The organism is Pontibacter toksunensis, assembly GCF_042686245.1.
Taxonomy (GTDB): Bacteria; Bacteroidota; Bacteroidia; order Cytophagales; family Hymenobacteraceae; genus Pontibacter; species Pontibacter toksunensis.
Genome location: NZ_JBHUOX010000024.1, coordinates 1 through 57671, shown reverse-complemented (window position 1 = coordinate 57671; position 57671 = coordinate 1). Strand labels below are relative to the sequence as shown.

The window sequence follows — 57671 nt, the reverse complement described above, 5'->3', positions numbered from 1 at the left end:
TGAAAACCGTACGCAGGGGCCGATGATTGTGCGCGGCGACTTTAACGGCGATACCTACCAGGACCTGGCCTTGCAGCTACAGCAGGGAAATGATGTAGTGATTGTGGCGGCCCTACAGGTAAATGAAGGAGATTATCAGCTATATGAACTCCAACGGGATATTTTATTTAATGAGCGCGGCAAACTGAAGAGCCTGTACTACATGTATCACATAGAACAAGGTGAAGAGTTGCACAACGATGTAGCCAACGAAAATGTAGAGGCGCCACATGATGCGGTAGCGGTAGGCATTGAAGGAGACGATGTCGTGTATCTCTTCCAGAATAACGGGTTCGAGAAGTATGTTGTTAAATAGGTGCTAAAATATAATTGAAAAGGAGAGGCTGCGTAACGCTTGTTTACGCAGCCTCTCCTTTTTTTACAGTAGAAAGCCTTTATCACAAAACGGTATGTACGTTAGGGGTGCACCTTCTCCTGACAGTAATAGAATACACGCTTGCCCTAGTAATTGAGAAAAGACTGGGACTCACGCTTGATGTTGTCACGGCTCAAACCATCCTTCACTCCCATCGAAATTTTACGCACTAACACCCCCACAATCGTCTTCTTAAACCCAAGTCTCGAGGCCATGTTAATGCAGAAGTCCATTTCGTTTTCATCCACAATTCCATCTGCCAGCATCATCTCCACTAAATCATAAATCTGGTCGAAACGCTCCGAGTCATTCTCCGGAAGTTGGGGCTCTACGTTGGCGGCATTCGAGACCAGGTCGCGCACTTCGCTTGGCTTCATGCCATGCTTTTGGCCAATAGAGACGATGAAGTTCATCTCAGTCGGATCAAGATGCCCATCAATCTTAGCCAGTGCGCTAAGGTTTGTAATATGGCTCTTTACTCTCTTTGTTTCTTCGCTCTCAAAAAAACCGAACATATGCTGCCTTTAAATTAATAATTATTTAATTGCTTTGATATTGTGCTAAAACTTTACTTTCTGCTAAATTTGCAGTCTTACGCGCACCGTGTAAGGATGTCATGCAAGAAGCGCCTCAGGAATCAGAACTTTGGTGTTTGGTTAATGCATACGATTTTCTATATAATTAGTCGTGCTTTTGTTCCTTTTTTTGAGATGCAGGAAAAAGCCCCGACGCTACGAAAATTGCCACCCCTCACTAAGCGTAATTTAAACATTGCGATCTTGACAATCAAGGATAAAATCTTAAACTAAACACATCACTTTTCGATGAAAAAAATTGGCGTATTTACTTCCGGCGGTGATGCTCCAGGCATGAATGCCTGCATAAGAGCAATAGTAAGAACTGCTGTATATCATGGAATAGAAGTATACGGAATTCGTCGCGGCTATAACGGCATGATCAAAGGTGAGATTTCTAGATTAGAGTCTTACTCGGTAAGTAATATTATCCAGAAAGGAGGCACCATTCTCCGTTCTGCACGCAGCAAAGACTTCATGACCAAGGAAGGTCGCCAAAAGGCATATGATCAGCTGCAGGAATGTGGTATAGAAGGACTGGTTGCCATTGGAGGAGACGGTACTTTTACCGGGGCTAACATCTTTTATGAGGAATTCGGCATACCAACCATAGGCGCTCCCGGCACCATAGACAACGACTTGTACGGCACGGACTTTACCATTGGCTACGACACCGCAGTGAACACGGCTCTGGATGCCATCGATAAGATTAGGGACACGGCCGACAGCCACGACCGCGTGTTCTTTATAGAAGTGATGGGCCGTGACTCAGGCTACATTGCCATACCCTGCGCCATAGGTGGCGGTGCCGAAATAGTGATGATTCCGGAGACAGACACCAGCATAGACTATGTGGTGGATACGCTACGTACCGGCTGGAGCCGCTCTAAAACATCCTTCATTGTGATTGTAGCGGAGGGAGACGCTGAAGGAAGTGCCACTGACGTGGCAGCAAAGGTGCAGCAGGCGCTGCCCCACATGGATGCCCGCGTAACTATTCTGGGCCATGTGCAGCGCGGGGGCTCTCCTACTGCCGCCGACCGCATGCTAGCCAGCGAACTCGGCATTGCATGCGTGGAAGGCCTGATAGCCGGTCGTAAAAACGAGATGGCCGGAATCATTAACCGGAAGCTGACTTATACCCCATTCATCGACACCATTACCAAAGACAAGCCTATCAACCCGGAGTTTATCAACATGGTGAACATCCTTTCTGTATAGCTTTTCCCAAAGCGCATCCTATATTATATACTTCTGCGGCAAGCATGCCCAGAAGTATAAATGGGTTCCTTTTCTTTTTTGCACCTCTGCGAATAACACAAATCCTTGTTTCATGAGGATTTATTTATAAATATTTCATTTAATCTATCCATATCACTATAATTCCGTAAAAGCAGAGCACAAACTAACATCGCACTACTATCGCTTCTGCTAAACATATTGGACGAATTATCCTAAAAGTAATACTATGGCCTCTTGCCATTGTAATAGGACTCCTCATTCTTATAGTGATTGCACTGCAATTTCCGCAGGTGCAGAACTGGGCGGCTAACAAGGGAGCTGCCTACCTATCCGATACCCTCAATACCGAAGTAAGAATTGGCGGCTTCACCACTGACTGGCGCAACACACTGGTGTTGACGGAAGTGTATGTGGAGGACCAGCAGCAAGACACACTGTGGTACAGTGAAAGGCTGGGTGTGGACATGCGCATTTTCTCGCTGCTGTCCGGGGAGCTGAACGTGGGCGAGGTGAACCTGCGGAACGCGACCGTTAAACTACACATCCGCGAGGACAGCACGACCAACTTTGACTTTATAACAGAGGCCTTTGCCACAGATACCACGGCAGCCCCTCAGCCCGCTGATACCGCCTCGGCTGCCATGCAAATCAGCCTGGGCACCGTCATTCTTGACAACGTGTACCTCGTTTTCAGGGACGAAGCAGGCGGGAATTACATAAAGAGCCGGGTTGGGGCATTGGAAACAACAATGGACGAGATAGACCTGGATGCACAACGCTACCTAGTTGATGAAATAGAACTGGCCAATACCTGGGTAGACTATGAGCAGACGAAGCTTCCTCCGCCTGACACTGCAGCCTATGAACCGCTGGAACTGGAGTTTGGCCTGAACCGGGTGGCGCTGGACAACATACGTGTCAGCTTCCTGAGCTACCCATCTAACCAGCGCATTGAACTGGACCTGGAAGAGTCGGAACTGGTGGCAGACAACATAAACCTGAAGGATGCCCGTGTTGACCTGCAAAGCTTTATGCTGCGCAATGCAGACGTAAAGTATGTACAGGAGAAGTACACCCCTGCCGACTCGCTGGCTGTGAACCCGGCCCGAACAGCTGAAGAACTTGATGAGTCGGTGGAAGAGGCCAGCGGACAGCCCATGAACTGGGTGGTAACGCTGGGTGAGCTGGATGTGTCGGATCTGGATGTGCAGTTCGACAACGATGCCCCGAAGCAAACTCAGGGTATGGATTACGATCACCTGCTGTTCACCGACATCGTGCTAAATGCCCAGGACATACTCTACAGCCTCAACCAGGTACGGGTAGACCTGAACCAGCTCACCCTGCAGGAGCAGAGCGGCTTTGCCCTGAAGAACTTCGAAGCACAGATTGAGATGGACTCTACAAGCGCCAGCCTAAAAAACCTGGACCTGAGAACAGGCAACAGCTACCTGCAGAACGACCTTGCTATGACCTACCCTTCTTTGGAGGCTATCACCGAGCAGCCCTCGCAGGTAAGTCTTCAGCTTGACATCAACAATAGCTTCGTTGGGATGCAGGATGTATTGTACTTCGCTCCTGACCTGGCGGCAGATCCATCCTTTAAGAGCATCGCCAACTCTAGTATCAAAATAGAAGCCGAAGCGTCAGGTCAACTAGACAACCTACGCATCAATAACCTGCAGCTGGCTGGCCTGAAAGACACGTATGTGGATGCAAGCGGGGTAGTGCGAAATGCCATGGACCCGGACAACCTGTACCTCGACCTGAACATCGACCGCTTTACCACTACCCGAACCGATATACTTGCGCTCGCTCCTGCCGGCACTATTCCACCTGACTTCCGGATACCGAGCCAGATAAGCTTAGAAGGAAATTATCAGGGAACACTCACTGCCTTCGATGCCAAAGCCGACCTGCGCAGCTCGTTTGGTAACGTAGCGGCCGTAGTAGACATGGACGCCAACGAAAACTTTACCGCCACGGTCCGCTCCGGTGGCTTTGACCTGGGGCAGTTGATGACAGATAGTTTGGGACTGGGTAAGGTAGCACTGACAGCAAAAGCGACCGGAAACGGCCTGACACCGGAAACGATGAAAGCTGTGGTAGAAGCCGATATTCAGCTGTTTGACTACAACGGCTACTCCTACAACGACATTGACGTAAATGCCCGCATCGATCGTGGCTTATACCAGGTAGAAGCAAACGCAGAAGATGAGAACCTCAACTTTGACCTGAACGGCACCTTTAACATGCGCGATTCGCTGCAGGCCGCTTATGCCTTCAACCTTGATTTGAGGGAGGCTGACCTGCAAGCTCTGAACCTGTACCCGGAGCCACTGGCTGTACAGGGCCAGTTGCAGGGCGAGTTTACAGGCGCTGACCCCAGCACGCTGAGTGGCACCCTGCAGGGAGAGCAATTGGTAGTAAATTATAATGAAACGACTTACCCGATAGACTCCCTGCTTCTCACCTTAGAGCAGACAGGCGAAGTAGCAGAACTGAATCTAACGTCAGATGTAGCGGATGCTGAAATGCATTTCGAGAACTCACTGGCAACATTGCCAACTGCCCTGCAGAAGTACTTTTCCAACTACTTTGATTTGCAGCCAGACCCGCCTTATCCGGCTGACGTGAATTTAGAGGACTTCCGGTTTGTGCTGGACCTGAAACAGACAGACCTCATTAAAGCCTTTGTACCGGGGCTGACACAGCTTCAGATAGACACGGCCATTACAGGAGCATATAATGCACAGACACAGCAACTAGTAGTGGACGGTCATGTGAATGCCATCACCTATACAGATTATACCCTCCGCGACCTGGACCTACGGCTACGAGGTGACCAGAACGAGCTAAACTACAACCTCGACCTGCAGCGCCTGGTGTCACCATCCCTTCAAATGCAGAATATCACGCTGGAGGGTGCCGCACTTGATGATGCTTTAACCGTACGCCTGGGCATTGCGGGTGACAGCCTGCAGAACGGAGACCGCTTTGTGCTTGGAGGCACACTGAACAGTGAAGGACAAGGTTATCGTTTCTCTTTCAATCCGGACCAACTGGTAGTTAACGGAGATGACTGGGATGTGCCGCAGGATAACTACCTGCAGTTTGGCACAGACTTTATTTACGCCAATAACGTAGTGCTGCAGCACAATAACCAGGCAATTGCGCTGAATAGCTCAGGACCTGTTGGCCCGACTGCGCCCCTTAACATCGGTTTCGACAATGTTGATATCGGCTATATTATGAGCACGTTTCAGGACCCTCAGGACAGCCTGATTGCCGGTACTATAAACGGGGAGGCCACCTTGAACAACATCATGTCAGGCACGCTGAGCTTCACTTCAGACCTGGCTGTGACTGACCTTGTTTATGAAGGCACACCTGTAGGCGATTTAGCCCTAGAGGCCAGCAGTGCCGGCGAAAACCGCTATAACATTGATGCCAAGCTAACAGACAACGGAAACCAGGTGCTCGTGAACGGGTTTGTTGAAACACAGCCAAACGCAACACTTCTGAACCTGGATGCTAACATTGCGAACCTGAACATAAGTTCTCTGGAGGGCTTTACGGCAGGCATGGTAAACCAGATGGACGGCAAGGCAAGCGGCGACCTGCGTATCACAGGCACCGTCGAGAACCCGGACATCACCGGCCAGCTTAACTTCGACCAGGCCCAGTTCAACATCGCCATGTTTGGCTCCCTGTTCACATTAGAAGACGAGCGCCTGCTGTTTAATGAGCAGGGCATCCGCTTCCCTGACTTCACTATCACAGATTCGCTGGGCAACGACCTGGTGGTAGAGGGAATCATAGAGACGGAGACGTATACTGACTTTCAATTTGCCCTGAGTGTAGAAACAGACAAGTTCCTGGCCCTGAACTCTACTGCTGAAAACAACGAACTTTTTTACGGAACTGTGTTTGTGGCAGCAGACGCTACCATTGGGGGCAACATGGCACAGCCCGAGGTAGATGTGACTGCCCGTGTGCTGGATGGCTCCAACTTCACCACCGTAATCCCGGCAGAATCGACCGGGGCAGCTGAGCGGGAAGGTATAGTGGAGTTTGTGAACCTCAACGCGGATTTAACTAAAATCATCAGCAGGCCAGAGGAACAGGACTCCGTAGAGATAACGGGCTTTGTTGGTGCTGATGTGGAAGCGGAAATAACGGTAACGGAAACCACCCCTATCACAATTGTACTGGACCCTATCACCGGCGATAACCTGGTGGTGCGCGGAACAGCAGACCCGCTCTTTATTGGCATGCGGCCAAGCGGGGAAATCAACATGTCTGGTCGCTATACTATTGAAAGCGGCCGTTACAGCATGGACTTCTACGACCTGGCTTCCCGCGAGCTGGATATAGCCGAGGGCAGCTACATCAGCTGGTCTGGCGATCCACTACAGGCCACTATGGACATCACGGCGATCTATAATGTAGAAACAGCCCCTCAGGAACTGGTTGCCTCACAGGTTGCCGGAGTAGAAAACCCGGCTTTGAAAAACCAGGTTGAGTTTCAGGTGCTGGTTAATGTAGAAGGCGATTTACTCACTCCGGATATAAGTTTTGATATACAGCTGGCAGAAGAAGAGCAAGGAAACGTACCGGAGCAGGTGGTAAGCAGCCTGGGAAACCTGCGCCAGGATGAGGCAGAACTGAACAAGCAGGTATTTGCGCTGCTGGTGCTCAATCGCTTCCTGGCCCCCGACCCACTTGCCAGCTCCGGGGGAGGATTGGAGGCCTCTGCACGAAACAGCCTGAGTGGTGTACTTTCCGACCAGTTGAATGCCCTTACCAGCCGCTACGCTGGAGGCTTGGGCTTGGAGCTTGGTGTGGATTCCTACCAGGATCACTCCTCCGGCACAGCCCAGGGCCGCACAGACCTTAACGTAGCCTTGAAGCAGCAGTTCCTGAACGACAGGCTTACTGTCCGGGTTGGCACCGACATTGGCCTGGAGGGTGGTAATCGCTCGAACCAGACCATGAGTGGGTTTGGAGGTGATATTTCAGTCGAATACTCTCTTACCGAGGATGGCCGCCTGCGGGTGCGCGGTTTCCAGCGCAACCAGTATGAAGGCGTATTAGAAGGCGGCGATGTGCGCGCCACAGGCTTGTCGCTGATTTATGTGCGGGAATACAATGACTTTGCTGATTTGTTCCGCAGCGTTGAGGCAGTGCAGCGCAAAGAAGAAGCCCGAAAGCTGGAGGAGGCCAAAAAGATCCGCGAGCAGCAACAGGCTATAAAAGAAGAAGAGAAAGAACTACAAGAAGAGGGTATAGAACAATAATTTATGTTAATCAGAAAACCTTTACCTAAGTATAAAGGCACATATATTTTGCCACTCCTGCTAATGCTCCTGCTCTCTTCAGGTTGCAGCGTTACGAAGGTTGTGCCGGAGGGAAGAGCCCTTTTTTGGGAATACGATGTAAAAGTTAAAGGAGAGAAGGACAGCAGTAACCGCTCCGCTGACCTGGAGACAGAGTTAAGCCAGACGGTACGGCCAAAACCCAATGCCTCTATACTAGGCCTGCGCCCTAAACTGGCCATATACAATGCTTTTTATACTGAAAAGGAAAAAGGCCTGAAGCACTGGATCATGACAAAGCTAGGCGAACCTCCTGTGCTTTATTCAGAGCTGGACACAGCAACCGTCAGTCAGATTATGAGTAGCCGCCTGCACAACAGGGGTTACTTTAACAATACCGTAAGCAGCACAACTACTATCGAAAACAAAAAAGCATCGGTAAGCTGGACGGCAAAAATAGGAGAACCCTACCGTTTCCGAAAAATCGCCTATACCCTGAACGATTCTTTACCTGTACACCGCGACATAGAGCAAACAAGAGAGGAGTCACTCCTGCAAACCGGAGAGCCGTACGACCTGGCAACCATGACAGCAGAGCGTGTGCGTATAGATGGTGTGCTCAAGAATGAAGGCTATTACTTCTTTAGTCCGGAGCTGTTGATTTATTCTGCAGACACGACTGTAGGCGAACCCGGTGAAAGACTGGTGGACGTGGTTTTGCGTGTTAAAAATGCCGCCAGTGCAAAAGCCCTGCAGCCTTACACCCTGGATGATATCTTTATTTTCGCAAACTACTCTGTGGGCGATAGTTTAGCCACAAATGACACCATCGACTATAAGGGCTACCATTACATTCCGAATGAGAACTATGTGCGGGCGAAGCACCTGTTGCGGGGCGTCTTCCTGGAGCAGGACAGCCTCTACACCCGGGAAGAGCACCTGCTGACAACAAAGCGCCTAAACGCCTTCCCAGCCTATAAGTTTGTGAACATAGAGTATGAAGTAGATACTGTTGAGAACAATGCATTAGACGCGTTCATTTACCTGACTCCTGCACTGAAGAAGTCATTGCGGGCAGAGGCGCAGATGGTAAGTAAATCGAACGGTTTCTCCGGTCCGGGAATAAACGTGTCTTTCCAGAACAAGAACGCCTTTAAAGGTTCAGAGCTGCTGAGTGTAGACTTTACCGGCACCTTTGAGTCTTATGTAGGAGGCAGAGGATCAGGCCCCGCACCGGAAGGTATAGAGCCGACAGGTAACCAGAACCTGACATCCTACGAAATCAGTGCCAAGGCGTCACTCACAATACCCCGCATCCTGTCTCCGTTCAATCTCAGGAACCTCCGCACTGAATTCGCCCCACAGACGCGTATAGGTGTAGGAGCCAGCTTATTGAACCGGGTGGGCTTTTTCCAGATGAACTCCTTCAGCGCTACCTATGGCTATAATTATCGCCCAACCCAAACGCTGACGATCGATGTTACCCCGATTAACCTGCAGTATGTACAGCTAGCCAACACAACTCCTGAATTTGATAAATACCTGGATCGTAACCCTTTCCTGGAGCGCAGTTTTGAAAACCAGTTTATTGTCGGCTCCATTTACCAGCTTACCTATAGCACTCAGGTGTTCGAAGACAGGACAAATCAATTTTTCGACAGACTAATTTTAGACTTATCCGGCAACTCATTAAATGCGTTTCAGTCTGTTACAGGTTTCCCTCCACCAACAGACGAAGAACCCCGTACCATAGTTGGTAACCGGTTTTCGCAGTACGTGCTGGTTGATAACGACTTCAGGCACTACCTCAATTTCGGGGAAGAGAGCCAGCTGGTTACAAGACTGGTAGTGGGTGCGGGCTTTGCTTTAGGCAACTCCACCACCCTCCCTTATGTTAAGCAGTTCTCCGTGGGTGGTCCCAACAGCATCCGTGCTTTCAGAGCCCGAAGCATTGGCCCTGGCGCCTATAGAGATACAGCGCAGGTAACCAGTTTCTCTTTCTTCGACCAAGTGGGTGACATCAGGTTGGTGGGTAACCTGGAGTACCGCTTCCCAATTACTGGTTTTTTCAAAGGAGCAGTTTTTATGGACGCTGGTAACATCTGGTTATTCCGGGATGAGTTAAATGACGATGGAGAGCCCATCCGCCCGGGCGGTACGTTCGATTCCAGTGGCTTCCTCAACCAACTGGCAATAGGTACCGGGTTTGGCTTAAGGGTGGACGTGGAGTTTTTCGTGCTGCGTTTCGATATAGGTATTCCTGTTCAGGTACCTCACCTACCCAAAGGAGAGCGGAACGTGCTAAAAGACTTTAACGGAAGCTTCAGCGGCGAAAACAGTATGGTGCTGAATATTGCCATCGGTTATCCATTCTAATCTTGAGTGACTGAATAAATGAAAAAAATATGATTTTCATTTATTCAGTCACTCAAGATTCAGTTATTCATAATTATTCCTTCATTCGCTCATCAATATAGGCCACTATCTCCTGCCATTGCTGTGGCTCAAACCAGGTATACTCATTCGGGTTCTTTCTAAACCAGGTTAGTTGGCGTTTAGCATAGCGGCGGCTGTTGCGCTTTAGCAGGCGCACTGCCTCCTCCCACTCATACTTATTCTCAAGGAAATCAAAAATCTCTTTGTAGCCTACGGTGTGCAGGGCGTTGTGCTCCCGGAGCGGATACAGTTCTCTTGCTTCTTCCAACAGGCCTTGCTGTAGCATCAGGTCCATGCGCTTATCTATACGTTGGTACAGCTCGCTTCTGTCGCGGGTAAGGCCAATTTTGATGATATTGAAAGGGCGCACCTGCTGCTCACTTCTGCGGAAGGAGGAGTACGGCAAACCACTTGAAACGCACACTTCCACTGCCCGTATGACCCGCTGCGGATTGCCTTTGTCTACCTGCGCAAAATAGATTGGGTCTAGTTCCTGCAGCTTGTCCAGCAGCGCTTGCAGCCCCTCCTCCTCATAAAGCCGGCTCGACTCTTCACGTACCGCGAGGTCTGTCTCAGGCATTTCGTCCATACCTTCTAGCACCGCACGCACGTAAAGCCCGGATCCCCCCGTCATGATAACAGCATCGTGCTGCTGGAAAAGCTGTTCCAGCAACGCCAGCACATCCTGCTCAAAAGCTCCGGCATTGTATTCTTCAGCTATGCTATGGGAATTCACAAAATGATGCGGCACGCCTTGTTGCTCCTCAACAGTAGGCTTGGCGGTTCCAATGTTCATCTCCCGGAAGAACTGCCGGGAATCAGCCGAAATGATCTCAGTCCCGTAATGCTTTGCCAACTGCACGCACAGGTCTGTTTTACCAACGGCCGTTGGCCCCACCACCACCACTAAATGTTTCTGCTTCTGTGTCATTGCCATTCTTCTTTCATGTGTGGGCATATATTCCACCTGCTAAGGTAGCAGTTCCTGCTTTGCTAGGTAAACCTGGCTGCTTCCCTTCATGTGCCTCCGGTGCCTGTCTGGTGCAAATACAGCCTGGGGATGAGGTGTATGAAGAGACCTAAAGCAGTTTTTTTATATGAACAAGCGCCTAAATTTAGCGAACGGAAGCATTTAGAGCAGTAAAATTATGTTTATATGCCGTAACAATAGCCTTAGAAACAAATTTTTACTAATTTATCGCTTATTTATAAGTGACGCGCGCATGCGGGTGCTGTTGAAAAAATCTCTTTATGTACTTTACTTTTAGCCGAAGATAGTATGCCCCTTTTATCTGACCAGGAAACAAGCGTCACCCCCGCCCATAATGCCAATGCCTTACTTCAGGTATTGGAGCAACTGACTGAGCCGTCGCATGGGTTAGCCATAGCCCGTACGGAGGGTATGGTGCTTGCCGTGAATGGGCAGGTCAACAACTTTGTGCCGGGCGCCTTAAACGGCAGCAGCACCGTAGCCAGCCTGCAGGATCTTTTATGCCTGACACAGGAGGAGTATGCCCTGATGGTAGAAAAAGTGATGCAGCAGCAGGTGATTTCTGGAGAATTACCCGACTACCTGGCGCCCGCCTGTGCTTATAAAACACGCCTGATGCATTTCCAGGAGGAGGCGTTCCTGTGTGTGGAACTGGCTTCAGTAACACAGCTTTCCGGGGTTGTGGAGCAGGATGATTATCACCATGTGTTTGATGCCAGCTCAGAGCCCCTCTTTCTTCTCAACAGCGAAGGGTGCTTTATTGATATAAACCAATCAACGCTTCAACTATTAAAACAGGACAAAGAAGCATTGATAGGAAAGACTGTATCCAACAGCTTCCAGTTAAACCTGTTTGAGCGTGTTGCCCTGAAAAAACAGATTCAGCTGGCACTGCAGGGCGGAAAGCAAAAGTTTGAATGGTGGCTCCACGAAAATGACAACGACCTGCTTCCTGTAGAGATAACGCTGCAGAAAGGGATATTCCAGCACCAGGAGGTATTGTATGGTGCTGTGAAAAACCTGAACGAGGTAATTGGCACGGAGCAGGACATTCGCTTCCGGAATCATCAGCTGGAGTTTGTGAACCAGCTGATTACCAACCTCTCCTCCTCCGATAGCCAGTATGAGGTATTGCATATCACTCTGAATGAGCTTCTGGAGAAGAGCGATGCGGCAGGGGGGTGCGTGTATAATTATATACCTGGTAGCGGGAAGGTAACGCTGTCTTATTCTGCCGGTGAAGTCGGCACTTACAGCATACCGGATGAACTTACGTTAGACCCGGAGTTTGTCAGCCAGCTGCTGACAAAAGACAAACCAAGGGCACTGGCACGGCTTCAGGAGCAGCTGAAAGCAACCATGTACCGCCAAACCACGCTGGTTCCAATTACAACTGAGAAAGAGCTACTGGCGCTTATCCTGGTGTGGTCGGCAGATCAGCACCGCATGACACAGTCTTTTGTGGCACTCCTCGATTTTATAGGTTCGGCTATTGGGCAGTACATCGCGCGCCACCAGTTGCAGCAGCAGCTCATCAACACGGAAGACAAGTACAGGCTCCTCTTCGAGTCGTCTTACGATGCCATTCTACTATTTAAAGACGGGGTGGTGGTAGAGTGTAACGAGAAAGCCATAGAGTTCTTCCGCTGCACACGAGAGGATCTTATCGGACACAGCCCCGCAGCGTTTTCGCCGGAACTGCAGCCAGATGGTTCTAATTCTGTACAGAAGGCGGAATACCTGATGCAGGAGGTGTTGGCAACTGGTAAGCCGATGACCTTTGAGTGGAAGAACCGCCGTAAAGACGGCACACTATTAGACGCGGAAATAAGCGTTAGCCGCCTCACCATTAACGGGGACCACTATATACAGGCATTTAAGCGGGACATTACGCAGCGCAAACAGGCCCAGATGGCCAAGCGGCGGGAAGAGGTACTGCGGGAGTCGATGGACCAGTTCCGTAACTTCCTGGACAAGGTTAACCTGATCTATTACAGCCTCGATACGAAAGGCAACATTGCATTTACCAATAACTACTTCCTGAAGTATGTAGAGTACACACAGGAGGAGCTGATTGGGAAAAGCTTTTTCGATATTCTGGTGCCGGATCATGAAAAGGCGCAACGGCTGGAGGACCACTATAACAGGCTGGAGACGAAGCAGCTGAGCTCCTACTACGAGCGCGACATCGTAACTAAGTCCGGGCAGTTGAAGACGCTGCGCTGGAACAGCATGTTCGAGTATAACCAGGAAGGCAAGGTGACGGGTGTGACCAGTGTCGGAAAGGACATGACGGACAAGCGTATTGCCATGGAAGCCCTGAAGGATAACAAAATCCGACTGCAGGACCTGTTTGATAACGCCCATGACCTTATCCAGAACATCTCCATCGATAACAAGTTTATCTTTGTAAATAAAGCCTGGAAAGACCGCCTCGGCTATACCGATCAGGACATTGAGTCGCTTACACTAAACGACATTGTACACCCTTACTACAAAGCAAAGCTCATTTACCAGCTGCGCAACCTTTACAAGGGCGAGAATGTGAACAAGATTGAGACGGTGTTCCTGACGAAAGCTGGTAAGCCCGTTCACCTCATCGGCAGTATTACCTGCAGCTGGCAGGACGGGCGGCCAGTGGCAACCCGCGCCATTCTGCACGATATTACGGACCGTATCAAAGCGGAGCGCCTGCAGAAAGTATATTATAGTATCGCCAACCTGGCCATCAGCAGCAAAGACCTTAACTCGCTTTATTCTGCCATTCACCGGGAGCTGAGCAAGATCATCGAAACCCGGAACATCAGCATTGCACTGGTAGAGAACGAGCAGAAGTACCTCAACTTTGTGTACCTCGTAGACCAGTACATCGATAAAGCAGTAAGGCCCAATTTAGGGCGGCCCTTTTCAACAGGCTTATCAGAGTACATCATTCAGACAGGCAAGCCGCTATACATGCAGAAGCAGGCGCTGCTGGATCTGGAGCAGCGTGAGAACCTGACCCTCTTCGGCGCCACGCCTGAGGTGATTCTGTGCTCGCCACTGGCCATCGGAGACCGCATCATCGGGGTGATTATGCTGCAGGACTACCAGAACCCGGAAGCGTATGTGCACACCGACATTGAGATTCTGCACTTTATCTCGAACCAGGTGGCCCTGGCCATCGAGCGGAAGCGAAACGAGGAGCAGATAAACAACCAGAACGCTAGGCTGAACGCCATCTTTGAAAGTGGTACGCACCACATGTGGTCGATGAACCGCAACTATGAGCTTACCTCCTTTAACCGGAACTTTGCAGAAAGCTTCGAAACCCGCAGTGGCCACGCCCTGCAGCCCTTCACCCGCATCGACGATAACACTATTGTAGCTGCGCATGAGAGCTCCTATGCTTTCTGGGAAGAAAAGTATAAAGAGGCCTTCAGGGGCTATCCACAACATTTTGAGGTATACATACAGCAAACCGGTATCTGGCGCGAAGTATACCTGAGCCCGATCTACCTGGCAGATGGTTCTTTCGAGGAAATATCCGGTATGGCCCTCGACATGACAGACAAGAAAATGGCGCAGCTGGCACTCTCAAACAACGAGAAGAAGTTCCGCCGCATTTTTGAGTCGTTCCAGGACGTTTACTACCGCAGCTCTTTAGAAGGTGTGATAGAACTGGTAAGCCCTTCGATTGCGCAGTTGCTGGGCTATACAGAAGAAGAAGTACTGCAAAAAAGACTCGTGAATTTCTTCAGCGACCTAAAGGACCTGGCCCGCTTACGACAGCGCGTAATGAAAGAGCAGAGCTTCCGCGACATGGAAGTAGAACTTATCTGCAAAGACGGAGAGCACAAGACAGTGCTTATTGACTCACGCCTTACGTATGATGAGAACGGCAAGCCTGCTGCCCTTGAAGGAGTGGCCCGCGACGTGTCAGAGCTCAAGCGTACGCAGAAGGCGCTGTTAAAGGCCAAAGAGGAGGCAGAGAACCTGTTGAAAGTGAAGACACAGTTCCTAGCCAACATGAGCCATGAGCTACGCACGCCAATGAACGGTATCATTGGCATGATTGACCTGCTCAACCAAGTGAACACCGACCCGGAGCAAAGCGAGTACATCGACACCCTGCGCAAGTCCTCCGATGCCCTGCTGGCCATTCTGAACGATATTCTGGACCTGAGCAAGATACAGGCCGGTAAGCTGGTAACCCATGAGAGTGGTGTAGACCTGCACGAGACGCTGGGCAAGATCCACTCGCTGTTCGTGAACAGGGCGCAGCAAAAAGACCTGACATTTACCTACAACATCACTCCTAATACCCCGCGCTTTATCTATACAGACGAAACACGCCTGATTCAGATTCTGTCAAATCTGACGTCAAATGCCATCAAGTTTACCAATGCGGGGACAGTGAGTATTAATGTGGATGCGGAAAAGCTCGACAAGGATAATTACAGGCTGCACGTGCGTGTGAAAGACTCAGGCATAGGTATTTCCCCGGAAGACCAGCAACTTCTATTCAGTGACTTTATGCAGCTCGACAACTCATCCACGAAGACATTCGGTGGCACGGGGCTGGGGCTGGCAATCTCAAAGCAGCTGACGCAATTGCTGGGCGGAGACATTGGAGTAGAGTCTGAAGGGCACGATGGCAGTGTGTTCTGGTTTGATATTAAAGTGCGCCAAGCTAGTGCGGCGGAGGTGAAGGAACACCAGGAGCGCCAGTTGCAGGACAATCCGGAGCCGCAGATCCTGCAACACCAGCCAACGGTACTGCTCGTGGATGATAACCAGATAAACCAGAAAGTGGCACAGAAGCTTCTGGAACGCCTTGGCTGCATCACAAATACTGCCTCAAATGGCTACGAAGCCATTGAACTGGCCATCAAAAACCAGTATGACATCATCTTCATGGACATTCAGATGCCGGAGATGGATGGAGTAACGGCCACCAACATCATCAAAGAAAAGCTGGGTAGAGCCTGCCCTCCTATTGTGGCCATGACAGCTTACTCGATGAAAGACGACGCTGAGAAGTTTATGGGCCAGGGCATGGACGATTATGTTTCGAAACCAGTGAAGGGTGCCGACCTGCATGCCATCATCGTGAAATGGGAGCAATATGGCAGGAATAACCCGCAGGAAGCCGAAGCACAGCACGATACTGCCTTAGAAGAAGTAGCTACACCTGAGTCGATTATAGATTTGGAGGTAGTAGAGCAGCTAAAACAGATAGGCGGAGACGATTTTGTGAACCAGCTCTACTCTGAGTTTGAAGAAGAGGCTGCCCTGCTGCTCGAAGAGGTCAAAAAAGACTTGGAGGTACAACATTACACGGGTATTTTAAGTACATTGCATCAACTAAAGGGTACCGGCTTCACGCTGGGGATTGTTTCGCTCGCTGAGCTTGCCAAACAACTAGAGCATGACATTAAACAAGACCATTTGGAGCATTTAGACGATAATATCTCCAGATTGCAATCTCATTACGAAAACTATCGCAAATATTATAAAGAAATTATACTCTGTTAGCACATGGCTGAAAGCAAGACTATTTTGATTGCTGAGGATAGCTCCGTTATCCTCAACCTGACGAAAAAGATTCTGGAACTCCAGAAGTACAAGATCCTGACTGCCAAAAACGGCGGTGAGGTAATCAAGCAGGTGGAAAACAACAAGATCGATGCGATTCTGATGGACCTGAACATACCCGTGAAGAGCGGAATGGACTGTACCCGCGAAATACGGGCACATGAAAACAAGGACATCGCCAACATTCCGATCATAGCTGTTACCGGCAACGCGAACAACTATAGCATGGAGGACTTTAAAGAGGCCGGCATCAATGATTACCTGCCAAAGCCGCTGGACTTTGATGCGCTGGTATTAACGGTAAAGAAGCATACGGCACAGTAAATGGAGCTAAAGTATACGCGGCCATTCTTAAACAAGCTGGAGGATATTTTTGCAGAGTCTGACTTTGTGCTGCGCTACGAAAAGGGAAACTTTAAAGCAGGATACTGTTTACTAAAGGACATGAAAGTGGCCGTGGTAAACAAATACTACAGTTTGGAGGGCAAAGTAAACTGCTTGTACGATATACTGCGTACTATTTCAGTAGATGAAAGCAGGCTGAGCGATAAGAACAGGCAGCTTTACCTCGAGATCCGCAACCAGTTAAACACTCCTTGAAAGTAACTTTACTAGGTACAGGCACCTCGCAGGGCGTTCCCGTTATCGGGTGCACCTGCAAGGTCTGCCGTTCTGTTGACTACCGCGACAAGCGGCTGCGCGTATCGGTGCACCTGCAGGTGGGCGATAAAAGTATTATCATCGACTCAGGCCCTGACTTTCGGGAACAGGTGCTGCGGGAGCGTATCAGGACATTGGATGCGCTGGTGTTTACGCATGAGCACAAAGACCACACCGCCGGCCTTGATGACATCCGCGCCTTTAACTTTATGCAGCAAAGAGATATGCCGCTGTATGCCGAGGAGCGCGTGCTGAAACAGTTGAAGCAGGAGTTCTCCTATATCTTCTCCGGGTTCAAGTACCCCGGTATTCCGCAGGTGCAACTGCACCAGATTGGCAACTATCCGTTTGAGGTGGAGGGTGTTCTTTTTACACCCATACAGGTGATGCATTACAAGCTACCTGTGTTCGGCTACCGCATCGGCGACTTCTCCTATATTACGGATGTAAATTACATTTCTGAAGAAGAAAAGGACAAGCTAAGAGGTTCTAAAGTAATTGTTCTGGATGCGTTGCGGATTGAAAAGCATATTTCCCATTTCTCCTTACAGGAGGCCGTGCAGCTACTGGAGGAACTGCAGCCAGAGCAGGCCTACCTGACGCACATCAGCCACCTGATGGGGCTCCACCGCGAGGTGGAGCAGCAACTGCCAGATTTCATCCGGTTGGGCTACGATGGCCTGCAGATAGAATTATAGGTGCACCAGAACTACTATTTCCTAAAACAACTGACACAGGCGCTGCGCCCGAAGCTAACCAGCATGCAGGCAGCCACGGCATTCAGCCAGAATAAAGACGAACTGGTGCTGGGGTTCACAAAGTCAAACCAGGAGCTTTACATCCGTGCCCTGCTCACCTCCCATTTCGCCTCACTCTCCTTCTCAACCGACTTCAAGAGAGCCCGTGCTAACACTGTTGAGCTGATGCAGCCATTGCAGGGGCAAACGGTGGAAGAGGTAGTACAGCACCTGAACGAGCGAAGCTTCTACCTGAGGCTTTCTGGAAACCTGCTGTTGCTGTTCAAGCTTTTTGGCAACCGGTCCAACATCATCCTGTACCAGAACTCAGAGCCACTGGAGTTGCTGCATAATAAATTTGAGACCGATGCAGACCTTGATCCACTGCAAATGGACCGCCCGCTGGCCCAGAACTTTGAGGCTTTTGCTGCTGCCCAGGGAGATATCCGCAAGATTTACCCTACTTTCGGCGACATACCTGCCGCGTACCTTGCAGAGCGTAACTACAGCGAGCAGACCCTGGAAGCACGGTGGGAACTGGTGCAAAGTATGCTCGAGGTACTGGAGGCACCGGAAGCTTATTACATTGTCCGGTTAGAGGGTAAGCTGCGCCTCTCTTTACTGGACATCGGTGAAGTCGTACATACATATACCGATCCGTTAGAGGCACTCAATAATTATACCCGCTTCTATTTGTCTGAAACAGGATTTGAGCGGCAGTACGAGCAGGCAAAACAGCAGTTAGACCGCAAACGCCAGGTAACACAAACTGTGCTGGAGAAATCAGAGCAAAAGCTGCAGGAGCTGCGCCACGACCGGTCTTATTCCCAGACGGCAGACGTACTAATGGCTAACCTGAGCAATATTCCACCACGCGCCACCGAGGTAGAGCTGTACGATTTTTACACGGACCAGCAGCGTCTGTACACGCTCAGGCAAAACGAAACACCACAAAAGCAGGCGGAGCGCCTGTACCGCAAGGCCAAAAACCAGCATGTGGAGGTAAAGCAGCTGGAGCAGAAAACAGAGCGGAAACTGGAAGAACTCATTGTGCTGGAAGATGCGCTGCAGGCACTGGCAGAAGTACAGGACAACAGGCAGCTCAAAAACTTCCTGCGCGACTACAGCCATTTACTCTCCACAAAGCAGCAGGAGCAGCAGGAAATCCCTTTCCGGGTGTTTGAGACAGAAGGATACAAAATACTGGTGGGCAAGAGCGCCAAGAACAACGATGAACTGACGCAGCGTCATTCGTACAAAGAAGATATCTGGCTGCACGCCAAAGACGTTTCCGGCTCACACGTCATCATAAAGCACCAGGCTGGTAAATCCATACCCACTACCGTGCTGGAGAAAGCCGCGCAACTGGCCGCCTATTACAGCAAGCGCAAAAATGACTCCCTCTGCCCTGTCATGTATACACCCAAGAAATGGGTGCGCAAGCCTAAAGGTGCCGCGCCCGGCGCTGTGGTCGTAGAAAGGGAAAAGGTACTTCTGGTAAAGCCGGAGAACCCTTTTACTCACCTTCCTGGTTGATTACCATTCTTGAAAGCTTGCCGCAGAACATCATAAACCATTCGTAAGCCAAGTGGCCCTTGCTGTGTCTTTTGAGCAGTAAGCTGTTAGTGAGAACGCGGCAACAGGCGTAAATAAAATAGATATGCAGACAGGAATGAGTATTAAACCAAAAAGCAGCCGAAGCTGCTTTTTGGTTTAACTGATGAGGGGCATCAGCTTTAGAAAGTGCGCGCGGGGAGATTCGAACTCCCCACCTAAAACCCTATTATACAAGCTTATAACCTATTCTTAGCTCTCTGGTCACTGACTAGTTCATTATCTGTTCTGTAGTGTGGTCTTTATATCTATAATGGTACAGTGTTATTCAATTAATTCTACTCATCCTGCTCTTACAAATGAAGCTTCACTACTACTTTTGTAACTCCCAGACTAACTCTTTATAACCTGTAGCTATTTTATGGTAAGATAGTTTCGCCTCGCTCAACATGTCTGCATAACTCCATACCTCTGCATCTTCCTTCTTACTGCATATCTGTATCTCAAGGTTATGTAGAGGAGCTATATATATAGGATATTCATACTCGTAAGTAACTAATACATACTTCTCAGGATGTAATTTGTTTAACTCTTCAATGTTCATGACTTACGAGGGTTTATCTGTAGATTTTTTACAGTTCCTATCTGACTATAACAATAACCTCTGAAGATTTGGACTCTGACACCAGCTAAGTTCCTGCTGTTTATGAAACAATTAAAGGTAGTGTCTTCATAGTTTACATGATTACTCACGACTGCTATTCGTCTGTAATCAGATGTTTTAGCTATTCATACATTATATAATAAAGGTAATACATCTGTTAATAGTTCTCCAAACAGGCAATTTGTTCTGCCATAATCTTGTCATAGACTGGTTTAGTAAAAATCTTCTCATCAGTTCTTGTGTCTATGACTTGAAAACCAGTAATAGAGTTCTTCAGGAATTCTCTTTGTTCTGAATTTAATATAAAGCTATACAATGTACTTCCATTCATAACTCTAGAGTTCCCAGCGTTCAGGTTAATTGATGTTCCATTCGCAGCTGTTATTGTGAGCCTTCTTGGAATCACTCTAGGCAACCACCTTCCATCTCCATCTGTTGTAACTTCTAGTACATAGTTCTTCTTCTCCTTACCAAGAACCAAAAACCTTACTGAAGCTGTTTGATAACCTTCTGTCAGGTCTCCATTATCCCTGATGCCTTTCTTCACTAGTATTCTTTCGAACCTGGAATAGTAGACAAGTATATCATCAGCTTTATCAACTCCAACACTACATTGAGAGAAAGCACTTATGGTTATAAATAGAAGAAGGCTGGTAAGGGAGAGTTTTAACTTCATAGTAGGACTTATTATATTATGTTTGAAAGCTAAATGATTACATCAGCAGGTTGTTTGGTCGTTATTAAACCCACAAATACTAGGTCTTGGCTCAGGAGTCATTTGAAAAACCATGTATATAACAGGTTATATCTCCATATGTCCATCACTGAAGACTATTCTGCTAACCTTGACGACAACTTCACCTGAGGTTTCCTCTTCACTATCAACTTTGAAGGATGTGCTGTAGGTGCTGTTTGGTTTTATATTAGCTTTGAATCGTTTATTAACCCCAGACATATTCTCAGCCTCTACCTCAAATGCCACCACTGTCTTATCAGTAGCGTTCTGTACCTTGAGATGAACAGTAGGTACAAAATCTGAATTGTATTTTGTCTCAGATTCAACAATGTTTAATAGACTGTTAAGGTAGTGTTTGTCATACTTGGATATTGTTGAAGGGATGTTACTATAGTCTACATCAGGATTACTGAAGCTATTCTCGTTAGCTATGTAGCTGTTAGTTACTTGCGATGGTTCATCTGCCTTAGAGGTACAGCTTGTTGTTATAGCTATAGTAACTGAGGTAAGTAGGATGAGTTGCTTGTTCATTTTGTTTATGATTATGGATAAATATAGTTAGTATATATTATATGTACCATATATGATGTAAAAATATATGGTGTAACAATATGTGTTTAATACTTTCAACTTTCGCTTATGAAGAGTGAAGCTGAGGTATTAAAATCAATTGGGGAAAGACTTAAAGAAATACGTATCCAGAAAGGGTATACCAGCTATGAGTCCTTTGCCTTAGACCATGATTTGGGAAGGATGCAATACTGGCGTTTGGAGAAAGGAGAGGCCAATCTGACCATAAGAACATTACTCAAGGTACTGACAATACATGGGATGACACTGCAGGAGTTCTTCTCTGAGGGGTTTTGATAGGTCACCTCTATTGAAAACCACATATAACAGCCTTAGCTTGGCTAGTATAATATAGGAGATATAATACCTGATGTTCCAGCAACAAGTAGGCTATTAATTTAGTCAAACAAGTGAAAATAGTAAAGAAAATACTTGATTATGTGGTGGAAAAACCCTTTCTTTGCAAGGTCTTTAGGCCTTAAAAAGTACCCCCCCCCTCCATCCTTGTTTTTTAGGTTAATTAATAACTCATCTTTTCTGACTTACTATCTGTACGTTAAAAGCAGTACCTTCTTTTCTGTGCCAATCCTGTAGTCTGTTCTCTGATAACCTTACACACAGTTCTTTTGAAACTATATAGTCTGTTCTTCGAGAACCTGATAGTCTAATCTGTAGGGAACTTTACTAACTGTTCCATCATAAGGAATTAAGTTATAGCAATAATACAGTAGGTTCTGTACTAATTAGCTGTACTAATTAACAGGGTGGTAAACGTGGTGGGAAAACCACATAGAAGGTTGTAATTAGGGTTCTATATCAGGTTACTTACTACAGGTAATTCAGCTATCCTTGTGGTATAGCAAGGTGATTTGTAGTCTGACCTGAGTATCCAATCCTTATTAACCCCCTGAGCAGCTACCATTACCTTACTTCTCCCAAATCTGTCTGTTAACCCATCCATAACCTTCATCAGCCTGCTATGCTTGTCTCTGTCTACTGTATCCAGTAAATCATACTGTATGTGGTTTTCAGGAATGATTTCAGTAACGATAACCCCACTCTTCTTGTAGAAATAGTTAGGTTTGTAAATGGCCTTAAGAGCTAGAGTAGCATAATGAATGAGTTCTATGTCTGAGTTAGTCGCTACAGGCATACAGATAGTCTTACTGTTGTAGTACTGCCTGTCGTTCTCAGAGTAGCGATTAGTCTGAACGAACACAGTAATAAGTCTGGCACAGCTCTTCTGACTCCTGAGTTTCTTAGCGCATCTAGCTGCATAGGATGCTGTAGCTTCCAGCACATCATCTAACTTAGTTAACTTGGTACCAAAGCTTCTGGAAGTGCAGATACCCTTCTTTGGTGGGGTTATCTCCTCCAGCTCCAAACACGACTCCCCCCTCAGCTCTTTCAGCAGTCTGACACCTACCACAGTCATATGTTTTCTAACCCAATTCTCTGAAGCGATGGAGAAGTCTAAAGCAGTGTGAATGTTATGCTTCTTCAGGAACGTAGCATATTGACTACCAACTCCCCATACATCCTCTATTTTAGTCGCTTCTAAGGCCTTCTGAATGTGGTAAGGTTCTGTTAATACAAGTACACCATTTGCTTTCTTTGACTTCTTAGCGAGCTTGTTAGCCACCTTTGCAAGGGCTTTTGTAGGTGCTACTCCCAAGCTTACAGGGATGCCAGTCCATTGTCCAACAGTTTTCTTGATGTTCCATGCATAGCTGAACAGGTCAATGTCGTAGAAGTCCCCCAGGTCCAGAAAGCATTCATCAATAGAGTAAACTTCTACGTGAGGTGTAAACTGCGAGAGCGTCTGCATAACTCTATCTGACATATCCCCATAGAGTACATAGTTGGAGGAGAAGGCATGCACATAGTTATGCTCTACTAGGTTCCTTATCTTGAAGAAGGGTTCTCCCATTTGAATACCTAGTGCCTTTGCCTCATTGCTCCTGGCGATAACACAGCCATCGTTGTTACTCAGCACCACTACTGCCTTACCATTTAAGGCTGGATTGAAAACCCTCTCACAGGATGCATAGAAGTTATTACAGTCCACAAGGCCAAACAGACTGGTCATATTAGCTTCACTGGCTTGTGCAGTATCCATACCACAACACCCCATACCCTCATGTCCATCTCTTCTGTTATCTCTATTGGTTTATATGCATGGTTAGCAGGATAGAGAAACACCTTGTTGTTGATTCTCCTAAAGGTCTTTACTGTAAAGTCGCTCTCTAGAAAACATACTACAGGGTTTCCATCAGATGGCTTCAGGGACTTGTCTATCACAAGTAGGTCACCATCATGGATGTTAGCGTCATGCATGGAGTTTCCTCTTACCCTCATCAAGAAGGTTGAGGTAGGGTTTTGTACAACATACTTATTCAAGTCTATCTTGTCCTCCAAGTAGTCATCTGCAGGAGATGGAAAACCAGCACTGATATAGGAGGCAAACAGTGGTAACTCAATGCTGTCTATCTCTTCAACTTCTATAATCTCTAAAGCATGGGAAGTAATGGGAATAACCTTTGCATCACACATAACAGCTATCATTATATTCTAAAACTAATATAGATAGCAAATACGAGTAAAGAAGTTGTAAATGCTAAATATTTTAGTTTTATTTTTAAACAGTGTTATCAACAATGACTTCGTAAGGTTCCAAATTGCTGTTAATGTAGGTGTGTGATAGTCCTTATGTATGTGGTTTTCTAAATCTGCAGTCACCTTCTTTTGGACTGGGTCAAGTGCTATCCTCTAATTTCAACTAAAGGTAGTTCATACCTGTCACCACCACAGCGAAAACAAACACCTTCTTGTATATGGCTATATTCAGGAAAACTACCTGTTCCATGACATTTAGGACAAGGCTCCATACCTGCTGCTAAGCTCTCTTCGTCTTCTTCCAAAACATATACCTTGTATTCTTGATGAAATTCCCAATGACACCAGTTACAGAGTGTTACTAGGTAATTGTTGCTGTATTCCCATGGAAGCCTATTACGAATATAGCACACATGGTGCACCTGCATATGATAATGCTTGGGAGCAATCTCAAAATCCAACGTATCACCCTCTTCATAGGTACCATCCTCTTGCTTTACCCACACATCTTCAAGATATTTGGGCCAGAAGTGCCAAGTCTCGTGACGCTTTTCGTCAAATTCACTCATTGTCTCACCCTTACCACAATTGGTGCAACAATGATGGTCACGCCTAGTAATCACACTTCTCTTCTCATTCCACTCAATAGTTGTTAATAGTTTTGAATAAGGAATACGCTGACCTTGCATTTCTTTACAGAGTTCTTTGAATGATATCATTTTGATTATCTGACGTAGGATAAATTTATGGAGTAGTTATGGCTTAGTATTTATTCATTGTCAAATGTGTCATCCTCTTTGATTAAACCTAGCATCAATAGCTCTGTCCTTAATTCTTGCAAGCTGCTCTCTGCTCTTTCTAACTCTGCTTTGCTTTCTCTCCATCTCGCTGATGTCTGCTTCCATTCTTTTGACTTCGTCTGCTTCTCGCTCAATGGTCTCTCTTTCCCTCTGTCGTAACTCTTGCTCTTGCTTGATAAGGTGTTCAAATTGCTTCTCCTGCTGCTCAATCTGCTTCTCCTGCTTCTCAATTCTTCGCTCTTCCTCTGATAGGCTGCTCTGATAAGCAACAGCTCCTCTCTTATCTGATTGAACTCGCTCTTTATCTTTTCTAACTCTTTCAATTGTGGCGTTACACTCTCTAAGTTCTGTAATTCTTCCAACAAGCTCAGCTCTTCTTCCTTCATAATGTCTATAAATAACACCTTCTTCTTCTCGAATTCTTTGCTGCTCACTGATAAGTCTGTCTCTCTTGTCGTAATATCTTTTTTCCAAGCCTCTATAGTCCCTTTCCTCTGCTTCTGCCTCTTTTGCAAGTCGTGTCTCTGCTGGTTCAAGTTCTTTAACCTTTTGTTGCTCTCGTTCAAGGAGTCGTAATACTGTTTTTTCAGCTTCTGCTCTTGCTCTGTTATTACGTTCTGCCAGTTCTTCTCTAACTCTTTCTGTATTTCTCTTAACTCTTGATAGGTTTTCTTCAATTGCTCGTTTTCCTTCTGTAAAGTCGCTGCTTGCCATAAACTTTTTAATTCCTCGTATGCACTCTCTAATCCTGAACGTGCGGCACTGAACCGTTTCCCCTCTAGGAATGTCTCCTGGTTCTCTATCAAGGTTAGCACTTGACTTACCAGTAAGGTGGGTGGTTGGATTGAACTTGGTTGTTGCTTGCTCATTACTATAAAGCCATTTGGTGTTATGGGATGATATTAAGTTCTTCTCAATTTCTTGGGCATTAGCTGCCTTAGGAATCAACACTTCGATAGCGTTTATTCCTAAATGCATGAGCTTCAATCTCTTTTCCTCATCTGTCCTGTGAGTAGCGCAAAGCTCTATAATCAATATTGGCTGGCTCTGTTCATCTAGAAAGAGGATATCTGGTTTTACCAGCAGATGCCTTCTGCCTCCCATATCGTCAAAGCTCTTCTCAATCCTAACTTGACCATACTCGTCTTCATAAATGTACCTCTCTATAGCTACTGAACTTGCTCTTACTATCTGAGGAGGAGCTATTGTGACACTTCCTCCACCATACTCCTTTGGCACAGCAATGGACACTTTGGGAACCTTTATCTCTTTCAGCCTCTGTAGAATCTCCTTTGCAATTTTGTGTCTGTATGTTTCATCAGACCAAGTACATTCCTGACTCTTATCAATATCGTTAGGATGATGCTTGAAGTGAGGCTGCCTTTTACCAAAATAAGGAATCATTGCTGAGTTACAGCCTATACAATAGAAACCCTTAGCACCAGTATGGGCCAAAGTAATATGCAGAACCTCTCCTGTGTTATACTTAGCAAACTCAAATACTACTTCCTGTTTCTTCCCCATCGAATTGTTCTATACAAAGCAAATTGTTGATTATGATTTGAGTCCCTGAAGAAACAAACCTGAAGTATTCCTATTTATGATATATTCAAATTTATTATATATATCTACAAATATATAATAAATCTTATGCTGTATTATAAAACCTTGTAGATTGCAATTCTGTGGATTATCTTAAACACTTTACAACAGTTGCTGCAAATGAAAGAAGCGTGTGGACGTAGATTTAAGTTAAATATTGACAGCGTCTCTGTAGATACATTAATGGTTAGCCATTTTAAGCTATACAAACATTATCATGTTCACCTTATTTCAGAAGCATTGTTGCTTCGCTGAGGAAAGCAATCTACATCATAAACTATGGATTTAGGAAACTTAAAAACTATAGCCCCGCGCCAAAAGTGGAACAGCGAAGCTAGAGACTTCACCCCATGGCTTGCTAGTAATATCGAGAGTTTAAGTAAAGCCATAGGGCTTGAACTGGAAGTGGAAAATACAGAGGTTGCTTGTGGTCCATATTCTGCAGATATATTGGCAAAGGATACTGGAACTGGTAAGTATGTTGTTATTGAAAACCAGCTCGAAAAGACGAACCACGACCACTTAGGTAAAGCTATTACTTATTCCTCTGTGCTTGATGCTTCAACAGTAATATGGATTGCAACTGATTTTACCCAAGAGCATACAAAGGCTCTGGATTGGTTAAATGACCATACAACAGACGAAATCTCATTTTATGGGGTGCAGGTAGAGCTGTGGCAAATTGATGATAGCAAAGCTGCTCTGAGATTTAATATTGTTAGTAAGCCTAATGAGGCTGTGAGGCAAGCCGCTAAATCCAAAGGAAATGATGAATTGTCTGAAAGTAGGCTATTTCAACTTGATTTCTGGACTAAATTCAAGGATAAACTAGCGAAGACAAAAAAGATACCTTCGCTACAAACTCCACGTCCTCAGTATTGGTTCGACGTTACATTAGGTAAGTCGCATGTTCATCTGTCAAATACCTGTAATACAGATGCTAATAATGTTGGCATACGAGTCTATATAGGCAATAAGAAAGCTGGGATGCTTCCATACCTTGAGAGCAGGAAAGTTGAAATAGAGAGTGCAATAGGCCAAACATTAAGCTGGAATCCTAATCCAACAAATCGAGACAAAATCATAGCCTTAACTCATTCTACTGACTTCAATAACCCTCAGAAAGTTGAAGAGGCATTGGAATGGCTGGTTAAGTATACAATTAAGTTTAGGGAAGTATTTGGAAAGGTTATAGCTGAAGCGCCATAGTTTGATGGTTATCTCTTATTTGCAGGTTATAACATCGCAATAATAACTGTTGTTTGTTTTCTGCTGCTCTTACTCAATGCTATTTCTATTAACTTATAGCGAATTGATAACTTCAGGCACATTGTTGAGAGGAGAGTTAACTAAAGGTGAGACAGGATAAGTCTTCATATTATCAGCTTCAAAAGGCTTTAGAAGAGATAGTAGGTCCTCTTGCGTTTCATGCTCATCCAGCCACAGTTTCTCAGCCTCTGGCGACAGTATTACAGGCATTCTGTCATGAATAGGCTTCACTAAATTATTAGCATCAGTTGTAATGATAGCGTAGGTATGCAATACTTCACCTGTATTCCTATCCAACCATTCATCCCATAGACCAGCAAAAGAGAAGAGCTCATCATTTTTTAACAGAATTCTATGTGGTACCTTCCCCTGAGGTGTAGCCATCCATTCATAAAACCCATCAGCAGGTACTAAGCATCTCTTAGACTTGAGCAGGTTCCTGAAGGTTGGTTTCTCTGTCAAAGTCTCAGCTCTTGCATTGATAGAACGCTTTATTGACTTCACATCCTTAGCCCAGAATGGTTGTAAACCCCAGGAGAAGAACTGAATCTCATTAGGCTGCTTGTTGGTGACAACAGGGAGAGCTTGAGAAGGAGCTGCATTATAGTGTGCATCCTTCAGGTGGTTTTCCAACAGCTTTGAAACACGTGAGTTGCCCTTAGCTTTGGGAATGACTGAATATCTTCCACACATAAACTTATTGATAAGGTCTGATGTTGGTTCGTCTAAAGTTATACATACTCGTGTAATCACATGAGGTTTAGGCCTGACAACTCTGAATGAAGAACCTTATACTACCTCTCTTAATCTCCCTCTGTAGTTTTGTATCACAGGCATAGATACTCCCAGTAGAACAAGCTACTGATACTGCATCCCAAGGTGTTAGAAAACCCTCTCAAGAGGTTTATATATGTAAGGGAGGCTCAGCTTAAGCCTACCACAGGATTGAAAGTTGCGAAGGATTGCAGTACTGTACACGCACAGTAGTAGCAGTTACAAAGAAGGAAGCAGAAGGGGATTATAAGAGGAAGCCTTGTAAGAGATGTCATCAAACTTACAAAACGCCATATGATGCTAAGCTCTAGGCCTTAACCATTGCTCAATGAGTTTTGGGCAGGAGAGCTCAGCATCTCTAATCTGTGGACTAAGTAATCTTGTGCTTATTATTACTGTGTTCTTGTAACTGTATGATTGCCATAAGTGGCATCATGTTGTTCACCTACATTTAGAGAAGCAATAGCTTCAATCTCTTTTGGGTCATACCCATTATTATCTGAGAAGAAGTCTTCAGATACTTCTTCTGTTTTTGAGTCATAGGAGTTCATGGCATGTTTATCCCAGTCTCCCCACTTACATAGATATGTTTTACTCATCTTATTTAATAGTTTTAAATTTTAATAGTTATCAACTTGACGCTAACAAAGGTTGGTGTGTAACGACTTTACCTTCAGCAGTTAGCTCTATTAGTAGCTTTCATCAAAGTACTCTTCTCCATCTATGAAGAACCTGAGTAACTGACCTCTCACATCCATATTAAAATGTACTGTCGCCTGTACATAAGCATTTCTTATAGAATTAGCTTCTACAAAGAACTCCTCCTGCTTCATAGGATATAATTCTCCTGTGAAAGGGTCTGCCCCAGGTTCTCTGATGATGTTGATTTTGTATGCTTTCAAAGTATCATTCGTTTAAATCACTAAGTTAGAAATTATAACTTTACAACCTATGGCAGACGTGCACTCGAAGAATACCAGAAGCTACAACATGTCCAGAATAAAGGGCAAAGACACCAAGCCTGAGCTACTTGTTCGTAAGTATCTGCATTCAAAGGGGTTCAGGTACAGACTTCATTCAACTAGTATTATTGGTAAGCCTGATATAGTTTTACCAAAGTATAAAACTCTTATATTTGTTCATGGGTGCTTCTGGCATGGCCATACTGGATGTAAATACGCTACAATTCCCAAAACTAGAACAGAATGGTGGATGGCTAAAATTCAAAGAAATTCACTTAACGATGCTAAAGTGACTGCACAGTTAGTTGATAATGGTTGGCATGTAGTTCAAGTATGGGAATGTGAATTAAAACCCAAAACAAGAGAAGAGACTCTAATTGCGTTGGTTCATAGGCTGGAAAGCCTTAACCCTTAGATGGTCTTTTCTTACTCTTTTAACAATTTGTATGTTTAATAATGCCTCTTCAGAATAAAATTGAAAGATTCCTATCAGGAAATACTCCAAGAGTACTTGACTTATTTGCTGGTTGCGGTGGAATATCATTAGGTTTCCATAAAGCAGGTTTTAATATAATAGGAGCAGTTGAAGTTGACCCTCATGCTGCCAGAACCCATGCCTTGAACTTTTGTCGCGATGAACCAGAAGCTATTAGAGAGATACATGCCAATCCTCGTGATATAACTACATTAGAACCAGCTGATTTGTTGGAAGAATTAGGTTACTTTGAGCCTGTAGATGAGGTTGTTGACATCATTGTGGGTGGACCTCCATGTCAGGCTTATACAAGAGTTGGTAGGGCTAAGCTACGTGAGGTAGCAGAGCATCCTGATGCTTATTTACAGGATGCAAGAGGTAACCTTTATCTTAGGTACTTACACTATGTAGCCCAGCTTCAACCTTTAGCTTTGGTGATGGAGAATGTTCCTGACGTTCTGAATTATGGTGGGCATAACGTTGCAGAGGAAATGTGTGAGGTTTTAGATGAAATGGGGTACACATGTAATTATACTCTACTAAACTCATCATTCTATGGAGTACCTCAAATGCGAGAGAGAATGTTCCTTATAGCCTATCGACAAGAATTAGGAGTAGAGGTAACATTTCCAGCTCCTACTCATTGGGTAGACTTACCCAGGGGTTACCATGGTTCGAGACAAGTTGCCTTGAGGAATGTAGTTGTTGACTTGTTTGGTGAGCACATTAGATATGTAGAGGTACCACGAGAATTTACACCTGACTCAGCGCCAGCTGTAAGTGCTAAAGAAGCCTTGGGTGACTTGCCTGCAATAACCACGCATTTGGAAGGGACATTAAAACGAGGAACAAGACGTTTCAATGATATTCAACCATACAGAGAAAGGCCAAAGTCTCCATATACAAAGTTAATGCGCAACTGGCCAGGATTTGAAAACAATGTTGGTATAGGAGACCATGTAATAAGGAGCCTCCCACGTGATTATAAGCTCTTCAGAAGAATGTTGCCTGGTGACCAGTATCCTGAGGCGTATCAACATGCTCAAGAGATGTTTCAAGAGGAGCTGAAAGCAAGAAGGGAAGTTGGCCAGCGTCTGGAAGAAGGAAGTGAAGAATATAAGCAACTTTATAGCTCTATAGTCCCTCCTTATGACCCTGGTAAGTTTCCTAATAAATGGCGCAAAATGGAGCCAGATATGCCAGCACGTACCTTAATGGCTCATTTAGGTAAAGATTGCTACTCGCATATACATTATGATAGTGAACAAGCAAGAACAATATCAGTAAGAGAAGCTGCACGTTTACAATCATTTCCAGATGGATTTAAGTTCTCAGGCACAATGAATCCTGCCTTTAAACAAATTGGTAATGCTGTTCCTCCTTTACTTTCCTACGCAGTAGGAAGAACAATGATGACAACTCTAAACGCTGTTCGCATTCAAGATGAAGCGTAAGATTGCTATTAAACGACTCACTATATCTGATTTAGGTTTATTCAAAGCGCATTTTGATAGTAACAAGCAGCCTGATGGTACTCAGAAGGGCGGAAAGCAAAAATCAATAAATCTTAATTCTGATGTTTTCATCAAGAGGCTCTACCCCAATATTCCAGAGAATAAGAGGGATATGAAGGTTAAGTTATCTATATATGGTCCAGGTTTAGCTAACACACCTCATATTGTTAATCGCTCAATTCGTAAGTCATCTGCTTCTAAAAACTGGAGGCTCAATGGTGAGTTTGTTCGTGACCCAGAAATAAGTGATGGTTATATAGATAGATATCATAACCTTCAGGAGGGTGATTTAGCTTTGTTTGAGTTCTTTGGTAATGATGAACCAGATAAAGTTAAGCTTGTTCTCATTAGTCAGGGTAACATAGAAGACAAGAATCTATATCCTGTCTTGAACAATTATCTTGGAACTAGTAAAATGGTTAGTATTGATGAGGCTCAAGTTTCTGATTTAATGAACTTGATAACTGACCTTAAAGATGAGCATCCTGCACAATCAATATTATTAAACACTGATGAATTAGAATTGGCTGCTCTTGGGGGAGCTATTGCTTTTAGTGTGCCTGTAACAGAAAGAAGTGTAAACTTCGAAGCTGTTACACGTCCTTCGCTGAGAAGCATAAGTCCTGAGTTATTTCATAAAGCTAAAGAAAAGGCTGAACAAAATGGAGAAGATGGTGAGGAGATTATTAATAGCTATTTAGAGGCCTTACATCCAGGTGAATTCGAATGGAGTTCAAAAAGTAATGCAGTATCGCCTTACGACTTTAGGCTAACTGACCATTCTAAAACGCTGTTCATAGAGGTAAAGTCTACATCTAGTAATTTCGCAAATAAGTTCCATATTTCAATCAATGAGCTGAAGCAAGCAATATGGGCCAAAGGTGAATATCATATTTATAGAGTATATAATATAACTGAGGAGGGAGCTAAACTTAGAAAGTCTGGTAACATCAAAGAGTTTGCAACAGAAGTGTTGAAACAATTAGTACAGCTTCCTCAGGGAGTTGTAGCAGATGGTATAACAGTGGACCCTGTTGTATTAGCTGATAAATTCTCATTTGGAGAAGAAATAGACATTGAGCTTGAGGACGATATTAGCTGAATACTGAGTTAGAGGTATGGCTTCAGATTATTTCTCAAGTTGGGAAGAGTTCAATGTAAACAAGGGTAGCAAGCAGGAAGTAATCTGTTTGATGATTAACTTCCTGCCTTCATATTGCTGCAACAAATGAATTTGCTACGTTCTTTCAGTGGTTTGATTTTGAGGAGTAACCATCTCATAGAACTGTGGCCTAAGAAATTCAGCATAACTCCTATTCCAATTACTTAATACCAGTCGCTACAAACTGTGTAGGTGGTCTGTAACTGAAATGACTGTGTGGGTATAGCTTACCCTTGATGAAGAACAGAACTACTCCTGAATGCCAGCTCAGCACCTTATCTACCCTCAGCTTCTCACCCACAGTAATCTTTCTTATCTCCTTGATGCAAACCACCTCGAAAGGACAGTGTGCTCTCTGGAGCTTGTACTTAGACATAAACAGGCAGCTGTCATCCATCCTGCTTGGTTCAGGATTTAGCAGTAGGTTTGTAATCATGTTTCTTGTTGAAGTGTGAGAAATGAAAAAGGGTAGCCTATTGACTACCCCTTTAATAATTAAGCTGCTGGTTTCATCTGGAAAACTTCCTGCTCCATTGTTCTGTCTACTGGGTCGTAGTAGTAGGAGTAGTCGAGTGAGATAATCTCGTCTGTACCAGGAATATGGTAGTCATAAGGGTCGACAAGTACTTTCTCAATGTTACCTGGAAGTGTCTTGCCTATCAGACCTTGGCACATAGCTTCATTGAAGGTACATGGGATAGAACAGGTCTTAGCTGTCGCATAGAACCTACCAGACTCCTTCGACTGGATTAACTCAATTTCCCCTTGTAGGAGCAGCACATTGAATTCTTCATCTGCTGTGTTCTTTCTTTTGGCAAAGCCAGTAATTGTTACCATGTGTTTTAAATTATGTGGTTATACATCATGGGGCGGTACATCCAACCCTGCTCCATAGTGGGGGTGATTATAGAAGGAGGGTGGGCTTCATAGTGGGACTCAGAAAAAAATATAAAAAATTTTTGAATGGGTGTTAGATAACCCACAGAAGAGGGAGAGCTACTAGTGACTCATTACCACACTAAATCTTATAAGTAGCTTCCTCATCATGAATGTTAGGATGCCCTGTACTCTGTTGGTTTTCTAACTGCGACCTCACAAGACAACTGCAATAGCCATGTTAGGAAATGCGACTATGAGGAAAGTACAAGTTAGTTCTGTAGTATGTACACAGCTAAGGATTGAGGAACGTGATGGGAAAACCCACTCAACATAGCTATATAATTGTTATGTCTATAGCGCAGATAATGAGACCAAGCTTGAATTTACCCTCCTTACAACACTATCATGTTCTTGTTTGCTTATCCTTTTATGATTAGGGTAAGTTGGGTAAGATTAAATGTTGAAATGATAGTGTAAATACATATTGTATAAGTATTAAACAAAAGAGCCTACAAAATAGCAGGCTCTTTTAATCATTCTATAGTAAAGTTGAACAACTAACCTTACCTATCTTACCCTATAGTCTTTCAGGCAACACTCATCTGAGTAAATTCACTTTGAAGGGATGAGTTAGGATGTCTAATCACATTCTCCTGCCTTTTGTTCTTGATGCAGTATTTATAGTTACTACCCTTTTTTAGACGTTTGAATCCATTCTTGGCCAATGCCCTTCCTAAAAGGTTCACAGCAGAAGCATCTGTTCTAACTCCGTAGCTGTCTTTAAGCTCATTTGCAATGTCTGTAGTAGTTAAATATACTGCTTCCTGGTCATTCTCCTCTGCTGGCATGAACTTATCCAGAAGAGACTCCTCCTCTAAGCTGGTGCGTTGATATTGAGAATTGTTGTCGTTTATCTGCTCCTGTTCTGCTTCATCAAACCAATACTGAAAACCTTCTTTGAACAAAGTTAGGGCCTGACTTAATACCATGTTTATGTTTACCTCATGCTGATAATCGATGTATGATACCTCTGCTACTAAAAACCTGCGTGACCCAGTAGAGTCATTTAGAAACTGATTGTTGTTAATTGAGCCTGCGAACGAGGCTCTTCTTGTCAGGTTTTCACTATTTCGTCCATAAGGCCTTCGTATATTGATATTGCTCTGCGTGATAAGGCTCTTTAAAGAACCTATCTCAGAGCGATTCAGATTCTCAAGCTCATCCAGATTAATAAGCATACGCTCTGCAAGATGAATCATTGCATCTTTATCATTGGGGTTTATTGTGCCTGTATAGAGGTAACTCTTTAGTTCTTTAGGTACCAGCTTCTCAATCCAAGTAGTCTTACCCTTCCCTTGGGCACCATAGAACACGAGCACAGTATGATTAACTTTATCGGGAACCATAAGGGAAGTGACCATAGCTACTATCCACTTCTTAAAGAACTTGTTCCACAAGGACTCATTAGTAGTCTTTACAGTGGTCGCTAACTGTTGAATGTAGTCTGTACTCCCATCCCAAGTAGATAAACTATTGAAATATTCAATAAAAGGGTCGAATGTAGTGGTGAAGTCAGACAACAGCTTTCCTTTAAGTGTAGTCGGGTTGATTTTGAGGCGGTTTCTCTCCAATCGCCTGCAGATGGAGTTTTCATCGTAGTCAACCATGAGTTGGTATGAGGTACCACCTTTTAGCCTAAACTCAACTCTACCTAATACTGTGTTATATCTAAAGTCATAATGTGTACTTAGAAACTCCTCAACCTTGTCTATATGTTGTAGGCTTTCCTGATTATCGTTAGGATTCATATCAATTTTATTAAATTATTAATAAATTTTATTACATTATTAAACCCTTATTAATTCCTTGTGTAGAGTTCTCTTCTATATTCTTTGATTGACACTATACCTATGGAGGTAGAAATAGAATGATAATCTCCTGTTAAGGAAGTAATGGGTTTTAACTCATTTGGTATCATCTAGACCAATAGACAAGCTAAGATGACATTAATCTTCCAGACCTATAAAAGGTAGGAGTCTATTAGGTTTACAAAATTGATAGATATGAAGGGGCTTGAGGGAATAGGTTTGTACAGCTAGTCTACGATGTCCACTGCTTAAGCGCCTTATTGATAGATGAGCTTTACTAGTGCACTGAACAATATCCGCTGCTGAGATACACTAGAATTTGCGGTGCTAATTTAAGACAGTATTTTTTATGATACCAAGGCAAGAGTCGAATAATTTTTATACTCTCTGTTAATTATTATCTAAAGTGTTATGTATCAGGCGACTTTAGATATCTGTTTGCTGAAGCCTCATAAAGAACTGGCTGTTTAGACCTGACTTACTTAATGTAGGGTAAGCCTCAATAATAACTTAGCTGTCTCTCTGCTCCTAGGGATATCTCCATCTGTCTATCTTTGAAAGATGCTCTCCCTATGAAATCTCAGATAGGGAAGGTTCTGCTCGAACACATGTCGAAGCTTAATATTTGTGGTCAAGTTCAAGATGTTGCAGGCTTGTTTACTAAGCTTCTTAGGTAGCATTATAGCTCCATCATCTCCAAAGTTTATCAAGCCCTTATCAAATAATGAATCCAGGTCAGGTGTCAGCAACAGTCCCTTGTATAGGTCTAGCCTTTCTCTGTTGTTAGACTCCCTCCAAGGCTTGATGTGTGACGCTACTAATATCTCGATGAGGTTTGAATCAGTAACTGAGCATCGCCTCCAGAGCTTAACCAGTTTAAGGCAGTACTCTTCCTGACCAATGTGGCTTGATGTTATAGATTGGTATGTAGTTAGGTTATGTGGGTTTTCAGATTGTGCTGGCTCAGATATAGCTACTTCCTCTCCTGTTGTTTTCTTATCATCCTTTTGTTCCTTTATCAGATGTGAATTGACTTAGTACCTACACTTATAAGGTTAGAATACTATATTTAGATGTTAATCTAGTTAACAATTATGAATCTCTATGTAGAAACCTTAGCCATAGCTCAGTATACCTTGGCTGCTGTTAATCCCTCCCAAGCTAGTGTTACAGGTGTAGATAGCCTTGTAATGAGTAAGCAGGCTCTAAAAGCTATAATAGAAGCTACTAAAGATGAACCTTCTTGGACTGATAAGGCACAGGCCTATACTACTATGTTTGGAACCTTGGTTGCTATAGTTACTGGTGTACTAGCTTGGTTTTCCTATAGGAGTACCATTAAGCAGCAACAGGACCAGATTAATGACCAGCAGAAGGAACTTGACTCTTTAGCTATGATAGCTAGGGGTGTAATAAGCTAGGTAAATGAGGCTAAGGAAAGAAGGAGGCTTGAGATAAGGCCTCATATACATTTAGTGAATAGTACTTACCACAATTACTCCCCCTCAGCTTGTTCAATCTTAATTGCACCTACTATCTATAAAGCTCTTGTTATAAGTGTTTTAACGCATTAACAATTCTACCCTCTGTTATCTTTACATCTATCAGTGTGGTAAGAATATTGCAGTATCTTGATATTCCTTGTTTTCTTGCATCGAACATCCCATCTGAGGGGCAGGCTGAAGATTACCAATAAAGTAATAGAGAGGCAGATTAAACCTACCTCTCTTACTTCACATCTTATCTCGCAGTACTTTCATGGAATCAGCTATAAGACGCGTTTCTACTTTTGCATAAATCTGTGTAGTCTTTATGTTGTCATGCCCCAGCATTTGCTTGACAACCTCCATAGGTACCCCATTCTGCAAGGCTATCGTAGTCGCAAAGGTGTGTCTACCAATATGCACAGTGAGCTTCTTCCTTATACCACATAAATCTCCAATCTCTTTTAAGTAGGCATTGAACTTTTGGTTAGATGGAATAGGCAACAGGCAACCAGATATTAGTACCTTGACATGGGTTGCATACTTCTCTATGATAGCCTTAGCTGGTGGAAGAAGTGGTATTGCACAAGTATTCCCTGTCTTCTGACGCTCAGTAAATATCCACTCTTCTCCATCTATTCCAATTCCAATATTCTCCTTTTTAAGGAGTTTAGCGTCAATGAAGGCTAAGCCTGTATAACAGGTGAAGAGGAACATGTCTCTAACAATCTCTAGTCTCTCAACATTGAAGTGAACAGCCTCTAAGGTTTTCAACTCCCCTTCATTCAAAGGAAGCCTGATGACCTTATCCTTGCTCATGGAGTGTAAGAGAAAAGGGTCTTTCTGGATGTAGTCATACTTTAACGCTATCTTCACTGACTTCTTCACCCTTTGAATATGCTTGATGGCACCATTCTGCCTGCACTTGCCTTTTGTCTTTAGGTAGAGTTCAAAGTCAGCTATAAACCTGTAGGACAAATTCTTTAGTTTGAAGTCCTGCAACTTGTATTCTTCTTCCAGAAACTTAATAAGATGATTCTCTGTGGCCTTATAAGCGTTATAACAACTAAGGCTGTACTCTACTCCTATCTTTGCTTGCACATCTCTCACCAGTTTAGAGAACACATCCAATAAGGTAGGCTGTTTTTCTTCTATTCCCAAGACCCCATTCTTAATAGCCATCAGGTCGACATCTTTGCCTCCCTCTAGAAGCTTATTGTATTGCTGTTTAGCCCTTAGCTTAAATAAGTCTATGGTATCATTGATGGTTTTAGCAAGGTCTGACCTGCCTTTTACCCTTCCTTTAGCAGAGTCCCATAGCTCAGGCTTGATGTAGTGTTTGGAGGCTATCTCGCTGATACTGCCATCAAGTGTTACCCTTACTAAGACAGGTACTTCTCCCAGTTTGTTGGGTTTGTTTCTTCTGACCATCGCCAGGATGGAAAATGTGTGCTGTGTCTTCATGTGTTTTTGTTCTTTAAGTAAACCATTAGAATACAAGTTACACTGGTGTAAAACAAAAGTAATCAGCAACTTACAAGCTATTCAGTGACCCAACTCACCTTACAACTACAGGTCACTGGCTGGGTCACTGAGAAATAAGGAATATGGGAGCTTAAAGACAGGCTTTAAAAACAAAAAAGCCCTATCCAGTTAGAATAGAGCTTTCTTATTTAGCTGATAGGGAGTACCAGCTTTAGATAAGTGCGCGCGGGGAGATTCGAACTCCCACACCCGAAGGCACCACCCCCTCAAGATGGCGTGTCTACCAGTTTCACCACGTGCGCAGGTAAAATGTGGTTGCAAAAATAAAGAGGGCTTTCGACATTTGCAAAGCGGATTTCTCTTAAATTAAGTTATTCTTAAGAATACATCATAAATATCAATATAATAGAACTTTATATAGGAAGCCGTGTTTAAAATAAAATAGGCATTCTGAAAAAGCCATAGTTGAAGTCAGCATAAGCAGGCGGGATATAGCTTCAGTCATTTCAGAAATTTGAAGACAGGATTCCTATAGTAGTATAGATGCGGGAAGTTTTGACGCATTTATTTATATTCATTTCGTACGGAGTAGCATATGAGCATCGAGATAAGCGGTTTATCGAAAGGATTTGGGAAAAAGCATGTTTTAAAAGAGCTTGATTTAAAGATTGAAAAAGGGCAGATTTATTGCCTCCTGGGCAAAAACGGCGTCGGCAAAAGTACCTTTCTGAATTGTATTCTTGATTTGATGAAGCCCGATGCAGGCACTATTTCTTTATTTGACAAGAATTACCAGCACCACTCACTTGAGCTGAAGCAAAACCTTGGGGCCCTCTGCGAAGACAATCCTCTGATAGAAGAATTCACAGGGCTGGAGTACCTGAATTTTGTGGCCAAGCTGTACCGCCTCTCCCCTACCGTGGCCGGGGAGCGCATCGCCAGCCTCACAAACTATTTTTTCTCAGATAAGGAGTCGCTGTACAAGAACATTGCCGGTTACTCCACAGGCATGAAAAAGAAGGTGGGTATTGCCGCTGCCATCCTGCACAAGCCGCAGGTGCTTATCCTGGACGAGCCCTTTACCGGACTTGACCCTATAGCTGCTCAGTTGCTGGTGAACCTCATCCGCAGTTACCGCAACATGAACCGCGTTATACTTATCTCGTCACACGACCTGAACTATGTAGAGAAAGTGGCAACGCACATTGGTGTTCTGAATGATGGGCAGCTGATGTATAACGGCTCTGTGCAGGAGTTTACCATGAACGGCGCCAACCTCATAGACCAGGCGCTTTTCCAGCTGCTTCTGCCACACCACAACGCAGAGACAAACATGGATTGGATGCTTAACTGATACGTGGGGTATGGAATTAATCTTTTTCTCCTGCCGCGCAAGGATCGACAGCTTTTTCAGGCAGAAGCCGCAACAGCGGGCCCTCCTGCTTGCCCTTGGAATTTTATTAGCCGGGTTTTACGCTTTGGTTTTCACCATTATACTTCAAAAAGCCCAGGAGGGTGGCATAAAACAAAGCCCTGAACTAGTGCTGGAGTATTCCAACCTGTTTTTGCTGGTGATTATTATCCTCAGAGGCTTTTTCCCGTCTTATGTTCCCAAGTCAGCCGTTATTCAGCGCATTTACCCGATAAGCCTGCTTAAAAAGTTCTGGACGGAGTTAGTGGTAGAGCTGGTTTCTCCTTTCTACTTCATCGCGCTTAACTTTCTCATTTTCCTGTTCCTTATGGCGCCTGCTTATGACCTGGTGCACTTTCTGCAAAGTATACTGGTCCTGCTGACAGCGCATGTCACGCTCCGTTCGCTGCAGGTGTTTGTGGAACGGAAGATTCAATGGACAAACAGCTTCTTCTATATGGCTGCTGTGATGGCCGCTGCATTTTTAGCCCTGCAGGTGCGGGTGCCTATGTTCAAACCTACCTCAGACTGGCTGATGCTGATTGTACATATGGCTGCTCTTGCTTTCTTTGTCACGGCCAACTTTTTTTTAGAACACGCGGCTACCGACGTACGCCATAAAGTGGTCAGTTACAGCGGCAGTGCCCGCCGCAGCTTGGGATGGCGCCTTTTCAAGAACCATAAGCTGGCAAAGCAAATGCTGATTTTCGGCATGGTGTTCAAACTGATCATCTTAGCCGTTGACGCCATTTCTTTTATGAAGAAAGGCAATCACATTTTTGATGAAATACTTTCGCTCTGGATATTTGTTGGCCCCCTGGTGATGTTTTCCTATGTATTTAACAACGTCTGGGGCTTTTACCGCAACTTGTGGCTTACAATAGAGCGTAGTAGCGGCACATATAAAGATTTCATCAGGGCGAGCCTGCTGCCGCTGCGTGTGCCCCTGCTGCTGGATGCTGTACTGACATTCCTTTATGTCACCTTCTTTAACCATGAAAACGCACTGTTCATTGTACTGATGTACATCACCTCTATTCTGGTGCTGATACCTTTCGGTATTATTTCCTCAATTGTGAGCCCAAGGGCAGTGAAAGGGGGCGTCTTCAGCTTCAGTGCGAAAACATCTTACCTATACAATTTCATAGCAATTGCCCTGTTCAGCATGCTGTTCCTGCCCCGCATACACCCTGTGCTGTACCTGCTCTATCCCCTGTTGGTAGGAGGCGTTATGTTCGCCTTGGTTGCCGTCCTGAGGGAGTATCCGGCTTACAAACACAAGCTCTTCGAGACACTGTATAAAACCGAAGCTTAGCCTGCATAAACAAGTTTTCACAAAAGCCCCTGATCCACAACCCTGTAAATCAAGGGCTTTTCTGTTGTATGGTAAAACTAAATGCCGTCGGTGCATTTTTCGCCAAAGCACACTTTCTGTACATTCTTTGTCATTCCAAACATCCCTGATGCGTTAGCTGAAAACAAGTAGCATGGCTGATTTAGGTGTAAGTATAGTTCCAGCGGGGCGAACTTTTGTTAGAAAGCAAAATATCAATCATTTGCTCCGGAGGAGCGGACTGTTTGGCAAAGATTGCCAGGCCCTCCTCCGGAGCTTAAAATGTATACTAAGCATAAGGCTATTGATAGATCGTCCCGCTGAGTCTAGACTATATTATTTTGATTGAAAAATTGCGGTCTTAGCACGCGTTAGCCTTAAACACAAAGACCCGGCTCGATGGCCGGGTCTTTCAACTCTGAATTTAGCCCACTTTAGAACTTGATAATCCGCATGGTCTGCGTGCCGTACTGGCTTATTACCTTCAGATAGTTAAGGCCTTTGCTTAGTTGTACATTTCTGATGTCCAGGTTAAGGCTACCATTCTGTATACTGTGGCTGTTCCTGTACACTTCTTTTCCATACCTGTTATAGAAGGTTAACTCTACTTCACAGTCAGCTATCTTGTCAGATATGATGTTCAGGTAATCTGAAACCGGGTTCGGATACACCAGAAGCGAGAAAAGCTCCCTCAGATCAACCTCACCTGCTGGAACGGGGCTGCCATCACATTGTGTCACATTGCCATCGCCTAAGGTAGCTCCCAGGGCAAGAAGTGCCGGTACAGCATCATTTTCTATACAAAGCGTTTTGCCTCTTCCCTCTTTACCGGATGGGTTATAGTATACCTGCACTTTCGGGTTGCTGGCATTCCCGCAGCTTACGTCCACCACACACACCTGCACCTCATCTGTTACAGACACGCCTCTAGCATCTGTCACCGTTACGGTATAGGTAGTGGAAATCTGTGGGCAAACCTCTATGGTCTGGCCCGTCTGACCTGTGCTCCAGGTATAGGTATAACCTGCCACACCACCCGTGGCCGCACTGGCTGATAACGTTGTGCAGGCGGATGGGGTGTAGCCGTAGTAGACTACCTTATCAGCACCGGCATTTACCAAAAGCGGCTCTGCGAATTCAAATCTGGTAAAGACTGGAAGGTGGTCGGATGTGGTGTTAGCGTAATTTTCTATCCAGTTGAATGGTATCACCAGTGTTGCGGTACCCATCAGGTATTCATCATACAATTCATTGCTGATGGTGATGTGGTCGATTACGTTGTCTCTTGTGATGAAAGAACGAAGGCCTGCTTCACTCAACGTAGACGTCACCACTCTGAAATTGTCAGCCTGCACGAACGTGCTGTAGGTAGTTTCACCACCACCAATCGACTCATCCACATCATCGTTGTAGTCACCCAGCAGAATGATGTTGGCATCAGGATAGTACTGATCCAGGGTATCTTTCAGTGCCTGCGTATCAAACCTTCTTCTGATAAGGTCTGAGCTTGCCGCGCCTGACTTTGCGTGAATGTTAATCAACTGTACCCGCTCCGTTACACCTTCGATGGTAGCATCTACAGTAATGATATAAGGCAACCTTCCGCTCGACCAGAACGAAGATGGACTGGTAGGGTATGCATCCAGTGGCGTGCTGGCACCTGAGCGGGCAGCATCATATAGTTCCTCAAAAATTACACGCTCATCAACAAGCGTTATCACTTCCGTGTTATAGATAAAACAAAGCTTCTGGTCCGGGAAATTAGGATCCGGCGCATTATAGGAGTAAGAGAAACGGTCGGAGCATACTTTTGCATAGCCTGGAAGCATGTCTACCAGTTGCTGCAGCAGGCTCTCATCCGATATTTCCTGCACGGCAATCACATCGGCATGTACACTGTCTATGAGGCGGGCGGCATTCTGCAGCTGCAGTTGCACATCAGAGGGCCCGAAAGTAGGAATGGTAGAACCGAAGAACTCCATGTTCCAGGTCATTACGTCCAGCGTTTTTGCAATCGGAATATCCGTACCTGCCGGCACGTAAGGTGTAGTGCCTGGCACATCTTCGATAAAGCGCGGAAGCAGTTGCAGGGTGCCTCTGAAGCTTCCGACAACACCCGTAATGTTCACAGCATTATCCGGTATTTCACGGCCCACCAAGCTTTCTACATCTCCGTCTAATCGAAGGTTCAGGGTGCCAGTGCCATCCGTGATGCGGTAATTGCTTTCCGGGAACAGCAGGCCTCTTGTGTCAACGAAGGATGCATTGGTTATAGTAACTAATTGCCCCTCCAGTGCCGGACTCAGCTCAGCAATAGTTACCTGCACTGGCGCTATAGGTTGCGTGGCTGGGCCAAAGCTCTCCAGGCTGGTTACATCTACTAACTGCACCTGTTGGTTAAAGGCTCCGATAGAGGCTGTAACCTGTATAGAGTCACCGATGCTGAACGTGCCAGGAGCATGCACCTGGCTATCGAAGAGGGCAATACCGCCTGTTTCGTCTTGTATAAAGGCAGGGCCTCCCAGTTGGTCTGTTGCGGTTAGCGTGCCGTTCACAATTACTTGCGTACCCAAAGGCAGGTTACGTGCGGCAGCGATAGTTACCTCCTGCGGCTCCACAGGGTCTGGGTCTGTTCCACCACCAGTTCCGAAGCTCTGGCCTGTATTAATAGCATTGTACGTATTGGCAATGGGGCCTGACCAAGTAAAGGCATCGTAACTGAAGCCGGAACCCGTCAGTTGCAGCGAGAAGCCATTGGGTGTAGTGCTTCCTTCACTAACCTCAATGTCTGTACTCATCATACCATCGGCAGGGCCTCCCACCGCTGTAAAGACACCTTCGTAGCTCAAAAACTGAACAACAGCACCGTCAGCTTTTACAAGAGCTATACCATCAGGAGCCCCGTTTTGCAGGCCTGCGATAGAAAAGAACAAGGTACCGTAGCCATTCTGCTGATTCGGAATAATGCCTGTCAGGGTAACAGTACTGTAGGAGGCACCGCCATTGCCGTTATAGGCAACAAGCGTCCAGCCTTCAAGGTTAGCGCCGGCATTACCTGCCACTTCCACGCCTTCTCCTGTATCTGCACCGTCGTTGTCGTAATGCAGTTCGTTGACGAAGACAACATCCTGTAATGGAAGGAACACTTGCCCGTTATTAACGCTGTTATAGGTGGCTACAGCTTCTGTCGCCCATGTAAAGGATTCAAAGGCAGAACCTGTTCCTGTAAGTTGTAAGGAGTAGCCTTCAGGTGTACCGCTTCCTTCCTCTACGCCTATATCGGTGCTGGCCGTGCCGGCAGCCGGGCCGCTGGTTGCCTCAAAAGTACCTTCGTAGCTTAAGAACTGTACGACGCTCCCGGCAGCATCAACAAGAGCTATACCATCAGGAGCCCCATTTTGTAAACCACTTATGGCAAAGAAAACAGTACCGAAACCGGATTGCTGATTTGGAATAGTGCCGGTTAAGGATGTAGTATTGTATGGTGCACCGCCGTTGCCATTGTAAGGCACCAGTTGCCAGCCTGAAAGGTCGGTACCGGCAAGCCCGGCTACTTCCACACCCTCACCCGCATCAGTTCCCACATTGTCATAATGAATTTCATTGATGAAGACTATTGCGCCGGTCGTAGGGTTTTTAGGCACTTCTGGTTCTGGCTCCGGCTCCGGTTCATTACCGCCGCCTTCGCCGAAGCTTTGGCCGGCGTTTACAGATCCAAAAGTATTTAAGGCCTCTGCAGCCCAAACAAAGTCACTGTACATGCGGCCAGCGCCTGTTAGTTGCAGTGAAAAGTCAGCAGGACCCGTACCTGCCTCACTTACACCAATGTCTGTACTCATCAAACCGTCAGCAGGTCCTCCTACGGCTGTAAATGCACCTTCGTAACTCAGAAACTGTACAGTTTCACCAGCAGCATTAATGAGTGCAATACCATCGGGTGCTCCATTTTGTATTCCCACAATCGGAAAGTAAAGTGTACCAAAGCCATTATTTTGGTCCGGGAGAACACCACTCAGCGACTTTGTATAATAGGTAGTGCCACCGTTTCCGTTATAGAGCACAAGGCTCCAGCCTGTCAGATCTGTACCAGCAGGTCCGGCAACCTCAATGGCTTCATTTACTTCTGCGCTAGCATTGTCATAATGGAGTTCATTAATGAAGATATCCTGAGCATTGGCTTCATTTGCCATACCCAGAAAAGCCAGTACACCAATGCCACACATACATCGTAGAAGTTTTCTCATTTTTTAAGATTTAGTGGTCGTAGGAACAAGTACAAAAATACTTCTTACGGTTAAGATGTATGCATGCGTGGTGTTAACTAATCTTTAATTATGGCTTTTATGAGAAGAACTTTGGCAAAAGCCCCAAATCAGCATGTAAAAAGCCTTTCTTCAGCATTATAATTGAAGAAGGAATAAAAGCTATTTCAAATGTAAGAACTTTTTTAAGCGTCTATTATAACTAATTAGAATTGGTATTATACAATTAAAAAGATTTGAAATAGATAGAATTTGTAGAAACGCAAGTTGAGTAAGAAAGGTCAATGCCCCGCTAATCGGTGCAAGTCGTAGGGCATCATTGACTGTATAAGAGCACCTGCTCCACTATAGTTGCGGAGCTAATCTATGTCTATGGAAAGTATTTGTTAAGAATAGAAGCTGTTAAGTATACTTCCGTAGATAACCTTTAAACAGGCCGGTTTTTATTCAGCAGGCATGAGGCTAATCAAATCATCAATCTCTAACTCCAGGTTTCCCTGCAGTTCAAAGGAGAGCGATACCTTGTCCTGCTGGGGTATGATATCCTGCACACGCACCCCCTGTACTGCTCCCAACACTTTTACTCCCTTTAGTTCAAGACCTTCTTCCAGCCTGCTGTTGGCCTTGTTCAGCTCTTCTGAAATAATCTGGCTTAGGTTAACTCTTGCCTTTTTTATAATTTGATTGTAGGCTGCATTGTTTATAAGCATTTCTAAGGCAGCATTGTAAAAACCACTGGAGGTTCTGGAGTTCATCTTAAACTTCCGGACAAATAACTGCTGCGTTGCATTATCGTAGCCTAACGTTGCGAAAACATACAAATCCACCTGGTCCCGTTTCAGAACTGTCCGGAGAATCCTCAGTTTTATCCTGAGAATAACGTCATAGGCACCTGTGCTACTTCCTGATATCCCGATGTCCAGTATCTGGCCGTACGGAGGCGTTTGTACGCCTGGTTCTGGCTTGGGAACAGGCTGACCAACCATTTTCTTTTTAAGTACTCCTTCTAAAGCCGGATATGATATCGAAATTGGCACTTGAACTATGATTGAACTTTCCATCATATGGGTAGGTGGTACGTTGTCGGATAAGGAGAACAGTTTATCAGGCTCCATCCGGGATGATCTAATGTTGCCAAAAGTAGAAAAAAAAAAGCCTCAAACGAACGTTTGAGGCTTAAGAAGTGATCCCGCTGGGATTCGAACCCAGGACCCATACATTAAAAGTGTATTGCTCTACCAGCTGAGCTACAGAATCAGTACTGTTCCCATTTATTTGGGAGTGCAAAAATAGGAACTTAATTTTAATTAACCAAAACTTATTTCCTGTTCCTGCTTCTTTTCACTTTGCTTTCTCTTCAGCAAGAGTAGAAAGAAAAAGCCTTTTCATTCAGAAAAGGCTTTCGCTCTCATTGTGATCCCGCTGGGATTCGAACCCAGGACCCATACATTAAAAGTGTATTGCTCTACCAGCTGAGCTACAGAATCTTTTTATTAACTTGCATTTCTCAGGACGTTTCCCTGAATTGCGATGCAAAACTAACAGCTAAGTTTTTAAATGCAAAACCTTTGGTTCAAAATATCTGCTTTTTTAGTCATTTTTTTGGCCCTTCTGGCAAAACCGGCTTATGCTCAGGCAGATAAAACAACACTGGTAACGGCAGACTCTTTGTTCCTAAAACAGCATTACACGGAAGCGCTCGAATTGTACGAGCAGATCTTACAGGAGCAGCTGTATTCACCCCAGATGCTGCTGAAGATGGCCTATATCAAAGAAGGCCTCCGCGACTATACCGGCGCCATGTATTACCTGCATCTTTTCTATACGAAAGAACCCAGCCGTTCGGTACTCCGGAAGATGGAAGAGTTGGCGCAGGCACACCGCCTGCAGGGGTATGAATACAACGACCTGCAGTTCTTTAAAACGCAGTTCAGCAAACACTACATGCGCATTCTGGAACTCATGCTGCTGGCAGCCGTCGTCACCGCCACCATCATGTTCTTTAGCTGGCGCAAAGGCCACCGCTTCACCAACACCTTCAAAATCAGTTTTACGCTATACCTGCTGTTTATCCTGTACTACATCAACTTCCTGAACCTGGGAGATGCGGGTATCATCAAAAACAACCATGTTGCCATTATGTCAGCCCCCTCTGCTGGCGGCTCCTGGCTGGCCACGGCCACCGAAGGCCACAAAGTACCCATCAGGGGGGAACAGGACATCTGGTACGAGATAGAATGGAAAGGCCAGAAAGCCTTCATCCGAAAGAGCAATTTGCTGGAGTTACCATAAACTGTAGCTCGTACTTCGTATCACGACACACGATAAACGTGATACCTGATACGAGCTACGTGATACGCTTCTTTATTTTTTCAGAGGAGAGTCTTTTTCCTTTGCCATTACGTTATACACCAGCTTATCGGCCAGGCTCGGGAAGAGCTTATTTACCCAAACAGCCAGTTTACCCTGCGTTGTCATCACAAGGTCGCGTTTGCGTTTAAGTGTTGCCTGCAGAATTCTTTCGGCGACTTCCTCGGCACTCATCATCTTTTCTTCCTCCCGCGGTGTCTCGCCTTGCTGCTGCCCGTTGGCTGCCAACGCCGTGTTGCGAATGTTCGAAGCCGTAAAGCCAGGGCATGCTAACAGCACATGAACGCCAGAATACAGCAACTCGGTGCGCAATGTTTCCAGGAAACCATGCATGGCAAATTTGGAAGCGGAATAACCAGTGCGCGCAGGCAGGCCGCGGTAACCGGCTATGGAGGAAATCCCAATAATGGAGCCTTTCTCTGCTTTGATGTAAGGCAGGGCAAACTTAGTGCTGTACACGGTACCCCAGAAATTAATATCCATTACCTTCCGGATAACGTTCAATTCCAGGTCCTCAAAAAGAGCACGCATCGAAATACCGGCATTGTTGATCAGCACATCCAGTCGGCCATACCTGCTCACAGCTTTCTGCACCATTTGCTGGCACTGCTCCTCCACACTTACATCGGCCTGCACCGGCAGGTTGTCTATGCCCGCCGCCGTTAGTTCCCGCGATGTCTCCTGCAGGTTCTGTAGATTGCGCCCTGAGAAAACTACATTCGCCCCTGCCCCGCCAAAAGCAAAGGCACAGGCCTTCCCTATACCGGATGTTCCGCCAGTTATCAAAACCACTTTATTTTTCATGCTGATCATATTCTGAATTAAAAGCCACAAAGTTAAAATTTATTGTGGATTGCTTTTTGTTGATTGTTAAGTGATAAACCTCCTCTTCTGGTTTGGCTTCTGGAGCAAGCTAAAATTCAGCAGGTCTGAATTCGATCATAGTTTTGGAAGCTTATAAAAAAACAATACTAACTCCCTTTGAGTCCCAGCGGGACGACCTGTTGATAGCCCGATGGCTAAAGTTTACCCTTAGCTCCAGCGGAGCGGCCTGTTTAAAAAAACTACAGGTTACTCCGCTGGAGCTTGAGAATCCATAGATTTGATTCCTATTAACAGGCTGTCCCGCCGGGACTAGTATGCAAGCTCAGTTACAAAAGGCTATTCCCTTCATCAAGAACACACTCCTGCCTGTTTCTCCTCTATTTTGATTAATTTTGCAGCATTGTGAGAAAACAGAAGAAACAGAAGTTCGAGATACTCGAAAATATAAGAATCGAGGAGATGGTGGCGGAAGGGAAATGCCTGGCGCGCCATAACAACATGGTCATTTTTGTGAGTGGTGTAGCTCCCGGCGACGTGGTTGACCTACGCGTTACCCGCAAAAAGAAATCCTTTCTGGAGGCCGTGCCTGTTGCTTTCAGGGGGTATTCAGAGCTGCGCGTTCAGCCATTCTGTGAGCACTTTGGGGTTTGCGGCGGCTGTAAGTGGCAACACATTGGCTACGACACACAACTATACTACAAACAGAAGCAGGTAAAAGATAACCTGGAGCGCATTGGCAAAGTGGCCATGCCTGAGTTTGATCCTATACTTGGTTCGGCCAAAACCAGGTACTACCGCAACAAGCTGGAGTTTACCTTTTCCCCTAACGGCTGGCTCACAAATGAACAGATAAAGTCAGTGGAAGAGTTCGACCGGAATGCGCTGGGCTTCCACATCCCGGGCCGTTTCGACAAAATACTGGACATCCAGCATTGCTACCTGCAGCCAGACCCGTCCAATGCCATTCGGCTGGAAGTAAGAAAGTATGGCCGGGAGCACGGGCTGGAGTTTTTCGACGTGGTGAAGCAGGCCGGTTTCCTACGCAACCTCATCATCCGGACAGCCAATACGGGAGAACTGATGGTCATTCTGCAGGTATTCCGGAATGACCAGGAGGATATCCTGGGAATTATGGAGCACCTGAAGGTAACTTTCCCGGAGATTACTTCGCTGCAGTACGTGGTGAACCCGAAAGGCAACGAAACCTATCATGACCTGGAGGTGGTGTGCTACCATGGCTTGCCATACATACATGAAGAAATGGAAGGTATTCAGTTTCGGGTGGGGCCTAAGTCCTTTTATCAAACCAATGCAGAACAGGCATACGAGTTGTATAGGCTGGCGCGAGAACTGGCTGACCTGAAGGGAGACGAACTGGTATACGATCTGTACACAGGAGCCGGAACCATTGCTAACTTTGTGGCGAGGCAGTGCAGGGAGGTGATCGGTATTGAGTATGTACCCAGTGCCATTGAAGATGCTAAAATCAACTCGCAGATCAACAACATCAACAATACCACGTTTTATGCAGGAGACATGAAAGACATTCTTTCAAATGAGCTGCTGGAGCGCCATGGACGACCTGATGTTGTGATTACGGACCCGCCCCGCGCTGGTATGCACGAGGACGTAGTAGCCAAGTTGCTGGAGGTACACGCAAACCGCATCGTGTACGTAAGCTGTAATCCGGCCACACAGGCCCGTGACCTGGAACTGCTCTCCACAAAGTATGACGTGGCACGCGTACAGCCCGTGGATATGTTCCCGCAGACGCACCACGTAGAGAACATAGTATTGTTAATAGCGAAATAGACAAACGTATCACGAAGCATGTGGCAAGACTTGGCTTAGATGATAATATTATTTCTGCATGACTGTGGCTTGTAATGAGCTGGGAATCTTAAGAAGATCTTTTGTCGTGATACTCGCTACGAACTACCTCATACGCAAAAAAATATGGAAAACGATCCGGAATTAAACGGCAAATACCTTGGTACCATCTCCAAAGATTTTGTGGTGGTAGCCGAGACGCTGAAAGAAGCATCGTACCAGGTGCGCAAACGCAAGATATCTGAATATCCAATTTTCGTGTTCAGCCGCACGCAAGTGCCGGTGGGTTCTGTGTTCCTGGCAAAGGAAGAAGCAGCGCTGGAGTGGCACATTAATGCCTCTTATTTAGAAGATTTCGTGCAGCGGCAGTTGGTGATGCCTGAAAAAGTGAATGATTTTAAAGCAGCCTATAAAGACCCTGATGAGTACTGCTGCCTCTTTGTAGTAGACAACGACTTCCAGAACTTCGTGTTCATCCCTTTCCCGGAAGATTAGATGCGTAGCACGTATTTCGAATCACGTAGCACGATAATGATTTTGCTGAATTGTATCAAAACAGAAGAGGCTGCTTCGAAATAACTAAGCAGCCTCTTCTGTTTTAACTTTAGCAGTCGCGTTACGTGAAACGGAATACTTGATACGTCACTAAAAATGACTCCAGCCTTGAGCTTTTAGCGGAAACGCCTGCCCGTGCTTGTTAGCCAGGTTCACGCCTTCACTGGCTTCCGTGATTTTACCGATGATAGTAATGTCCGGGTGGTTTTTTACTTTTTCGTGGTCCGCCAGTGGAATGGTGAAGAGCAGTTCATAGTCTTCCCCGCCATTCATGATGCACGTAATGGGGTCGAGGTTAAACTCTACGGCTGTTTCCAGCATCTGGCTGTCGGCAGGCAGGTTGTCCTTGTATACCGTAGCACCCACACCCGACTGGCTGCAGATGTGCATTAATTCAGAGGCTAAGCCATCCGATATGTCAATCATAGCCGTTGGCTTAATACCCAATTCCTTCAGTTCATAGATAACATCCATGCGAGCCTCCGGCCGCAGCTGCCGGCCTACGATGTACTGTTTATTCTCCAGCTCTGGCTGCATCTCCGGGTTTGCTATAAACGCCTGCTTCTCCCGCTCCAGCACCTGCAACCCCAGATAGGCCGCACCTAAATCGCCGGTTACACACACCAGGTCGTTTACCTTGGCACCGCTGCGCAAGACAGCTTCTCCTTTGGCCACCTCCCCTATCGCCGTCACGCTGATAACCAGACCAGCCCTGGAAGATGTTGTGTCGCCGCCAACCAGGTCTACATTATAGCTTTCACAGGCCAGGCGGACGCCTTCGTAGAGTTCTTCTATCGCCTCCACCGTGTAGCGTGCGCCCACACCTATGTTTACCGTAATCTGGGTTGGCTTTGCATTCATGGCTGCAATATCCGACACATTCACCGCCACAGCCTTGTAGCCCAGGTGCTTCAGCGGGCAGAACGTCAGGTCAAAATGCACCCCTTCCAGCAGCATGTCGCTGGATACTACCAGCTGCTTCTCCTGCGGCTCCAGCACGGCAGCATCGTCGCCGATGCCTTTCACTGAAGACTCATTTCGCAGCTCAAACTTCTCTTTTATCTTTTTAATCAGGCCAAACTCACCAAGTTCGCTCAGCGGGGTATACTCACTCATACTATTTCTCTTTTGGATGTGCAAAGATACGGAAATTGAGGGAAGAAGTATTTGGGTGTCTGCAGGGTTTTGTACCACCTTTGTTCAGGAAGCTGCTGGGCAATGACGATGGTGCTTTTATGCCTTATTATGCCTGCTGTACCGTGTCCAACCACCCCTGCTCCTCCTTGTCTAAGGGGGGGAGCCTGCTATTTTTACTTCTGCCTGCCTTCGTTTACTATACCTTTACTTTCATTTTCTGTATCTAAAGCATTAAAGAAGACAATGAAATAATGGCACTGCATAACAGGAAGTATCTGAAGGAGAACAGAAGAGAGCTTAGAGGCAGTTTGACACCCGCTGAGGCTGAACTTTGGAAATACCTCAAGGAAGGCCAGCTTTAAGGCCGCAAGTTCAGGAGACAGCACAGTGTCGGTAACTATATCCTTGACTTCTACTGTCCATCAGAAAGGTTAGCTGTGGAGCTTGACGGGCAAGGTCCACAGCTAACTCTAATGCTGAATATTTTGATGAGAAACGTGACCAAGCACTTAAAAGCTTAGGTATAAAGGTGCTACGCTTCGAAAACAAAGAGGTATTTCAAAACTTAAAGCACGTTCTACAGGAAATCAGCAGTAGCTTCAGTAGGTAGTGCTCCCCTCCTTGGACAAGGAGGGGCAGGGGTGGTTGGACCCGGCAAATGTAAAAACGGCAGGTATCATCTTAGCCGCACCACCAAAGCCCCGGAATCCGCTACATCATAATAAGCGATGCCGAGGGTATCGAGTTGCTGGTGCAGGCGCTGCCGGTACCAGGGGCTGTTAGAGGCATCTAAAATCACCTTGCCGGGAGCATAAGCTTGCAGAACCTGCGGCTTCACGCGGACATTATTTCGTAGCAGCAGGTAGTTGGGTGACAAAGGCTGCTGAGAAGTTAGCTGCGGGGGATGCGATAACAAGAGCATGCGTTGTCCCTGCCATACCACCAGGCTGTTGCTGTCCGGCAGCATAGTATAAGCTGCACTGGCGATAGCACCGCTACCCATAGATGCGAACTGTGGCCGCGCTACCCCCAGATACCAGAGATGCGGCTGGATGTTGAACGAGAAATTGCTTTCATCATGCAGCAAAGCGGAATCTGCCAGCAAAGTGGCCTGCTGCCCCTGTACTAAAGCTATACCCGTGGAGCCGCGCACGTTGTAAATGGTAAGTAACTCCTGCTCTTTCTGCTGCACAGTTTCCATAATCTCCTTAATTGAAAGCACCGCCACTATCCCTGTTGCCAAAGCGAAGTAGCGAAGCTGACGAAGCGCTACAAAAAGCAGGAGCATGATGAAAAATGCATACAGCAGCCAGGTCTGCAGTGCCGTAATGTCGATGCCGTTGAGGAGAGCGTAAGGCAGGTGCTGCACCACTTCATTAAACCAGTTCATCCCCCAGACAATGCCGTAGTGTAAGGCGAACAGGAGGCTGCTCAATACTGGCACCCAGCTGAAAGCTAATGCCACAATACCGGTATACAACGCGAACATGGCTGCAGGCACAATCAGCAGGTTTGCAAACCAGAAGTATACCGGAAACTGGTGGAAATAGAACAGGCCCAGCGGAAGCGTGGCCAGTTGAGCAGCTATCGCCACGGTAAAATACGACCACACTTTATCCAGCAGCCAGTTGTTGATTTCCAGCAGGCCGTATAGCTTTGGTTGCAGGTATACAATGCCCAGCACTGCCAGGAACGACAACTGAAAGCCCACCTCTTTCAGGTTGTACGGGTTTAGCAGGAGCAGCGCAGCCGCGGCAATAGCAATGGTATTGTAGATGTTCGTCTGCCGCTTGATGGCTGTGCCCACAGTAACGAAGCTGAACATTACCACAGCCCGCAGCACTGATGGTGATAGGCCAGTCAGGAAAGCGTATGTCCACAGGAAGCCCAGTATCAGCACCGCCTGAAGCACCCGCTGCCGCACGGAAGGTGCAAAGAAGCTGAACAGCCACACCAGCACAAGGTAAATCAGGCCCACATGTAGCCCCGACACCGCCAGTACATGCATGGTGCCCGTGCTGGCATAGGCGCTCCGGATAGAGTTATCCAGTTCGTCTTTCACACCCAGAATCAGTGCAGAGGAAATAGCATACTCCCGCCTTGCCTCTATCCTCTGCCGCAGCAGAAAATCCAGGTTGCGGCGGAGGTGAATGCTGGCAGCTAGCAGCGGACTTGGTGGCGCAGACCCAATTTTCTGTGCCTGGAAAGCCTGCAGGTAATGGCGGTGATAGATGCCTTTGTTAGCGAGGTACTGCCGGTAATCAAACTGGTTTGGGTTGCCGGGTGGCGCTACTTTTTGAGGAGCACCTTTAATCAGCAGCACATCGCCATAATTCAGTTCATAGGTTTTCTCTGAATCATGGGGTAAAGAAATCTGCACCTTGCCATCGGCTGCTTGCCACTTTCCGTTTACCTGTACCTGCTGTACCTGCAGGACGGTGCTTTGGTAGCCGGGCTTCTGCACCAGGTAATCCTCCACCACCCCTACATAATAGGCTGGTTGCCCCGAAAGGTGCAGGAGGTGCTGCGGGTTGTTCTTTTCAGTGTGGAGATGTGTTGCCCAGAAGCCGAGAAACACAAAACAGAGCAGGCCCACTATACCAGCCATGTTCGTTGCTTCGGCAGCTTTAGCTCTTAAGGAAAAGACAGCCGCTATGATAAAAGCGGCTACAAAAAAGGCGAAGATCTCCATGCTATAATGGAGGCCTTCGCCTAAAATAAAGTATAGCAGTATACCTGCTACCAGACTAAGCGTGATGCGGATAAAAGGGTATGGCGCCCACCGCAGCATCAGTCTCTATAGATCATCTTGTAGTGCTGAATGTCGCACTCGCTGAATAGGTCGCCTTCTGCCTCGAATCCGTTTCTTTTATAAAAATTGACAGCTGTCAGCTGTGCATGCAGGTAAATCTCTTTATCCGGATGCTCTCGCTGCACATCCTCCAGCACCGCCTCTAACAGCTTCGCACCTACCTTTTTGTTACGGTATGCTGGCAGCACCGCAAAACGCTCCAGTTTTACACCCTTGTCGGTCACGCGCCAGCGGGCTGCACCACAGGGCGTACCTTCGTATGTGGCCAGGTAATGTTTGGCGGCACCTTCATACTGGTCATACTCGGCATCGGCCGGCACCTGCTGCTCTATCACAAAAACCTTTTCACGGATGCTGTAAGCTGCCTTCAGATCCTGCTCCTGGTCTATTCGTTTTAGCTCAATCATGTTGGAGCTTTATATAGTTTAAAGTTTTGAGTTCGTGATAATTGAAATAACCTACGCCTAACCCCTCCGGGAGGGGAATTATTTACTCGTGCGGAAAGACCCCTCCTCGGAGGAATTAGGTGTGAGTTAAAAGCTTCACTAAAAAGCGTCTGCTACTATTCTGAAAACCTAAAAAGGAAAAAGAGGCGCAATATGTTGCGCCTCTTTGTTTTCCACCTTGTTAGTATTCTGAATTAAACTTCCTGCGGCGATCATAGGTAGGCTCTTTCCTGTCGTCTTCAGCAGACTTTGCCTCGACTCTGGCAGCACGTCGCTCTTCTTCCAGTTTGGTATAAGCGTTTACAATATCGCGTACCAGTCTGTGGCGAACCACGTCTTCGGCGCTCATCTCCACAAAGCCGATGCCTTTAACACCGCGCAGAATGTTCAGTACTTCCATCAGTCCGGAACGCTGGTTACGCGGTAAGTCTACCTGCGACCAGTCGCCGTTCACCATCACTTTGGCGTTCGGTCCCATACGCGTCAGAAACATTTTCATCTGGGCAGGAGTAGTATTCTGCGCCTCATCCAGCAGCACAAAGGCATTGTTCAGCGTACGGCCACGCATGTAAGCGAGTGGTGCTATTTCAATGATTTTGTTTTCCTGGTAATACTTCAGCTTTTCTACTGGAATCATGTCTTCCAGGGCATCATATATCGGGCGCAGGTAAGGGTCTACCTTCTCCTTCATATCGCCTGGCAGGAAGCCCAGGCTCTCGCCTGCCTCTACCACGGGCCTGGAGATAATGATTTTCTTTACTTCCTTGTTCTTCAGCGCCCGTACTGCAAGTGCCACCGAAACATATGTTTTACCTGTACCGGCAGGCCCTAAGGCGAACACCAGGTCGTTCTTCTCCACAGCATCCACCAGCTTCTGCTGGTTAGGCGTTTTGGCCTTTATCACGCCGCCCTTGCTGCCATACACAATCACATCCGGGGAAGTAACAATTACTTCTTCGTCGGTAAAAGAGTCAGAAGAAAGGTATCTATTTACACTGCTGTGCGTAATCTTTCCGAACTTGTGGTAGTGGTCGATTAGGGAACCCAGTATTTCATGGATTTTTGTAATTTCGGGCGTTTGGCCCTGGATCTTTATTTCATTGCCTCTCGAGATGATTTTGCTGCTCGGGAAGGCAGCAGCGAGCTGCTTGATATTCTGATTCTCTGTCCCCAGAAAATCAATCAGAGAGATGTTCTCTAATGTTATTATTTTCTCTACCAAATTATTGCTCCTCTATATAGTCTGTGAGTAATGTTTTATTTAAGTTAAGTAAATTTGGTTTATATTTAATACAAATTCATAAAGATTATAGTTCGTGCTATGGCTGTAATTACGTTTACATCAGATTTTGGGTATAACGACCATTATGTGGCCGCTGTAAAAGCCAAAATTCTTTCTCAGGACGCGCAGGCAACCATCGTGGATGTGTCGCATGCCATCGAACCCTATAACATTGCCCATGCAGAATTTGTGCTTGGCTCTGTTTACCGGGAGTTCCCGGAGGGCACGGTGCACCTGGCCGCCATTGACACCCACGGTAACAGACACGGCAAATTTCATGCTGCAAAATACAAAGGGCACTATTTTCTTTTGGCAGACAACGGCCTGCTCTCACTCCTGACAGATGGGCAGCCAGAGGTAGTGGTAGAGATGAAAACGGACCGCCCGCTCATGCCCTTTCCGGCGAAGGACCTGCTGGCAAATGCGGCGGTTTTCCTGGCGAAAGGCGGCGACATAGACGTGCTGGGCGAGCGCACCCAAAAGTACAGGCAACTGCTTAACCGCCAGTTGCGCCTGAACGACCACTCCATTACGGGCCACGTCATTCATGTAGACCGCTACGGCAACTTGGTGACAGACATCACCGCCGACAGCATCGACACCATTGCCCATGGCCGCACCTTCACCATTCACTTCGGCCGCGAAACTGTGGGCCGCGTCTACCCTACCTACAACCAGGTAGACGACGGCGACTGCTGCTGCATCTACAACAGCCAGGGCCAGCTCTGCATCGGTATAAACAAAGGCCATGCAGCAGAACTTCTCGGACTCGGCTTTGATTCGCAGGTAGACGTGCGGTTTTACCCGGGGAGTTGATGTAACTTTGAATTTTGAATAACTGAATGACTGAATAAAAGGACCTAAATCCCTTATTTGGCTTTAGCACCCATTTCAACTCGTTAATTATTCAAAATTCGGTTGTGGTCTAGAATGTATGATGGTTTCGGTAATAGAAAATTAGCTTCATTGCATTGTCATGATTCTGCTCTTTTTTCGAGAAGCAGGCTGTTTTTCTGACTATCCTCCTGTTCCTGGTCCTCAGG

Annotated in this window: 47 protein-coding genes, 3 tRNA genes and 1 pseudogene (1 of these 51 running past the window's edge); 23 read left to right on the top strand and 28 right to left on the bottom strand. The window is 45.9% G+C overall.

Features of this window, described 5'->3' with window-relative positions; genetic code table 11:
* Positions 1-355: the 3' portion of a hypothetical protein gene (locus ACFS7Z_RS22415; protein WP_377489855.1), read on the top strand. It extends 269 nt beyond the left edge of the window; 355 of the gene's 624 nt are visible here — the last part of the coding sequence; its start codon lies beyond the left edge, outside the window; the stop codon is at positions 353-355.
* 146 nt (positions 356-501) lie between these two features.
* On the opposite strand, the gene ACFS7Z_RS22410 is transcribed toward ACFS7Z_RS22415, so the two are convergent.
* Positions 502-930 (bottom strand): tellurite resistance TerB family protein, encoded by a 429-nt coding sequence (locus tag ACFS7Z_RS22410; protein WP_377489852.1) that lies wholly within the window; start codon positions 928-930, stop codon positions 502-504.
* A 309-nt stretch (positions 931-1239) separates the two neighbouring features.
* Between ACFS7Z_RS22410 and pfkA the strand changes: the two genes are divergently transcribed.
* The 3 genes from pfkA to tamL all read left to right on the top strand — a co-directional run bounded on the left by pfkA (position 1240) and on the right by tamL (position 9926).
* Entirely contained in the window at positions 1240-2211 is a 972-nt protein-coding gene (pfkA, locus tag ACFS7Z_RS22405) for a 6-phosphofructokinase (protein ID WP_377489849.1), read from the top strand.
* Positions 2212-2411: 200 nt separating this feature from the next.
* Complete coding sequence (locus ACFS7Z_RS22400; protein WP_377489947.1) at positions 2412-7532, top strand: translocation/assembly module TamB domain-containing protein; 5121 nt, start codon at positions 2412-2414, stop codon at positions 7530-7532.
* Between the two features lie 3 nt (positions 7533-7535).
* Entirely contained in the window at positions 7536-9926 is a 2391-nt protein-coding gene (tamL, locus tag ACFS7Z_RS22395; RefSeq protein WP_377489846.1) for a translocation and assembly module lipoprotein TamL, read from the top strand.
* Positions 9927-9999: 73 nt separating this feature from the next.
* Here the strand turns inward: tamL and miaA are convergent, their stop codons facing one another.
* On the bottom strand, positions 10000-10917 hold the full coding sequence (gene miaA / locus ACFS7Z_RS22390) for a tRNA (adenosine(37)-N6)-dimethylallyltransferase MiaA (RefSeq protein ID WP_377489944.1): 918 nt from the start codon (positions 10915-10917) through the stop codon (positions 10000-10002).
* Between the two features lie 348 nt (positions 10918-11265).
* Between miaA and ACFS7Z_RS22385 the strand changes: the two genes are divergently transcribed.
* From ACFS7Z_RS22385 to ACFS7Z_RS22365, 5 genes are read left to right on the top strand one after another with little or no spacing between them, the layout of a single operon-like run.
* Complete coding sequence (locus ACFS7Z_RS22385) at positions 11266-16494, top strand: PAS domain S-box protein (protein WP_377489843.1); 5229 nt, start codon at positions 11266-11268, stop codon at positions 16492-16494.
* 3 nt (positions 16495-16497) lie between these two features.
* Positions 16498-16878 (top strand): response regulator, encoded by a 381-nt coding sequence (locus tag ACFS7Z_RS22380; RefSeq protein ID WP_377489840.1) that lies wholly within the window; start codon positions 16498-16500, stop codon positions 16876-16878.
* Positions 16879-17154, top strand: a complete 276-nt coding sequence (locus tag ACFS7Z_RS22375) for a hypothetical protein (RefSeq protein ID WP_377489837.1) — start codon at positions 16879-16881, stop codon at positions 17152-17154.
* Complete coding sequence (locus tag ACFS7Z_RS22370; protein ID WP_377489834.1) at positions 17151-17912, top strand: MBL fold metallo-hydrolase; 762 nt, start codon at positions 17151-17153, stop codon at positions 17910-17912. The genes ACFS7Z_RS22375 and ACFS7Z_RS22370 overlap by 4 nt, the downstream gene beginning before the upstream one ends.
* A complete protein-coding gene (locus ACFS7Z_RS22365) occupies positions 17913-19487 on the top strand; it encodes an NFACT RNA binding domain-containing protein (RefSeq protein WP_377489831.1) in 1575 nt (524 codons plus the stop codon). It abuts the gene before it with no gap.
* Positions 19488-19878: 391 nt separating this feature from the next.
* Here the strand turns inward: ACFS7Z_RS22365 and ACFS7Z_RS22360 are convergent, their stop codons facing one another.
* The 3 genes from ACFS7Z_RS22360 to ACFS7Z_RS22350 all read right to left on the bottom strand — a co-directional run bounded on the left by ACFS7Z_RS22360 (position 19879) and on the right by ACFS7Z_RS22350 (position 21436).
* A complete protein-coding gene (locus ACFS7Z_RS22360; protein ID WP_377489828.1) occupies positions 19879-20109 on the bottom strand; it encodes a hypothetical protein in 231 nt (76 codons plus the stop codon).
* A 217-nt stretch (positions 20110-20326) separates the two neighbouring features.
* On the bottom strand, positions 20327-20845 hold the full coding sequence (locus ACFS7Z_RS22355; protein ID WP_377489825.1) for a hypothetical protein: 519 nt from the start codon (positions 20843-20845) through the stop codon (positions 20327-20329).
* A gap of 126 nt (positions 20846-20971) precedes the next feature.
* Positions 20972-21436, bottom strand: a complete 465-nt coding sequence (locus ACFS7Z_RS22350) for a hypothetical protein (RefSeq protein WP_377489822.1) — start codon at positions 21434-21436, stop codon at positions 20972-20974.
* Between the two features lie 108 nt (positions 21437-21544).
* Here ACFS7Z_RS22350 and ACFS7Z_RS22345 point away from each other — a divergent pair, with 108 nt between their 5' ends.
* Entirely contained in the window at positions 21545-21772 is a 228-nt protein-coding gene (locus tag ACFS7Z_RS22345) for a helix-turn-helix domain-containing protein (protein ID WP_377489819.1), read from the top strand.
* Positions 21773-22286: 514 nt separating this feature from the next.
* On the opposite strand, the gene ACFS7Z_RS22340 is transcribed toward ACFS7Z_RS22345, so the two are convergent.
* The 4 genes from ACFS7Z_RS22340 to ACFS7Z_RS22325 all read right to left on the bottom strand — a co-directional run bounded on the left by ACFS7Z_RS22340 (position 22287) and on the right by ACFS7Z_RS22325 (position 26415).
* Positions 22287-23594, bottom strand: coding sequence for a Y-family DNA polymerase (locus ACFS7Z_RS22340; RefSeq protein WP_377489816.1), 1308 nt, complete (start codon positions 23592-23594; stop codon positions 22287-22289).
* A complete protein-coding gene (locus tag ACFS7Z_RS22335; RefSeq protein ID WP_377489813.1) occupies positions 23561-24040 on the bottom strand; it encodes a LexA family protein in 480 nt (159 codons plus the stop codon). The genes ACFS7Z_RS22340 and ACFS7Z_RS22335 overlap by 34 nt, the downstream gene beginning before the upstream one ends.
* Positions 24041-24237: 197 nt before the next feature.
* Positions 24238-24810: a hypothetical protein gene (locus ACFS7Z_RS22330; protein WP_377489810.1), complete on the bottom strand. Its 573-nt coding sequence runs from the start codon at positions 24808-24810 to the stop codon at positions 24238-24240.
* Positions 24811-24879: 69 nt separating this feature from the next.
* Entirely contained in the window at positions 24880-26415 is a 1536-nt protein-coding gene (locus tag ACFS7Z_RS22325) for a hypothetical protein (RefSeq protein ID WP_377489807.1), read from the bottom strand.
* A 357-nt stretch (positions 26416-26772) separates the two neighbouring features.
* Here ACFS7Z_RS22325 and ACFS7Z_RS22320 point away from each other — a divergent pair, with 357 nt between their 5' ends.
* The gene (locus tag ACFS7Z_RS22320) at positions 26773-27702 is read left to right on the top strand and encodes a DUF4268 domain-containing protein (protein WP_377489804.1); all 930 of its coding nucleotides are present in this window, start codon (positions 26773-26775) and stop codon (positions 27700-27702) included.
* Positions 27703-27795: 93 nt separating this feature from the next.
* Here the strand turns inward: ACFS7Z_RS22320 and ACFS7Z_RS22315 are convergent, their stop codons facing one another.
* The 3 genes from ACFS7Z_RS22315 to ACFS7Z_RS22305 form a co-directional block, all read right to left on the bottom strand.
* Entirely contained in the window at positions 27796-28455 is a 660-nt protein-coding gene (locus ACFS7Z_RS22315; protein ID WP_377489801.1) for an SOS response-associated peptidase, read from the bottom strand.
* 473 nt (positions 28456-28928) lie between these two features.
* Positions 28929-29135, bottom strand: a complete 207-nt coding sequence (locus tag ACFS7Z_RS22310; protein ID WP_377489798.1) for a hypothetical protein — start codon at positions 29133-29135, stop codon at positions 28929-28931.
* Positions 29136-29225: 90 nt separating this feature from the next.
* The gene (locus ACFS7Z_RS22305) at positions 29226-29438 is read right to left on the bottom strand and encodes a hypothetical protein (RefSeq protein ID WP_377489795.1); all 213 of its coding nucleotides are present in this window, start codon (positions 29436-29438) and stop codon (positions 29226-29228) included.
* Positions 29439-29487: 49 nt separating this feature from the next.
* On the opposite strand from ACFS7Z_RS22305, the gene ACFS7Z_RS22300 reads away from it, so the two are divergent.
* The 3 genes from ACFS7Z_RS22300 to ACFS7Z_RS22290 are packed head-to-tail and all read left to right on the top strand — an operon-like array spanning position 29488 to position 32589.
* A complete protein-coding gene (locus tag ACFS7Z_RS22300; protein WP_377489792.1) occupies positions 29488-29913 on the top strand; it encodes a very short patch repair endonuclease in 426 nt (141 codons plus the stop codon).
* A gap of 41 nt (positions 29914-29954) precedes the next feature.
* Positions 29955-31427 carry a DNA cytosine methyltransferase gene (locus ACFS7Z_RS22295; RefSeq protein ID WP_377489789.1) on the top strand — a complete coding sequence of 491 codons (1473 nt, stop codon included), beginning with the start codon at positions 29955-29957 and terminating at the stop codon, positions 31425-31427.
* A complete protein-coding gene (locus ACFS7Z_RS22290; RefSeq protein WP_377489786.1) occupies positions 31417-32589 on the top strand; it encodes a protein NO VEIN domain-containing protein in 1173 nt (390 codons plus the stop codon). The genes ACFS7Z_RS22295 and ACFS7Z_RS22290 overlap by 11 nt, the downstream gene beginning before the upstream one ends.
* 220 nt (positions 32590-32809) lie before the next feature.
* Here the strand turns inward: ACFS7Z_RS22290 and ACFS7Z_RS22285 are convergent, their stop codons facing one another.
* The 4 genes from ACFS7Z_RS22285 to ACFS7Z_RS22270 all read right to left on the bottom strand — a co-directional run bounded on the left by ACFS7Z_RS22285 (position 32810) and on the right by ACFS7Z_RS22270 (position 36271).
* On the bottom strand, positions 32810-33085 hold the full coding sequence (locus tag ACFS7Z_RS22285) for a hypothetical protein (RefSeq protein ID WP_377489783.1): 276 nt from the start codon (positions 33083-33085) through the stop codon (positions 32810-32812).
* A 59-nt stretch (positions 33086-33144) separates the two neighbouring features.
* A complete protein-coding gene (locus tag ACFS7Z_RS22280) occupies positions 33145-33486 on the bottom strand; it encodes a hypothetical protein (RefSeq protein ID WP_377489780.1) in 342 nt (113 codons plus the stop codon).
* A 629-nt stretch (positions 33487-34115) separates the two neighbouring features.
* A complete protein-coding gene (locus ACFS7Z_RS22275) occupies positions 34116-35336 on the bottom strand; it encodes a VapE domain-containing protein (protein ID WP_377489777.1) in 1221 nt (406 codons plus the stop codon).
* 608 nt (positions 35337-35944) lie between these two features.
* The gene (locus tag ACFS7Z_RS22270) at positions 35945-36271 is read right to left on the bottom strand and encodes an HNH endonuclease (protein ID WP_377489941.1); all 327 of its coding nucleotides are present in this window, start codon (positions 36269-36271) and stop codon (positions 35945-35947) included.
* 219 nt (positions 36272-36490) lie between these two features.
* Between ACFS7Z_RS22270 and ACFS7Z_RS22265 the strand changes: the two genes are divergently transcribed.
* Entirely contained in the window at positions 36491-36817 is a 327-nt protein-coding gene (locus ACFS7Z_RS22265) for a hypothetical protein (protein ID WP_377489774.1), read from the top strand.
* A gap of 312 nt (positions 36818-37129) precedes the next feature.
* Here ACFS7Z_RS22265 and ACFS7Z_RS22260 read toward each other — a convergent pair whose 3' ends face one another.
* Both ACFS7Z_RS22260 and ACFS7Z_RS22255 read right to left on the bottom strand, forming a co-directional pair.
* Positions 37130-38344 carry a site-specific integrase gene (locus tag ACFS7Z_RS22260; protein WP_377489771.1) on the bottom strand — a complete coding sequence of 405 codons (1215 nt, stop codon included), beginning with the start codon at positions 38342-38344 and terminating at the stop codon, positions 37130-37132.
* A gap of 241 nt (positions 38345-38585) precedes the next feature.
* Positions 38586-38667 (bottom strand) — tRNA-Leu (locus ACFS7Z_RS22255).
* A gap of 293 nt (positions 38668-38960) precedes the next feature.
* Between ACFS7Z_RS22255 and ACFS7Z_RS22250 the strand changes: the two genes are divergently transcribed.
* Both ACFS7Z_RS22250 and ACFS7Z_RS22245 read left to right on the top strand, forming a co-directional pair.
* Positions 38961-39719, top strand: a complete 759-nt coding sequence (locus ACFS7Z_RS22250; RefSeq protein ID WP_377489768.1) for an ABC transporter ATP-binding protein — start codon at positions 38961-38963, stop codon at positions 39717-39719.
* Between the two features lie 10 nt (positions 39720-39729).
* On the top strand, positions 39730-41091 hold the full coding sequence (locus ACFS7Z_RS22245; protein ID WP_377489765.1) for a hypothetical protein: 1362 nt from the start codon (positions 39730-39732) through the stop codon (positions 41089-41091).
* Positions 41092-41543: 452 nt separating this feature from the next.
* On the opposite strand, the gene ACFS7Z_RS22240 is transcribed toward ACFS7Z_RS22245, so the two are convergent.
* The 4 genes from ACFS7Z_RS22240 to ACFS7Z_RS22225 all read right to left on the bottom strand — a co-directional run bounded on the left by ACFS7Z_RS22240 (position 41544) and on the right by ACFS7Z_RS22225 (position 46858).
* A complete protein-coding gene (locus ACFS7Z_RS22240; protein WP_377489762.1) occupies positions 41544-45353 on the bottom strand; it encodes a DUF5689 domain-containing protein in 3810 nt (1269 codons plus the stop codon).
* A 461-nt stretch (positions 45354-45814) separates the two neighbouring features.
* Positions 45815-46435: a DUF4403 family protein gene (locus ACFS7Z_RS22235; protein ID WP_377489759.1), complete on the bottom strand. Its 621-nt coding sequence runs from the start codon at positions 46433-46435 to the stop codon at positions 45815-45817.
* Between the two features lie 120 nt (positions 46436-46555).
* Positions 46556-46628 (bottom strand) — tRNA-Lys (locus tag ACFS7Z_RS22230).
* A 157-nt stretch (positions 46629-46785) separates the two neighbouring features.
* Positions 46786-46858 (bottom strand) — tRNA-Lys (locus ACFS7Z_RS22225).
* Between the two features lie 70 nt (positions 46859-46928).
* Between ACFS7Z_RS22225 and ACFS7Z_RS22220 the strand changes: the two genes are divergently transcribed.
* A complete protein-coding gene (locus tag ACFS7Z_RS22220) occupies positions 46929-47663 on the top strand; it encodes an SH3 domain-containing protein (protein WP_377489756.1) in 735 nt (244 codons plus the stop codon).
* Between the two features lie 72 nt (positions 47664-47735).
* Here the strand turns inward: ACFS7Z_RS22220 and ACFS7Z_RS22215 are convergent, their stop codons facing one another.
* Positions 47736-48545, bottom strand: coding sequence for an SDR family oxidoreductase (locus tag ACFS7Z_RS22215; protein ID WP_377489753.1), 810 nt, complete (start codon positions 48543-48545; stop codon positions 47736-47738).
* Positions 48546-48968: 423 nt separating this feature from the next.
* Between ACFS7Z_RS22215 and rlmD the strand changes: the two genes are divergently transcribed.
* Both rlmD and ACFS7Z_RS22205 read left to right on the top strand, forming a co-directional pair.
* Positions 48969-50378, top strand: a complete 1410-nt coding sequence (rlmD, locus tag ACFS7Z_RS22210) for a 23S rRNA (uracil(1939)-C(5))-methyltransferase RlmD (protein ID WP_377489750.1) — start codon at positions 48969-48971, stop codon at positions 50376-50378.
* Positions 50379-50522: 144 nt separating this feature from the next.
* A complete protein-coding gene (locus ACFS7Z_RS22205) occupies positions 50523-50891 on the top strand; it encodes a hypothetical protein (RefSeq protein WP_377489747.1) in 369 nt (122 codons plus the stop codon).
* A 150-nt stretch (positions 50892-51041) separates the two neighbouring features.
* On the opposite strand, the gene thiL is transcribed toward ACFS7Z_RS22205, so the two are convergent.
* Entirely contained in the window at positions 51042-52067 is a 1026-nt protein-coding gene (gene thiL, locus ACFS7Z_RS22200) for a thiamine-phosphate kinase (RefSeq protein ID WP_377489744.1), read from the bottom strand.
* Between the two features lie 422 nt (positions 52068-52489).
* Here thiL and ACFS7Z_RS22195 point away from each other — a divergent pair, with 422 nt between their 5' ends.
* Both ACFS7Z_RS22195 and ACFS7Z_RS22190 read left to right on the top strand, forming a co-directional pair.
* Positions 52490-52609: a hypothetical protein gene (locus tag ACFS7Z_RS22195; protein ID WP_377489938.1), complete on the top strand. Its 120-nt coding sequence runs from the start codon at positions 52490-52492 to the stop codon at positions 52607-52609.
* A gap of 8 nt (positions 52610-52617) precedes the next feature.
* Complete coding sequence (locus ACFS7Z_RS22190) at positions 52618-52698, top strand: hypothetical protein (RefSeq protein ID WP_377489936.1); 81 nt, start codon at positions 52618-52620, stop codon at positions 52696-52698.
* A 66-nt stretch (positions 52699-52764) separates the two neighbouring features.
* Here the strand turns inward: ACFS7Z_RS22190 and ACFS7Z_RS22185 are convergent, their stop codons facing one another.
* The 3 genes from ACFS7Z_RS22185 to ACFS7Z_RS22175 form a co-directional block, all read right to left on the bottom strand.
* On the bottom strand, positions 52765-54879 hold the full coding sequence (locus tag ACFS7Z_RS22185; RefSeq protein WP_377489741.1) for a ComEC/Rec2 family competence protein: 2115 nt from the start codon (positions 54877-54879) through the stop codon (positions 52765-52767).
* Entirely contained in the window at positions 54879-55307 is a 429-nt protein-coding gene (locus ACFS7Z_RS22180; RefSeq protein ID WP_377489738.1) for a GNAT family N-acetyltransferase, read from the bottom strand. The genes ACFS7Z_RS22185 and ACFS7Z_RS22180 overlap by 1 nt, the downstream gene beginning before the upstream one ends.
* 220 nt (positions 55308-55527) lie before the next feature.
* Positions 55528-56568 (bottom strand): PhoH family protein, encoded by a 1041-nt coding sequence (locus ACFS7Z_RS22175; protein WP_377489735.1) that lies wholly within the window; start codon positions 56566-56568, stop codon positions 55528-55530.
* Between the two features lie 99 nt (positions 56569-56667).
* Here ACFS7Z_RS22175 and ACFS7Z_RS22170 point away from each other — a divergent pair, with 99 nt between their 5' ends.
* Entirely contained in the window at positions 56668-57444 is a 777-nt protein-coding gene (locus tag ACFS7Z_RS22170; protein ID WP_377489732.1) for an SAM hydrolase/SAM-dependent halogenase family protein, read from the top strand.
* Positions 57445-57553: 109 nt separating this feature from the next.
* Here the strand turns inward: ACFS7Z_RS22170 and ACFS7Z_RS27450 are convergent.
* Positions 57554-57671, bottom strand: a pseudogene (locus ACFS7Z_RS27450) (IS1 family transposase); the annotation flags it as partial.

What these genes read in the sequence shown, in the direction of transcription:
- ACFS7Z_RS22410 (WP_377489852.1), bottom strand. Translation starts at nt 930, where the DNA reads ATGTTCGGTTTTTTTGAGAGCGAAGAAACAAAGAGAGTAAAGAGCCAT.
- pfkA (WP_377489849.1), top strand. Translation starts at nt 1,240, where the DNA reads ATGAAAAAAATTGGCGTATTTACTTCCGGCGGTGATGCTCCAGGCATG.
- tamL (WP_377489846.1), top strand. Translation starts at nt 7,536, where the DNA reads ATGTTAATCAGAAAACCTTTACCTAAGTATAAAGGCACATATATTTTG.
- miaA (WP_377489944.1), bottom strand. Translation starts at nt 10,917, where the DNA reads ATGACACAGAAGCAGAAACATTTAGTGGTGGTGGTGGGGCCAACGGCC.
- ACFS7Z_RS22385 (WP_377489843.1), top strand. Translation starts at nt 11,266, where the DNA reads ATGCCCCTTTTATCTGACCAGGAAACAAGCGTCACCCCCGCCCATAAT.
- ACFS7Z_RS22380 (WP_377489840.1), top strand. Translation starts at nt 16,498, where the DNA reads ATGGCTGAAAGCAAGACTATTTTGATTGCTGAGGATAGCTCCGTTATC.
- ACFS7Z_RS22375 (WP_377489837.1), top strand. Translation starts at nt 16,879, where the DNA reads ATGGAGCTAAAGTATACGCGGCCATTCTTAAACAAGCTGGAGGATATT.
- ACFS7Z_RS22360 (WP_377489828.1), bottom strand. Translation starts at nt 20,109, where the DNA reads ATGAACATTGAAGAGTTAAACAAATTACATCCTGAGAAGTATGTATTA.
- ACFS7Z_RS22355 (WP_377489825.1), bottom strand. Translation starts at nt 20,845, where the DNA reads ATGAAGTTAAAACTCTCCCTTACCAGCCTTCTTCTATTTATAACCATA.
- ACFS7Z_RS22350 (WP_377489822.1), bottom strand. Translation starts at nt 21,436, where the DNA reads ATGAACAAGCAACTCATCCTACTTACCTCAGTTACTATAGCTATAACA.
- ACFS7Z_RS22345 (WP_377489819.1), top strand. Translation starts at nt 21,545, where the DNA reads ATGAAGAGTGAAGCTGAGGTATTAAAATCAATTGGGGAAAGACTTAAA.
- ACFS7Z_RS22340 (WP_377489816.1), bottom strand. Translation starts at nt 23,594, where the DNA reads ATGGATACTGCACAAGCCAGTGAAGCTAATATGACCAGTCTGTTTGGC.
- ACFS7Z_RS22335 (WP_377489813.1), bottom strand. Translation starts at nt 24,040, where the DNA reads ATGATAGCTGTTATGTGTGATGCAAAGGTTATTCCCATTACTTCCCAT.
- ACFS7Z_RS22330 (WP_377489810.1), bottom strand. Translation starts at nt 24,810, where the DNA reads ATGATATCATTCAAAGAACTCTGTAAAGAAATGCAAGGTCAGCGTATT.
- ACFS7Z_RS22325 (WP_377489807.1), bottom strand. Translation starts at nt 26,415, where the DNA reads ATGGGGAAGAAACAGGAAGTAGTATTTGAGTTTGCTAAGTATAACACA.
- ACFS7Z_RS22320 (WP_377489804.1), top strand. Translation starts at nt 26,773, where the DNA reads ATGGATTTAGGAAACTTAAAAACTATAGCCCCGCGCCAAAAGTGGAAC.
- ACFS7Z_RS22315 (WP_377489801.1), bottom strand. Translation starts at nt 28,455, where the DNA reads ATGTGTGGAAGATATTCAGTCATTCCCAAAGCTAAGGGCAACTCACGT.
- ACFS7Z_RS22310 (WP_377489798.1), bottom strand. Translation starts at nt 29,135, where the DNA reads ATGAGTAAAACATATCTATGTAAGTGGGGAGACTGGGATAAACATGCC.
- ACFS7Z_RS22300 (WP_377489792.1), top strand. Translation starts at nt 29,488, where the DNA reads ATGGCAGACGTGCACTCGAAGAATACCAGAAGCTACAACATGTCCAGA.
- ACFS7Z_RS22295 (WP_377489789.1), top strand. Translation starts at nt 29,955, where the DNA reads ATGCCTCTTCAGAATAAAATTGAAAGATTCCTATCAGGAAATACTCCA.
- ACFS7Z_RS22290 (WP_377489786.1), top strand. Translation starts at nt 31,417, where the DNA reads ATGAAGCGTAAGATTGCTATTAAACGACTCACTATATCTGATTTAGGT.
- ACFS7Z_RS22285 (WP_377489783.1), bottom strand. Translation starts at nt 33,085, where the DNA reads ATGATTACAAACCTACTGCTAAATCCTGAACCAAGCAGGATGGATGAC.
- ACFS7Z_RS22280 (WP_377489780.1), bottom strand. Translation starts at nt 33,486, where the DNA reads ATGGTAACAATTACTGGCTTTGCCAAAAGAAAGAACACAGCAGATGAA.
- ACFS7Z_RS22275 (WP_377489777.1), bottom strand. Translation starts at nt 35,336, where the DNA reads ATGAATCCTAACGATAATCAGGAAAGCCTACAACATATAGACAAGGTT.
- ACFS7Z_RS22265 (WP_377489774.1), top strand. Translation starts at nt 36,491, where the DNA reads ATGAATCTCTATGTAGAAACCTTAGCCATAGCTCAGTATACCTTGGCT.
- ACFS7Z_RS22260 (WP_377489771.1), bottom strand. Translation starts at nt 38,344, where the DNA reads ATGAAGACACAGCACACATTTTCCATCCTGGCGATGGTCAGAAGAAAC.
- ACFS7Z_RS22250 (WP_377489768.1), top strand. Translation starts at nt 38,961, where the DNA reads ATGAGCATCGAGATAAGCGGTTTATCGAAAGGATTTGGGAAAAAGCAT.
- ACFS7Z_RS22245 (WP_377489765.1), top strand. Translation starts at nt 39,730, where the DNA reads ATGGAATTAATCTTTTTCTCCTGCCGCGCAAGGATCGACAGCTTTTTC.
- ACFS7Z_RS22240 (WP_377489762.1), bottom strand. Translation starts at nt 45,353, where the DNA reads ATGAGAAAACTTCTACGATGTATGTGTGGCATTGGTGTACTGGCTTTT.
- ACFS7Z_RS22235 (WP_377489759.1), bottom strand. Translation starts at nt 46,435, where the DNA reads ATGATGGAAAGTTCAATCATAGTTCAAGTGCCAATTTCGATATCATAT.
- ACFS7Z_RS22220 (WP_377489756.1), top strand. Translation starts at nt 46,929, where the DNA reads ATGCAAAACCTTTGGTTCAAAATATCTGCTTTTTTAGTCATTTTTTTG.
- ACFS7Z_RS22215 (WP_377489753.1), bottom strand. Translation starts at nt 48,545, where the DNA reads ATGAAAAATAAAGTGGTTTTGATAACTGGCGGAACATCCGGTATAGGG.
- ACFS7Z_RS22205 (WP_377489747.1), top strand. Translation starts at nt 50,523, where the DNA reads ATGGAAAACGATCCGGAATTAAACGGCAAATACCTTGGTACCATCTCC.
- thiL (WP_377489744.1), bottom strand. Translation starts at nt 52,067, where the DNA reads ATGAGTGAGTATACCCCGCTGAGCGAACTTGGTGAGTTTGGCCTGATT.
- ACFS7Z_RS22185 (WP_377489741.1), bottom strand. Translation starts at nt 54,879, where the DNA reads ATGCTGCGGTGGGCGCCATACCCTTTTATCCGCATCACGCTTAGTCTG.
- ACFS7Z_RS22180 (WP_377489738.1), bottom strand. Translation starts at nt 55,307, where the DNA reads ATGATTGAGCTAAAACGAATAGACCAGGAGCAGGATCTGAAGGCAGCT.
- ACFS7Z_RS22170 (WP_377489732.1), top strand. Translation starts at nt 56,668, where the DNA reads ATGGCTGTAATTACGTTTACATCAGATTTTGGGTATAACGACCATTAT.